The organism is Arthrobacter sp. NPDC057013 (assembly GCF_042674585.1).
Lineage (GTDB): Bacteria > Actinomycetota > Actinomycetes > Actinomycetales > Micrococcaceae > Arthrobacter.
The window spans coordinates 682319-738862 of sequence record NZ_JBHUSE010000001.1; the positions used below are offsets into that span (position 1 = coordinate 682319).

General features: G+C 66.8%; 54 protein-coding genes and 1 tRNA gene. 36 read left to right on the plus strand and 19 right to left on the minus strand.

Annotation, left to right across the window (positions count from 1 at the left end; all coding sequences use genetic code 11):
• Positions 1 to 209 precede the first annotated feature (209 nt).
• From ACFTSA_RS03190 to ACFTSA_RS03210, 5 genes are all read left to right on the plus strand, one after another.
• Positions 210 to 1061, plus strand: coding sequence for an SURF1 family protein (locus ACFTSA_RS03190; RefSeq protein ID WP_377949563.1), 852 nt, complete (start codon positions 210 to 212; stop codon positions 1059 to 1061).
• Positions 1058 to 1558, plus strand: a complete 501-nt coding sequence (locus ACFTSA_RS03195; protein WP_377949564.1) for a DUF3817 domain-containing protein — start codon at positions 1058 to 1060, stop codon at positions 1556 to 1558. Before ACFTSA_RS03190 ends, ACFTSA_RS03195 begins: the two co-directional genes overlap by 4 nt.
• A gap of 71 nt (positions 1559 to 1629) precedes the next feature.
• Positions 1630 to 3219, plus strand: coding sequence for a glutamine-hydrolyzing GMP synthase (gene guaA / locus ACFTSA_RS03200; RefSeq protein ID WP_377949565.1), 1590 nt, complete (start codon positions 1630 to 1632; stop codon positions 3217 to 3219).
• 159 nt (positions 3220 to 3378) lie between these two features.
• On the plus strand, positions 3379 to 7632 hold the full coding sequence (locus tag ACFTSA_RS03205) for an AAA family ATPase (protein ID WP_377949566.1): 4254 nt from the start codon (positions 3379 to 3381) through the stop codon (positions 7630 to 7632).
• On the plus strand, positions 7629 to 7898 hold the full coding sequence (locus ACFTSA_RS03210) for a hypothetical protein (protein WP_377949567.1): 270 nt from the start codon (positions 7629 to 7631) through the stop codon (positions 7896 to 7898). The genes ACFTSA_RS03205 and ACFTSA_RS03210 overlap by 4 nt, the downstream gene beginning before the upstream one ends.
• Before the next feature lie 39 nt (positions 7899 to 7937).
• Here ACFTSA_RS03210 and cpaB read toward each other — a convergent pair whose 3' ends face one another.
• The 3 genes from cpaB to ACFTSA_RS03225 all read right to left on the minus strand — a co-directional run bounded on the left by cpaB (position 7938) and on the right by ACFTSA_RS03225 (position 9994).
• Positions 7938 to 8684 (minus strand): Flp pilus assembly protein CpaB, encoded by a 747-nt coding sequence (gene cpaB, locus ACFTSA_RS03215; protein WP_377949568.1) that lies wholly within the window; start codon positions 8682 to 8684, stop codon positions 7938 to 7940.
• Positions 8685 to 8947: 263 nt separating this feature from the next.
• A complete protein-coding gene (locus ACFTSA_RS03220; protein WP_377949569.1) occupies positions 8948 to 9235 on the minus strand; it encodes an FmdB family zinc ribbon protein in 288 nt (95 codons plus the stop codon).
• A 147-nt stretch (positions 9236 to 9382) separates the two neighbouring features.
• On the minus strand, positions 9383 to 9994 hold the full coding sequence (locus tag ACFTSA_RS03225; protein ID WP_377949570.1) for a 5-formyltetrahydrofolate cyclo-ligase: 612 nt from the start codon (positions 9992 to 9994) through the stop codon (positions 9383 to 9385).
• Between the two features lie 88 nt (positions 9995 to 10082).
• On the opposite strand from ACFTSA_RS03225, the gene galU reads away from it, so the two are divergent.
• The 5 genes from galU to ACFTSA_RS03250 all read left to right on the plus strand — a co-directional run bounded on the left by galU (position 10083) and on the right by ACFTSA_RS03250 (position 13670).
• Positions 10083 to 10988 (plus strand): UTP--glucose-1-phosphate uridylyltransferase GalU, encoded by a 906-nt coding sequence (gene galU, locus ACFTSA_RS03230; RefSeq protein ID WP_377949571.1) that lies wholly within the window; start codon positions 10083 to 10085, stop codon positions 10986 to 10988.
• 6 nt (positions 10989 to 10994) lie between these two features.
• The gene (locus ACFTSA_RS03235; RefSeq protein ID WP_377949573.1) at positions 10995 to 11615 is read left to right on the plus strand and encodes a GNAT family N-acetyltransferase; all 621 of its coding nucleotides are present in this window, start codon (positions 10995 to 10997) and stop codon (positions 11613 to 11615) included.
• Between the two features lie 126 nt (positions 11616 to 11741).
• Entirely contained in the window at positions 11742 to 12719 is a 978-nt protein-coding gene (locus ACFTSA_RS03240; protein WP_377949574.1) for a hypothetical protein, read from the plus strand.
• 33 nt (positions 12720 to 12752) lie between these two features.
• Positions 12753 to 13553 carry an SDR family oxidoreductase gene (locus ACFTSA_RS03245; protein WP_377949575.1) on the plus strand — a complete coding sequence of 267 codons (801 nt, stop codon included), beginning with the start codon at positions 12753 to 12755 and terminating at the stop codon, positions 13551 to 13553.
• Between the two features lie 44 nt (positions 13554 to 13597).
• Positions 13598 to 13670 (plus strand) — tRNA-Ala (locus tag ACFTSA_RS03250).
• A gap of 56 nt (positions 13671 to 13726) precedes the next feature.
• On the opposite strand, the gene ACFTSA_RS03255 is transcribed toward ACFTSA_RS03250, so the two are convergent.
• The 6 genes from ACFTSA_RS03255 to ACFTSA_RS03280 all read right to left on the minus strand — a co-directional run bounded on the left by ACFTSA_RS03255 (position 13727) and on the right by ACFTSA_RS03280 (position 17673).
• Entirely contained in the window at positions 13727 to 14128 is a 402-nt protein-coding gene (locus ACFTSA_RS03255; protein WP_377949576.1) for a hypothetical protein, read from the minus strand.
• 534 nt (positions 14129 to 14662) lie between these two features.
• A complete protein-coding gene (locus tag ACFTSA_RS03260; RefSeq protein WP_377949577.1) occupies positions 14663 to 15004 on the minus strand; it encodes a hypothetical protein in 342 nt (113 codons plus the stop codon).
• A gap of 75 nt (positions 15005 to 15079) precedes the next feature.
• A complete protein-coding gene (gene zapE / locus ACFTSA_RS03265; protein ID WP_377949579.1) occupies positions 15080 to 15586 on the minus strand; it encodes an AFG1/ZapE family ATPase in 507 nt (168 codons plus the stop codon).
• Positions 15586 to 16581: a magnesium/cobalt transporter CorA gene (gene corA, locus ACFTSA_RS03270; protein ID WP_377949580.1), complete on the minus strand. Its 996-nt coding sequence runs from the start codon at positions 16579 to 16581 to the stop codon at positions 15586 to 15588. Before corA ends, zapE begins: the two co-directional genes overlap by 1 nt.
• Positions 16582 to 16644: 63 nt before the next feature.
• Positions 16645 to 17070, minus strand: a complete 426-nt coding sequence (locus tag ACFTSA_RS03275; protein WP_377949581.1) for a DUF1761 domain-containing protein — start codon at positions 17068 to 17070, stop codon at positions 16645 to 16647.
• 9 nt (positions 17071 to 17079) lie between these two features.
• Positions 17080 to 17673: an Lrp/AsnC family transcriptional regulator gene (locus tag ACFTSA_RS03280; RefSeq protein WP_377949582.1), complete on the minus strand. Its 594-nt coding sequence runs from the start codon at positions 17671 to 17673 to the stop codon at positions 17080 to 17082.
• 156 nt (positions 17674 to 17829) lie between these two features.
• Here ACFTSA_RS03280 and ACFTSA_RS03285 point away from each other — a divergent pair, with 156 nt between their 5' ends.
• From ACFTSA_RS03285 to ACFTSA_RS03295, 3 genes are all read left to right on the plus strand, one after another.
• Positions 17830 to 19065 (plus strand): MFS transporter, encoded by a 1236-nt coding sequence (locus tag ACFTSA_RS03285; protein ID WP_377949583.1) that lies wholly within the window; start codon positions 17830 to 17832, stop codon positions 19063 to 19065.
• Positions 19066 to 19209: 144 nt separating this feature from the next.
• Positions 19210 to 19929 (plus strand): ArsR/SmtB family transcription factor, encoded by a 720-nt coding sequence (locus ACFTSA_RS03290; RefSeq protein WP_377949584.1) that lies wholly within the window; start codon positions 19210 to 19212, stop codon positions 19927 to 19929.
• On the plus strand, positions 19926 to 20162 hold the full coding sequence (locus tag ACFTSA_RS03295; RefSeq protein WP_377949585.1) for a 2-nitropropane dioxygenase: 237 nt from the start codon (positions 19926 to 19928) through the stop codon (positions 20160 to 20162). The genes ACFTSA_RS03290 and ACFTSA_RS03295 overlap by 4 nt, the downstream gene beginning before the upstream one ends.
• A gap of 48 nt (positions 20163 to 20210) precedes the next feature.
• On the opposite strand, the gene ACFTSA_RS03300 is transcribed toward ACFTSA_RS03295, so the two are convergent.
• The gene (locus ACFTSA_RS03300) at positions 20211 to 20720 is read right to left on the minus strand and encodes an Lrp/AsnC family transcriptional regulator (protein WP_377949587.1); all 510 of its coding nucleotides are present in this window, start codon (positions 20718 to 20720) and stop codon (positions 20211 to 20213) included.
• 118 nt (positions 20721 to 20838) lie between these two features.
• Positions 20839 to 22140, minus strand: coding sequence for an MFS transporter (locus ACFTSA_RS03305; protein WP_377949588.1), 1302 nt, complete (start codon positions 22138 to 22140; stop codon positions 20839 to 20841).
• 90 nt (positions 22141 to 22230) lie between these two features.
• Between ACFTSA_RS03305 and ACFTSA_RS03310 the strand changes: the two genes are divergently transcribed.
• Positions 22231 to 23217, plus strand: coding sequence for a LysR substrate-binding domain-containing protein (locus ACFTSA_RS03310; RefSeq protein WP_377949589.1), 987 nt, complete (start codon positions 22231 to 22233; stop codon positions 23215 to 23217).
• A 48-nt stretch (positions 23218 to 23265) separates the two neighbouring features.
• Here ACFTSA_RS03310 and ACFTSA_RS03315 read toward each other — a convergent pair whose 3' ends face one another.
• Entirely contained in the window at positions 23266 to 24294 is a 1029-nt protein-coding gene (locus tag ACFTSA_RS03315; protein ID WP_377949591.1) for a nitronate monooxygenase, read from the minus strand.
• 37 nt (positions 24295 to 24331) lie between these two features.
• On the opposite strand from ACFTSA_RS03315, the gene ACFTSA_RS03320 reads away from it, so the two are divergent.
• From ACFTSA_RS03320 to ACFTSA_RS03360, 9 genes are all read left to right on the plus strand, one after another.
• Positions 24332 to 25342 carry an N-acetylglucosamine kinase gene (locus tag ACFTSA_RS03320; RefSeq protein WP_377949593.1) on the plus strand — a complete coding sequence of 337 codons (1011 nt, stop codon included), beginning with the start codon at positions 24332 to 24334 and terminating at the stop codon, positions 25340 to 25342.
• 173 nt (positions 25343 to 25515) lie between these two features.
• Entirely contained in the window at positions 25516 to 25980 is a 465-nt protein-coding gene (locus ACFTSA_RS03325) for an NUDIX hydrolase (RefSeq protein ID WP_377949594.1), read from the plus strand.
• Positions 25981 to 26306: 326 nt separating this feature from the next.
• Positions 26307 to 27368 (plus strand): ribosome small subunit-dependent GTPase A, encoded by a 1062-nt coding sequence (rsgA, locus tag ACFTSA_RS03330; RefSeq protein WP_377949596.1) that lies wholly within the window; start codon positions 26307 to 26309, stop codon positions 27366 to 27368.
• A 268-nt stretch (positions 27369 to 27636) separates the two neighbouring features.
• Positions 27637 to 28743, plus strand: coding sequence for an ABC transporter ATP-binding protein (locus ACFTSA_RS03335; RefSeq protein ID WP_377949598.1), 1107 nt, complete (start codon positions 27637 to 27639; stop codon positions 28741 to 28743).
• Positions 28743 to 29456 carry an ABC transporter permease gene (locus ACFTSA_RS03340; protein WP_377949600.1) on the plus strand — a complete coding sequence of 238 codons (714 nt, stop codon included), beginning with the start codon at positions 28743 to 28745 and terminating at the stop codon, positions 29454 to 29456. Before ACFTSA_RS03335 ends, ACFTSA_RS03340 begins: the two co-directional genes overlap by 1 nt.
• Positions 29453 to 30196, plus strand: coding sequence for an ABC transporter permease (locus tag ACFTSA_RS03345; protein ID WP_377949601.1), 744 nt, complete (start codon positions 29453 to 29455; stop codon positions 30194 to 30196). Before ACFTSA_RS03340 ends, ACFTSA_RS03345 begins: the two co-directional genes overlap by 4 nt.
• Positions 30193 to 31152: an ABC transporter substrate-binding protein gene (locus ACFTSA_RS03350; RefSeq protein ID WP_377949602.1), complete on the plus strand. Its 960-nt coding sequence runs from the start codon at positions 30193 to 30195 to the stop codon at positions 31150 to 31152. Before ACFTSA_RS03345 ends, ACFTSA_RS03350 begins: the two co-directional genes overlap by 4 nt.
• Positions 31153 to 31329: 177 nt before the next feature.
• Positions 31330 to 32550 (plus strand): pyridoxal phosphate-dependent aminotransferase, encoded by a 1221-nt coding sequence (locus tag ACFTSA_RS03355; protein WP_377949603.1) that lies wholly within the window; start codon positions 31330 to 31332, stop codon positions 32548 to 32550.
• A gap of 35 nt (positions 32551 to 32585) precedes the next feature.
• Entirely contained in the window at positions 32586 to 33440 is an 855-nt protein-coding gene (locus ACFTSA_RS03360) for a PPK2 family polyphosphate kinase (RefSeq protein WP_377949604.1), read from the plus strand.
• A gap of 72 nt (positions 33441 to 33512) precedes the next feature.
• Here the strand turns inward: ACFTSA_RS03360 and ACFTSA_RS03365 are convergent, their stop codons facing one another.
• Together ACFTSA_RS03365 and xseA are read right to left on the minus strand one after the other, a co-directional pair.
• Positions 33513 to 33782, minus strand: a complete 270-nt coding sequence (locus tag ACFTSA_RS03365; RefSeq protein ID WP_377949606.1) for an exodeoxyribonuclease VII small subunit — start codon at positions 33780 to 33782, stop codon at positions 33513 to 33515.
• An 82-nt stretch (positions 33783 to 33864) separates the two neighbouring features.
• Positions 33865 to 35148 (minus strand): exodeoxyribonuclease VII large subunit, encoded by a 1284-nt coding sequence (gene xseA / locus ACFTSA_RS03370; RefSeq protein ID WP_377949607.1) that lies wholly within the window; start codon positions 35146 to 35148, stop codon positions 33865 to 33867.
• A 292-nt stretch (positions 35149 to 35440) separates the two neighbouring features.
• On the opposite strand from xseA, the gene ACFTSA_RS03375 reads away from it, so the two are divergent.
• A complete protein-coding gene (locus tag ACFTSA_RS03375) occupies positions 35441 to 36289 on the plus strand; it encodes a hypothetical protein (protein WP_377949608.1) in 849 nt (282 codons plus the stop codon).
• A 58-nt stretch (positions 36290 to 36347) separates the two neighbouring features.
• On the plus strand, positions 36348 to 37424 hold the full coding sequence (locus ACFTSA_RS03380; RefSeq protein WP_377949609.1) for a 4-hydroxy-3-methylbut-2-enyl diphosphate reductase: 1077 nt from the start codon (positions 36348 to 36350) through the stop codon (positions 37422 to 37424).
• A gap of 36 nt (positions 37425 to 37460) precedes the next feature.
• Here the strand turns inward: ACFTSA_RS03380 and ACFTSA_RS03385 are convergent, their stop codons facing one another.
• Entirely contained in the window at positions 37461 to 38696 is a 1236-nt protein-coding gene (locus ACFTSA_RS03385; protein WP_377949610.1) for a DNA recombination protein RmuC, read from the minus strand.
• Positions 38697 to 38787: 91 nt separating this feature from the next.
• On the opposite strand from ACFTSA_RS03385, the gene ychF reads away from it, so the two are divergent.
• From ychF to ACFTSA_RS03405, 4 genes are all read left to right on the plus strand, one after another.
• Positions 38788 to 39873 (plus strand): redox-regulated ATPase YchF, encoded by a 1086-nt coding sequence (gene ychF / locus ACFTSA_RS03390; protein ID WP_377949611.1) that lies wholly within the window; start codon positions 38788 to 38790, stop codon positions 39871 to 39873.
• A gap of 326 nt (positions 39874 to 40199) precedes the next feature.
• On the plus strand, positions 40200 to 41978 hold the full coding sequence (locus tag ACFTSA_RS03395) for an ABC transporter family substrate-binding protein (protein ID WP_377949612.1): 1779 nt from the start codon (positions 40200 to 40202) through the stop codon (positions 41976 to 41978).
• A 178-nt stretch (positions 41979 to 42156) separates the two neighbouring features.
• A complete protein-coding gene (locus ACFTSA_RS03400) occupies positions 42157 to 43698 on the plus strand; it encodes an ABC transporter permease (RefSeq protein ID WP_377949613.1) in 1542 nt (513 codons plus the stop codon).
• Complete coding sequence (locus ACFTSA_RS03405) at positions 43695 to 44828, plus strand: ABC transporter permease (protein WP_377949614.1); 1134 nt, start codon at positions 43695 to 43697, stop codon at positions 44826 to 44828. The genes ACFTSA_RS03400 and ACFTSA_RS03405 overlap by 4 nt, the downstream gene beginning before the upstream one ends.
• Positions 44829 to 44871: 43 nt before the next feature.
• Here the strand turns inward: ACFTSA_RS03405 and ACFTSA_RS03410 are convergent, their stop codons facing one another.
• The gene (locus tag ACFTSA_RS03410; RefSeq protein ID WP_377949615.1) at positions 44872 to 45501 is read right to left on the minus strand and encodes a PH domain-containing protein; all 630 of its coding nucleotides are present in this window, start codon (positions 45499 to 45501) and stop codon (positions 44872 to 44874) included.
• A 79-nt stretch (positions 45502 to 45580) separates the two neighbouring features.
• Here ACFTSA_RS03410 and ACFTSA_RS03415 point away from each other — a divergent pair, with 79 nt between their 5' ends.
• Positions 45581 to 47455 carry an ABC transporter ATP-binding protein gene (locus ACFTSA_RS03415; protein WP_377949617.1) on the plus strand — a complete coding sequence of 625 codons (1875 nt, stop codon included), beginning with the start codon at positions 45581 to 45583 and terminating at the stop codon, positions 47453 to 47455.
• A 96-nt stretch (positions 47456 to 47551) separates the two neighbouring features.
• Here ACFTSA_RS03415 and ACFTSA_RS03420 read toward each other — a convergent pair whose 3' ends face one another.
• Positions 47552 to 48394, minus strand: coding sequence for an SGNH/GDSL hydrolase family protein (locus ACFTSA_RS03420; RefSeq protein WP_377949619.1), 843 nt, complete (start codon positions 48392 to 48394; stop codon positions 47552 to 47554).
• 274 nt (positions 48395 to 48668) lie between these two features.
• Between ACFTSA_RS03420 and typA the strand changes: the two genes are divergently transcribed.
• Positions 48669 to 50597 (plus strand): translational GTPase TypA, encoded by a 1929-nt coding sequence (typA, locus tag ACFTSA_RS03425; RefSeq protein WP_377949621.1) that lies wholly within the window; start codon positions 48669 to 48671, stop codon positions 50595 to 50597.
• A gap of 28 nt (positions 50598 to 50625) precedes the next feature.
• Positions 50626 to 50994, plus strand: coding sequence for a hypothetical protein (locus ACFTSA_RS03430; RefSeq protein WP_377949624.1), 369 nt, complete (start codon positions 50626 to 50628; stop codon positions 50992 to 50994).
• Between the two features lie 18 nt (positions 50995 to 51012).
• On the opposite strand, the gene ACFTSA_RS03435 is transcribed toward ACFTSA_RS03430, so the two are convergent.
• Positions 51013 to 51522 (minus strand): helix-turn-helix domain-containing protein, encoded by a 510-nt coding sequence (locus ACFTSA_RS03435; RefSeq protein WP_377949625.1) that lies wholly within the window; start codon positions 51520 to 51522, stop codon positions 51013 to 51015.
• 63 nt (positions 51523 to 51585) lie between these two features.
• Between ACFTSA_RS03435 and ACFTSA_RS03440 the strand changes: the two genes are divergently transcribed.
• Positions 51586 to 52938 (plus strand): MFS transporter, encoded by a 1353-nt coding sequence (locus tag ACFTSA_RS03440; RefSeq protein WP_377949627.1) that lies wholly within the window; start codon positions 51586 to 51588, stop codon positions 52936 to 52938.
• Here ACFTSA_RS03440 and ACFTSA_RS03445 read toward each other — a convergent pair.
• Positions 52935 to 53177, minus strand: coding sequence for a hypothetical protein (locus ACFTSA_RS03445; RefSeq protein ID WP_377949629.1), 243 nt, complete (start codon positions 53175 to 53177; stop codon positions 52935 to 52937). The two genes, ACFTSA_RS03440 and ACFTSA_RS03445, sit on opposite strands and share 4 nt — an antisense overlap.
• Before the next feature lie 154 nt (positions 53178 to 53331).
• Here ACFTSA_RS03445 and fdxA point away from each other — a divergent pair, with 154 nt between their 5' ends.
• From fdxA to ACFTSA_RS03460, 3 genes are all read left to right on the plus strand, one after another.
• Positions 53332 to 53658: a ferredoxin gene (fdxA, locus tag ACFTSA_RS03450; RefSeq protein WP_026265673.1), complete on the plus strand. Its 327-nt coding sequence runs from the start codon at positions 53332 to 53334 to the stop codon at positions 53656 to 53658.
• Positions 53659 to 53669: 11 nt separating this feature from the next.
• Positions 53670 to 54809 carry a succinyldiaminopimelate transaminase gene (gene dapC / locus ACFTSA_RS03455; protein ID WP_377949632.1) on the plus strand — a complete coding sequence of 380 codons (1140 nt, stop codon included), beginning with the start codon at positions 53670 to 53672 and terminating at the stop codon, positions 54807 to 54809.
• Positions 54810 to 55131: 322 nt separating this feature from the next.
• Positions 55132 to 56433, plus strand: coding sequence for a citrate synthase (locus ACFTSA_RS03460; RefSeq protein WP_377949634.1), 1302 nt, complete (start codon positions 55132 to 55134; stop codon positions 56431 to 56433).
• Positions 56434 to 56544 lie beyond the last annotated feature (111 nt).

The window sequence follows — 56544 nt, forward strand, 5'->3', positions numbered from 1 at the left end:
GCGCAGGGACCCGGCTGCCCCACTCTGGGGGCAGGCCCTTTCGTGTCGACTTCGTCGCCACGCAGGGACCCGGCTGCCCCACTCTGGGGGCAGGCCCTTTCGTGTCGACTTCGTCGCCACGCAGGGACCCGGCTGCCCCACTCTGGGGGCAGGCCCGCCCTTGGGCAGGCGTTTCGTTGTTCTACACGCGGACGAAGTAACGTTAAGGGGTGTGGAAAACAGCCCTCCAGCCCCGGTGGATCGCAGGCCTGGTCTTTGCGATCGCCGTTTCGGGTGTCTTTGTGCTCCTGAGCCAATGGCAGTTCGGCCGTTCCACGCAGCCTGAAGTGCCGGTCAACCCCGCCACCGAACAGGTCCAGGCCCTGACGAAAACCCTGCAGCCTGGCGACTTCTTCCGGGGTTCGGCGGCGGACCAGATGGTCACGGCGTCCGGCACCTATGATCCGGCCAAACAGGTCCTGGTGCCGAACCGGCTCAAGGACGGCAAGACCGGATACTGGGTGGTCACGGCCTTTGCCGTGGCCGACGCCCCGGTGCTCAAAGGCGCGGCAGCCTCACCGAAAACCTACATACCGGTGGCCCGCGGCTGGATCGCCGATCCCGCCGACGCCGGCGCCCCGCCGTCGGGCATTATCCGGCTGACCGGACGGCTGCTGCCGTCCGAGGCGCCGGTGCCCAACACGGCGCCCGCACCCGGACAGGCGACCGCCGTCTCGGTGGCCGAACTCATCAACGCCTGGAACGTCAGCAGTTACCCGGCGTTCGTTTCCGCCACGGCGGAAAAGTCAGGAACGGCCGACGTCGGTGCTGCCGCCGGCAGCGGCCTGGAGCCGCTCGGCATTGCCGCGCAGCCGCCGGCCGCGAAGGTCAACTGGCTCAACCTGTTCTACTCCGTGGAGTGGATTGTTTTCGCCGGCTTCGCCCTGTTCATCTGGTGGCGGCTGGTCAAGGACGACTACCGCAGGAGCCTCGAGGACGCCGAAGACGACGACGGCGACCACGCACACGGCGGATCAGAACCGACCCAACCCAACGAGATCCAACAAAAGGTACAGCCATGATCGAACCCAAGCCGGCCATCCAGCCCTCCAACCCGACCGGGGCGGCGAAGAAGCGCCGCTTTGGCGGCACGGAGGCGCAGATCCGCTCCGCCCTGAAGTTCTACAAGGTCATGGCCTACCTCACCGGTGCCATGCTGCTGCTGCTGTGCGCGGAGCTGGTGGCCCGCTACGGCTTCGGCCAGTACCTCTTCGCCGGCGGAACGGACGCCCTGACCGGCCAGCCGTTCGGCTTCGGGTTCACCCAGGCGGAACCGAAGGGCGTCCTTGGCGGGTTCAACGTGTCCGTCACCGTGCTCATCGTCCACGGCTGGATGTACGTGGTGTACCTGATGTCCAACTTCCGGCTGTGGACCCTGATGCGCTGGCCGTTCGCCAAGATGATCCTGCTGGCGCTCGGCGGTGTGGTCCCGTTCCTGTCCTTCATAGTGGAGAAGAAGTTCCACGCCGAGGTGGAGGCCGAGCTCGCTGCCAACCCGCAGGCCGCCAGCCGCTACTGATTTGCGTTCCGTGCATCACAGCGGGCCCGTTCAAGATGCGTCGGGGCAAGCCCGCCAAGTAGGCTAGTACGGTGACTACTCCCACTGCATCCCAGACTTCCCAGAAGCCGGTGCTGGTTGTTGACTACGGTGCCCAGTACGCGCAGCTGATTGCCCGCCGCGTCCGGGAAGCGAATGTGTATTCGGAAGTGGTTCCGCATACCTACAGCACTGAGCAGCTCCTGGCCAAGAACCCTGCCGCCATCATCCTCTCCGGCGGACCCGCCAGCGTCTACGCCGACGGCGCGCCGAGCGTCGGCGCCGACCTGTTCGAGGCCGGCGTCCCGGTCTTCGGCATCTGCTACGGCTTCCAGGCGATGGCCAACGCCCTCGGCGGCAAGGTGGACAAGACCGGCCTGCGGGAGTACGGCTCCACCCAGACCACGATCCTCGGCGAAGGCCGCTCCGTCCTCGAGGGCATGCCCCAGCACCAGAACACCTGGATGAGCCACGGCGACTCCGTACACGAGGCTCCCGAGGGCTTCGAGGTGCTGGCCACCACGGCGGGCGCTGAGGTTGCCGCGTTCGCCAACGAGGAGAAGTGCCTGTACGGCGTGCAGTGGCACCCCGAGGTGAAGCACTCCGCCTACGGCCAGCAGGTGTTGGAAAACTTCCTGTTCAAGGGCGCCAAGCTGGAGCAGAACTGGACCACGGGCAACATCCTCGAGGAGCAGGTGGAACGCATCCGCCAGCAGATCGGCGATGCCCGGGTCATCTGCGGCCTCTCCGGCGGCGTGGACTCGGCCGTTGCGGCAGCCCTCGTCCAGCGTGCCGTCGGCGACCAGCTGACCTGCGTCTTCGTTGACCACGGTTTGCTGCGCGAAGGCGAGGCCGAGCAGGTGGAGCGCGACTTCGTTGCCGCCACCGGCGTGAACCTCTACGTGGCCAACGAGCAGGAACGCTTCCAGGCGGCGCTGGCCGGCGTCAGCGATCCCGAAACCAAGCGCAAGATCATCGGCCGCGAATTCATCCGGGCCTTCGAAGAGGCCGAGCGCGCCATCATCGCCGACGCCGCCGCGCACGGCGAAAAGATCAAGTTCCTCGTGCAGGGCACCCTGTACCCGGACGTCGTCGAATCCGGCGGCGGCGAGGGCGCAGCGAACATCAAGAGCCACCACAACGTGGGCGGCCTGCCGGAGGACCTGGAGTTCGAGCTCGTCGAGCCCCTGCGTGCCCTTTTCAAGGACGAGGTGCGTGCCGTGGGCGCCCAGCTCGGCCTGCCCCAGGAGATCGTCGGCCGTCAGCCGTTCCCCGGCCCCGGCCTGGGAATCCGCATCGTCGGCGAAGTCACCAAGGAACGGCTTGACCTGCTGCGCAAGGCCGATGCCATCGCCCGCGCCGAACTGACCGCCGCCGGACTCGACAACGACGTCTGGCAGATGCCCGTGGTGCTGCTCGCGGACGTCCGCAGCGTCGGCGTCCAGGGCGACGGCCGCACCTATGGCCACCCGATCGTGCTGCGCCCCGTCTCCTCCGAGGACGCCATGACGGCCGACTGGTCACGTCTTCCCTACGACCTGCTGGCCCGGATCTCCAACCGGATCACCAACGAGGTGGACGGCGTCAACCGTGTGGTGCTCGACGTCACCAGCAAGCCGCCGGGAACCATCGAGTGGGAATAGCGTTGTAAAAATGGCCGGCCTCCGCAGGGAGGCCGGCCATTTTGCATTTCCTGCCATCACATCCGGCCTGGCGGGCAACGGTGCGAAATGCGCCGCAACTTAGGCCGACCCAGTGTTGCGGTCTCTCAACCGCGGCGGATTCCGGCTACGCTCGAAACTATGCCCGTATGGTCCAAGGCGTCATCACGCGCAAGCGCAGAAAAGAAGGCAGTAGTGTCAGTAGGTCAGGTCGACTCCGAGGGTTCGGAGGAGCTCAGGAAGTGGCTGTCCGGGCTCAAGCCCGTTACAGGGGCAGACACCATGCTGCGCTTCACCAAGACGCCCGAGGGATCCATCGACCTCACGCACGCGCACCCTTCGGGCCTGGCGCAGCTGATGGCCGGGCGGCGGACGCGGCTCTCCACGCTGATCCGCGACCAGCAGCAGTACGTCGTCGCCGCCCGGGCCTGCCGGAACCTGCGCTCGAAGATTTTCGAACTGGCCAATGACCGCGGCATCGAGGCCGGGTACTTTTCGGCCGGCACCGTGGTGTGGACCTCCGCCGTCGGCGGCAAGCCGCAGCGCGTCTCGGCACCGGTGATGCTGACCGCCATGTCGCTCACCATCCGGCCCGGCGAAGACGACTACGAACTCCAGCTCACGGAGCAAGCGCGCATCAACCCCGCCCTTATCCGCCACCTCAAGACCATCCACGGGATCGTGTTCGACGTCAACGCCGTGACCCGGATGGCGTACAGCACCGCGCGGTTCGACCCGCTGCCCGTGCTGGACCGGATCAGCACCCTGGTCAAACCGATCCACGGCGCCGAAGTGGAGCACAACCTTCTGGTATCGACCTTCGCCGACCTGTCGGGGAACCTCGACGATCCGTGGATCAACGGGCAGAACACGCTGGTGGCCTCGCTGGCCAAGGCTGCGGCGGGTGACGTCGAGGAGGTACCCGCCCTCGAGCCCGGACGCTTCCCCAGCGTGGACGAGCGGGACCCTGCCGAAGAACTGCTCCTCCTCGACGCCGACGCCGACCAGCAGTATGTGATCGACGCCGTTCGTGCAGGCGACTCCCTGGTGGTGAGCAGCCCGCCCGGCACCGGCCAGACGCAGACGGCCATCAACACCATCGGTGCCCTCGTGGACGAAGGGAAGACCGTCCTGGTGGTGGGGGACCGGCGGGCCAGCCTCAACGAAGTGGCCGGACGCCTTGAAAACCTGGGCCTGGACTCCATCCTTTTCCAGCTGTCCGGAAACGCCGCGCCGCAGCAGCTCAAAGGACAGCTGGTGCGCGCCATCGTGCGCAACGAGAAGGCCCAGGAGCCGCAGCTCGGCAGCCTGCACAAGACCCTCACGGAGCACCGCCACGCGCTCGTGGACCACGTCGCGTCGCTGCACAACGTTCGGCAGCGCTGGGGCTGCTCGCCGTACCAGGCCATGCAGTCGCTCGCGGAGCTGACGTCCATCCAGCCTGCCCCGGCCACCACCGTACGCCTGAAGCGCAGCGTCCTGGACAGCATCCGGGACCGCGAGGAGCTGGCCGGCCGGCTGAAGCGTGCCGCCGAACTCGGGGCGTTCAGCAGGGCATCCACCACCAGCCCCTGGCACGGGGCCCGGCTGGTGACGCGCAAGGAAACCGAGGAAGCCCAGGAGTTGGCGCGTGCGGTGGCGAAGAAGCTGCCGCTGCTGCAGGAACGGATGAAGGATGTGGCCGGCCACGCCGAAATCCGGCTGGGCACCACGTTCGCCGAATGGGGCTCCCAGCTCAAGCTTCTGGTGGCCGTCCGCGAAAGCCTGGACAAGTTCACCCCAGATATCTTTGACCGGCCGGTGACCGACCTGATTTCCGCGACGGCGTCGTCCTCCTGGCGCAGGGAGCGCGGGATCGACATGGCCTCGATGCAGCGGTCCCGCCTCCGCCGGGTGGCAAAGGAGTACGTCCGTCCCGGTGTGCACATTGCAGACCTTCACAGTTCGCTGGTGCTGGTGCAGGAACAGCGTGCCCAGTGGGCAGGCTACGCCACCACGCAGCGGCACCCGGCCGTCCCCTCCGGCCTGGCCGAGATCAGCATCATGCACCGCGGACTGACCCGCGAGATGAAGATGCTGGGCGAGGCACTGCGGCATACGGCCGCCGGCGGCTCGCTGGAAAACATTCCGTACCCGGAGCTGATGGAGCGTCTGGAACGGCTGGTCGCGGACACGCAGACCCTGCAGACCCTGCCCGAGCGCACGCTGCTCATCGAGAACATGCGCGAGCACGGGCTGGGGGAGCTGCTGGCAGACCTCTCGGAACGCGAGGTCGGTGCCGGGTCCGTTGCTGCCGAACTCGACCTCGCCTGGTGGCAGTCGGCGCTCGAAGCGATGATCAGCGGCGACGACTACCTGGCCATGTCCGACGGCGACGCGCTGCGCCAGCTTGAGGCGGAGTACCGGCTCGCCGACAACGCCCACATCGCCAGCGGCGCAGGCCGGCTGCGGTGGAAGCTGGCCGAACGCTGGCGTGCCGGCATCGCGGAGCATGCCCGCCAGGCCGACCTGCTCCGGAGCCTGCTCAAGGACGGGCGGGTCACGCTGGCTGCGCTGACGGCACAGGCACCCGGGCTGGTTCCCATGCTGGTGCCAGTCTGGTCCGTCAGCCCCTACCTCATGACCGGGCTCCTGCCCGCCGAGCAAAAGTTCGACGCCGTGGTGATCCTCGACGCGGAGGCGACGTCGCTGCAGGCGGTCCTCCCCGCCGTCGCCCGTGCCCGGCAGGTGATCGCCTTTGGCGACGACAAGATCGCCAGCCCGCGCACCTTTACCGTTGCGGTGGAGCGGCTCGCTGCCGGCGAGCAGTCGCACCAGAGCGTCGAAAGCGCGTTCACGGCACTTTCTGCGGTGCTGCCGACGGCGCCGCTGCGCTCTGTCTACCGCGCGGTGGACGAGGACCTGGTGCTGCAGCTGAGCAAGAACTTTTACGACGGCGGCCTCCGCCGCCTCCCCGAGGGCCAGTCGGCCACCGGACTGGACCGTGCGCTGACGGTGGAGTACCTGCCCGACGGCACCGGCCTGCCCAGCGCCGACCATGAGGGCGTCGAATCGGTGGTGGCCGAGGTGAACCGGGTGGTTGAACTCGTGTTCGAGCACGCGCGGCTCCGGCCCCGGACCTCGCTGGCGGTGGTGACTGCCAGCCTCCGGCACGCAGCCCGCATCGGCGAGTCCATCCGGTTGCAGCTGCCCAACCATCCGTCGCTGTCCGGATTCTTCACGGCAGCTGATGAATCCTTCCGGGTGGTGGACCTGGAGCGTGCCCAGGGGCTGGTCCGCGACCGTGTGATCTTCTCGCCGGGCTACGGGCGGACGCCGCACGGCCGCGCCCTGCACAGCTTCGGTCCGCTGTCCGCCGAGGGCGGCCGGGCCAAGTTTGCCCTGGCCATGACCCGGGCGCGGCAGTCGCTGCATGTGCTGACGTGCTTCAAGCCGGAGGACCTCGACCGGACGCGGCTGGCCCACGGCGCAGTCGATCTTTTCGAACTCCTCGACCGGGAAATCTCCGGAAACACCGACCTGGGGACACCTGCGTCCCGGGCAGCTGCAAGCGAACAGGCACTTGGAGCCGATCCGCTGGTGGCCGACCTCGGTGACCGGCTGCGTGCCCGCGGTGCCCGCGTCTGGCACCAGTACGACGGTGCCATCGACGTGGTGGCCGCAGCCGATCCGCTCAGCACCATGGGCCAGGATGAGGCCGACATTCCACGGCCGGTAGCCATTGAATCGGACGGCACCGAGCAGTACCGCCAGATGACTGTTCGGGAACGCAGCCGGCTGCGCCCCCAGCTGCTGGAGCGGCTCGGCTGGCGGTACATGCCGCTGTGGACCATCGAGGTCTTCACCGATCCCTCGGCCTGCGCCGACAGGATCGGTGGGTACCTCGGGCTGGAGAAGCCTGCCCTTCCCGCGCGCTCTGTGGGTGCGCAGGGATTCTTCCTGGATGACGATGTCAGCACCTTCGCCGTGGGCGATTTTGACTCTGAGCCGGGGGAGGAAACCGGATACGGGAACGTGGATGATCCTTTCGGCGACGACGCGAACGGCAACGACCCGAATGGTGACGACTCGAATGGTGACGGCCCGAACGGTGGCGCTGCGGCCATGATTGGCTGGGACGCCCCCGGCCGGAACGCAGCGGAAACGGCTTCGGAGCACGCGGTCCCGTCGGGTTCGGTCCCGTCGGGTCCGGACCAGACTGGTTCGGACCAGACTGGTTCGGATGAGACGGACACTGATCAGCAGGACGTGGGTCAGGCAAAGGCTCATCGGGACAAGGTTGCCCCCGCGGACCACGGCCCTGCTGATTACGACGCAGCCGGCGCCGGAGTAGGCTTCCGTTCGGAAGCCAGCCAGGACAGGCTGGCCACGGAATGGAAGGACGGCCCGCTGTGACCTCCGACGGCGGGACCGAAGGCAAAGACCGGACCGGGCCCGAAGACGGGGCCGGGCGCGAAGACGCTGCCCAACCCAAAGACGAGCAGCCGGCGGCACCGGCGAAGCCCGCAAAAGGCCGCCGTGCCACTGGCGGCGGGCAGCAGCGAGCGGGCGTGGTCCCCACCAGGGCGGCCGAAGACGATCCCCGCTCCTGGGGGGACGCAGAATCCGGCAACGACCATGACGCTTGGCTGAAGGAGCAGAAGCCCCCGCACTGGGGCTGAGAAATCCGGCAAACCGGCTGAACATCGGCGCGGACAGGCTCACCCGGCACCGGATCCCACCAGCACGAAAAACAGCTTTCCCTGGGTTGACGCGCCCGCCAGCGCGCTGGCCTGCGCGGGGGTGGCTGCCACCACCAACAGCCCGCCCGAATCCCCGGCAGCAAGCCACTGGCCGCTTTGGCCTTCCTGGCCAGAGGTCCACAGGACGGGCACTGATTGGGCGAGTACTTTCGAGGCTGATGCCTGCTCATAGCCGTTGCCGCCTGTCAGGACCACGTTCACGAGCTGGCCGGGGGACACCAGCTGGATGGAGGACGGGTCTGCCATCCGGAGGGGCACCGCGGCGGACCCCGGCGGCGCTCCCGTCAGCAGGCCTGGCCCCACCAGTTGCGCATCCGTGAGGAGCTGCCCTTGGCGAAGCGGCGCTGCCAGTTGCTTGCCGGTTAGCCCGGTGCTGTCGGCAAAGGTGCCCTCCGGGACCATGGCCGGCGGGACGCTGACGGTCGTGAGATCACTCCCGCCGAGGTTGGCTCCGGCCGGAAGGTCACGGGCAGCGGCCAGGACGCCCACGGTCCGGGCGGGGGTAGGAGTGAGCTGGTGGACGGCGATCCCGGCGGCCGCGCAGAGGAGGAGTGCCACGGCAAGGCGCCGGTTGCGGTTCAGCCACCGGGCGAGGCGCCTTCCGCGCGGGCGGGGACGGGCGGCGGAACCGGGAAGTGTGCTGCGGCGCGCAGGACGAACGGCCGGGCGCGATGCCCTTGCGGGGAAGATTCCGGTAGCTGGCATGCCGCCACGCTACGGGCCGTTCCGTGGCGCACAACAGGTACGGTCAGCCGTATGTGGAAAAGCCGCCCAGTCACCGGAAGATTGCCCGCACGCGCAAACAGAGACTCGAGCCCCCAAGCCGGCCGCCGCCGTCGTCCTGCCCAGCCCCAGTGCGAACGGACCGTTGAACCCCCGGGAGTGCCCGCGGAAGCAAAAGAGTCCAGCCGGGGTAAACCCGGCCGGACTCTCGGAGCTTAATGGCGGCAGGTGCCGCGGAAACTCGTTTAGCTCGCGGCTGCAGCTGCCGGGGCAGCGGATGAGGCAGCGGATGAGGAAGCCGCAGGGGCGGCCGGCGTTGACGCAGCGGGGGTGGGCGAAACGGTGCTTCCCTTGGAATCGCGCGAATCAGTCCGGTAGAAGCCCGAGCCCTTGAAGACAACGCCGACGCTGTTGAACTTCTTGCGCAGCGTGCCCTGGCACTCGGGGCAGGACGTCAGAGTGCTGTCGGTGAAAGACTGCACGATGTCGAAGGCATGGCTGCAATCCTTGCAGGCATAGGCATACGTGGGCACTGTAGATCCTCCTCTTGGACAAACGACAGGTCCCGTGCTGCCTGGCTTCATTTCCCGGTTTCTCCTTGACGGATCACCGCGGCGGAAATGACTCCATTAGCAGTCGCAGGGCCTGAGTGCCAATTCTAGCACCCCGCCCGGGCGAGGTCACGCGAAGGCTACCAGACCGGAGGGCATGAGCACTGCTTCGACGGGGCGGTCGAAGTCTTCCGCAGGAATGGTCTGGGCGGGCAGAAGTTCGGAGTCGTAGATGATGGCAGCCTTCGGAAGGTGCAGCCCGCCGGCATTGGCTGCGGCCAGGAACTTGTCGTAATAGCCGCCGCCCTGTCCGATCCTGTTGCCGCTGCGGTCCACCGCCGTTGCCGGCATGAACATTCCGGCGGCAGTCCGCACCGTGTCCAAGCCGTGGCGCTCACCGGCCGGTTCCTGAATGGGCGCATACCTGCTGCGGACGAACTCGCTGTCCGGGGTCCAGAACACCCAGCTGAGCTCCCGGTCCGGTTCGCAGACCGGGAGCAGGATGCTGTGGCCCGCCTCATGCAAGGCATGCAGCAGGGGAAGGGTTGGCGGTTCGTAATCGACGCCGAGGTAGGCGGTGAAGATGGCCTGCTTGCCCGCGGCGATGGCCTCGGCCCAGGGAAGGCCATGGGTGGCTATGCCGTCGCCGGCCTTTGCGAGGTCTGTTGCTGTCATCGTGGCTCGGATCTGCCGGTGCTGCGAACGGATCACGTCCTTCGACGGCATGGTCCCTGTTGGCATGGATGTCATCCTTTGTCGCGGCGGCAGGCGGCCGGGCCGCTGCCGGAAGCATTTACCGTATGAATGTTCCCTCGGATAGATTAGACCAGTGACTACCACTAATTGTTCAGTCCGCAAGGCCGTAATCCCCGCTGCTGGGCTCGGCACCAGGTTCCTGCCTGCCACCAAGGCCATGCCCAAGGAGATGCTGCCGGTGGTTGACAAGCCGGCCATCCAGTACGTCGTCGAGGAGGCCGTCAACGTGGGCCTGAGCGACGTCCTGATGATCACCGGACGCAACAAGCGTGCGCTCGAGGACCACTTCGACCGCGTCCCGGCCCTCGAGGCGACGCTGGAGGCCAAGGGCGACACAGCAAAGCTGGAATCGATCCAGGCAGCGAGCAACCTGGGCGACATCCACTACGTCCGCCAGGGTGACCCCAAGGGCCTGGGCCACGCGGTGCTGCGTGCGCGCCAGCACGTGGGCTACGAGCCGTTCGCCGTTCTCCTCGGTGACGACCTCATCGATGCCCGTGACGAACTGCTCAGCGTCATGATCGACGTGCAGGCCAAGACCGGCGGTTCGGTGGTGGCCCTCATCGAGGTGGAGCCGTCCCAGATCAGTGCCTATGGCTGCGCTGACATCTCCGAACTTGAGGGCGAAGGCTTCGTCAAGATCAACAAGCTGGTGGAGAAGCCGGACGTCGACGAGGCGCCGTCCAATCTGGCCGTCATCGGCCGCTACGTGCTCCACCCCGATGTGTTCGATGTGCTGGAAAAGACCGAACCCGGCCGCGGCGGGGAGATCCAACTGACGGACGCCCTGCAGGAGCTGGCCAGCAGGGACGGCGAAGGCGGCGGCGTATACGGTGTGGTCTTCCGCGGCCGCCGCTACGACACCGGGGACAAGCTCAGCTACCTGAAGGCCTGCGTGGAGCTCGCCATCGACAGCGACGATCTCGGACCCGGTTTGCGTGAGTGGCTTCCGCAGGTTGCCGCCCGTTTGTCCGAATAGCCCTTCATGAGGGTCAGCCACATCTGGCCGGTCACGCTGGAATGCGGGGACCTTGTCCTGCGGCCTATCAGGTACCGGGACCGAAAGGAATGGACTGAGGTCCGTTCCCGCAACAGCGACTGGCTGGCGCCCTGGGAGGCCTCCAACCCGATCCCGGGCGGGGCCCTGCCCGATTACCGGCAGATGGTCCGGTCCCTGAACACCCAGGCGGCCCAGGCGACGGCGCTGCCCTTTGTGATCGCGGAGTGGACACCCGGGCACCGTGACCCGGTCATCGTGGGACAGTTGACGGTCTCCTCCATTGTGTGGGGATCCGCCATGATGGCGACGCTCGGCTACTGGGTGGACCAGAACCGCGCCGGCCACGGGATCGCCCCCACGGCGGTGGCGATGGCCACGGACCATTGTTTCGGGACCCTTGGCCTGCACCGGATGGAAATCAACATACGGCCCGAAAACGGCCCAAGCCTGCGCGTGGTGGAAAAGCTCGGTTTCAGGGACGAGGGCTACCGCCCGCGCTTCCTGCACATCAACGGGGAATGGGCGGACCACCGCTCCTTCGCACTGACTTCGGAGGAAATTCCTGAAGGGCTTCTCAGCCGCTGGCTGCGGGTCCGGCCTGCCTGACCGTCAACGGACAGAGCCGCTGGTCAGGGCCGGGTTCCACGCATAAGTCCATTGATTTGAAGCCGGGCCGCGACACACCGAGACGAATGCCACAAGAGCCCGAACATTCCTCATACGGTTTTGTGTGTGGACTTCCCCCTTAGCAGCTCAGTCATCCTTGTGGCTGCTGTTGCGCTCTGGATCGTTTGGGTGGCCCCTTACGTGCTCCGCAACGGCCGGCATCAGTTCCAGGCTGCCGGTGACCTGACGCTGGACAGCGTCGACGCCGAAACTGCAAACCCGCAAGCCGGAGGGGTCGTGTATATGGCCGCCCAGCAGGAGAAACGCATGGACACCAGGAAGAGCAGCGAACCAGCTACAGGCCTCACCCCGGCTCCGTCCGGCAGCAGGCCTGCCGCCAAGGGGACCGGTGCCTTTCGGATCCGCTACGGACGGACGGCCATCGCGTTCGTTGGGTTGCTGTCCTTCCTGACTGCCATCGTGGCCGGAGTTCTTCGGCTGTTTGGGCTCGGCAACCCCTGGGTTCCGGCCGTGGCGTTCCTGACCGGCGCTGTTGCCGTCGTGGTTTTGCGGCGACTGGCTGTCCGCGACCGCCGCAGGAAAGTCAGTGCCGCGTTCAGGGCGGCCATGGGCCCACCCGCCGGCCGGGAGTCAGCTGCCGAGCGTCCCGCTGAGGCGGCACCCGCCCCCGAGCCTGCGAAGCCCCGGGAAAATACACTTTTCGATGCCGAGGCAGAGGCGCCGAAGCCCAAGCCCTTGACGGCAGTCGAACTCCGCGAGGCGGCGCTGGCTGTTGCCCTTGCGGCCGGCGACGAAAGCGCCTCAGCCCCGGCACAGGGCCAGACCGCATCGCCCGACTCCAGCTGGGAGCCTGTGGAAGTTCCCAAGCCGACCTATGTTGAAGCGGCCAAGGCCGAGCGCCCGGCACCCGAGCCGCTGGCGCTGCCGGAAGCCCCCAAGTCTGTGGGCAAGCCCTCACTCAAGCAGGGGCCGGCGGCCGCTCCGCCCGCTGCCTCCGCGAACGTCGCGCCCGCCAAGCCGCTGACCAAGGCCCAGAGCGCGCTGAGCAACCTTGATGACGTCCTGCAGCGCCGCCGCGCCTAACCGGCAGTCGGTGCTGCACCGGGCGTCACACTAGTGGTCCGCATCTGCGTTGCCGGCGGCACCGGCGAAGCCGGCCGGGAGGTGGTGCGCCAGGCACTTGACCTGGGGCACGGCGTCGCCGTTCTGACCCGGAACCCGCCGGTTCCGGGTGCCCGGGAGTATTACAACGGCGCCGCCTACTTCCGGGCGGACGTCACCACCGGAGAAGGTGTGCCGGAAGCGCTGGCGGGTGCCGGCGTCGTGATCGATTGCCTTGAAGCACGGACCGGCAAAGCCCTGAAGCACTATGCGTCCGGCGGTGCACTGCTGCTCGGCGAAGCCGCGGCGTCGGGCGTTACCCGCGCCGTCCAGCTGTCCATCGTCAACTGTGACCAGAGCACTCTCTCCTATTACCGGTCAAAGGCGGACAAGGAGCGCGCGTACGCGAGTTCCCCGCTGGAGACCCACACCGTGCGGGCTACGCAGTTCCACAGCCTGCTGGCGGGGATTTTCGCCGCGGGTTCCCGCGTTGGGCTTGTCCCGGTGATCAAGGGCGCCCGGTTCCAGACCATCTCGCCGGCCGACGTGGCGTCGGCACTGCTCGCAGCGGCGCTGGCACCGCCCTCCGGTGGTTCCCACACGCTGCAGACGGTCGGAGGGCCGGAGATGCTGGGCATGCGATCGCTGGCCGGCACCTGGAAGCGGATAACCGGCGCCCGGGGCTTCGTAACCGAACTGCCGCTGCCGGGATCGACGGGCAGATTTCTGCGCGAAGGACGGAACCTGGCGCTGGACCAACGTTACGGAGACACAACATTTGAGGCCTGGTTGGCAAACCGGCGAGAAAATTTGTAGCCTAGGGAAACCGGCGTTGGAGTTCCTTCGGAAAACGGCGCCACGGGGTTATAGCTCAGTTGGTAGAGCGCTTCGTTCGCATCGAAGAGGTCAGGGGTTCGAATCCCCTTAGCTCCACGGTTACACCCCGGTCTGCGGGGGGTGTTTTTGGTTGCAGAATCAGCGGCTGCACCTCATGAGCCTGAAGAACCGTGCGACTTGGGCGGCAGATGGCCGCGCCGGGACGCTTCGCGGACTACCTGCCGGATGTTGGCGAACAGCACGGCCTTCACTGCCGTCATGTCCGGGTTGTGCCCGTGTTTCAGCGCGCTCTCCAGGCTGGCGCAGTATGCCTGAAGGCGCTGCGCGCCGGCCATCCCGGAGCTGACCCTCAGGCTGATGATGGCCTCCAGAGTCGTCTCCGTATCGCCGCGGGTCAGGCCCTTGAAGATCTTGGCCGCCCGCACGGGAAGCATCACCAGATACTCCTCCATGAACTTCTGTGCAGCGTCCTCCCCGGCTTCGTCCGTGAGGTTCTGCAGCGCACCGTCGTCCAGGACCGGAAGGTCCTGGCCCGCGTCCGGGTCCTCCGCCATGCAGCCACCTCATCCAGTTGTCCACGCTGTCCTGCGATACTCAACAAAATGGTCCGGGACGCAGCTCAAGAACCCGACACTGTCGTCGCAGGTTCGGATCAAGAGTTCGTCAGCGTTCATCCGGGCAGCCACAGCTTGGCGTCAGGGGCGGTGAGCTCCCGTAGTTCCCGGCCGGGTCGGGTGATTGTCCGGCTCGGGTGAATGTCCGCCTCAGGTAATTGTCCGCCCCAGGTAATTGTCCGCCGGGTCCGGGGTACATGGGGGGAATGCGTTCCGGACCCGGCATTCTGAAGCGACGGTTCGCGGCTACCTTCTGCTTCAGGGACACGAACAGTCTGCGGCGCGAAAGCTATGAAACGCCGGAACCACCTGAGAGCCAGGCTTCGCTTCTACCCCCATAATGAGGGGTTTCACGCCGCACGCCCAAGGTATTCCCAAGCTTGGAGCTGCCTTTTATGTTCTGCCAAGGCAAAAGGCGGCCGCGGGCAGGAGGAGTGTCCTGTCCGTGGCCGCCAGGCGTGGAAGAGATGCGGGCTACTGGCCGCCGCAGAACTTGCTGTAGGTGCTGCCGGCCTGCTCGTAGCCGGCCTTCAGCTCGGTGAGCTTCGCCTGGTCAGGGGTTTCCTTGGCGGACTCGTCCGTGTATTCCAGGATGGCCTGCAGCGCGGGCTGCAGTTCGTCCGAGGACACTGCCTCGATGGGACGGATCTGGTTGGCCAGGCGGGTCATGCCGGTCTTGCCCACGGAGTTCGTGGGGTTCGAGACAACCGTCCGGATCCGGTCGCAGGTTTGTGCCGTGGTGAGCTGCGGTGCGGCGCAGGCGGAAGCGGAGAGGATGAACCCGGCGGCGAGCAGGGCAGTAGTGAGTTTCTTCATGTTTCCCTCAGTAGTGGATGTCAATCGATTGTAAGCAGACGCAGCCGGACCGGGACGGACTGATTACGGCCCGTGCTAGCAGCCGCCGGACTGCTCATCCGCCAACTGCTCGTCTGACTCGATCCGGCGAAGCATGGAGAGCCGCTCTCCGATACGCGACAGGACGGCGCCCAGTTCCCCGGGAGCGCTGCCCTCCGGCTCACCAAAGGGGCCGCCAAGCGGTCCCGGCAGGATGAGGAACGGGGTGATGTCCTGCCCGTGGAGGACGTCGAGCAAAGCCTGGAACCGCTGCCAGTCAGCCTTGCCGGCCGCGGACTCTGGAGAAGGTGCGGGTATGCCGTCCACCACCCAGGCCGGGAACCGCTCCGCTAGCAGAAGATAGTCCGACGTCGTCCTCGACCCGCTGCACAGCTCGGCGAATCCCACCCACAGGATGTCCGGGTCGGCCCCTTTGACCGCCAGAGGACCGGTGGGCAGGGCCAGCACGTCCCGCTGGGATGGCGAAGGCCTGAAGAGCCCGCACGCGCCCAGCTGCCGCTCCGAGCCGGGCGTGATGACCAGACCACGCTGAAAACCGGCCACTAGAGCCAGCCCTTCTTTTTGAAGATGAGATACATCAGGGATGCTGTGGCGGCCATCAGCAGTATGGCCATGGGATAGCCGTAGGCCCAGTGCAGCTCAGGCATGTGGTCAAAGTTCATGCCGTACACACCGGCCACGAAGGACGGGGCGAAGAAGATGGCCGCCCAGGACGAGATCTTCTTTACCTGCTCGTTCTGCTGCGCGCTGGCCTCATTTTGCCGGTTGGCCGTCAGCGTGCCGTCCAGGGTCAGCGCGTTCTGCAGGATGTCGCGGAACGAATCGGCCCGCGAAATCACCCGTTCCGCGTGGTCCTCGACGTCCCGGAGATTGTGCTGGAGCTCGTCGTCGGCAGCGAAGCCGTCAAATCCCTGATTGAGCTCCTGCATCATGGCCGGCAACGGATGGATGGCCCGCTGGAACTGGATGACCTCGCGCGCGAGTTCATAGATACGGCGGGACACCGCGGAGTCCCCGGAGAACAGCTGGTCCTCGATCTCGTCGATGTCGTTCTCCAGCCCGGCCACCACGGGGGCATAGTCGTCCACCACCTGGTCCAGGAGTGCGTAAAGCACCGCGGGGGGCCCGTGGCGGAGGAGGTCCGGCCGGGACTCCAGGCGGCGGCGTACCTGCCCGACGCCGGACATCTCGGCATGCCGGACCGTCACCACGAAGTTCGTGCCGACAAATATATGGAGCTCACCGAATTCCACGGTTTCGGTGTCATCGCGGTACCGGGCCGGCCTCAGCACGGTGAAAAGGCTGGCTCCGTAGCGCTCCAGCTTCGGCCGCTGATGGGCCGAGATGGCGTCCTCGACGGCCAGGTCGTGCAGGCCAAACTCCTCGGCGACGGCGGCCATCTCGGCTTTCGAGGGCCGGTACAGGCCGATCCACGCCATTCCGCCGTGGCTGCCAAGCGTTTCAAACGTTTGTTCCAGGTTTTCGGGCTCCGCGGTGCGGACCCCGTCCACGTAGACGGCGTTGTCGATGATGGTCACGGTGTGCAGGTCTCCGTCTGTTTGGGGAAGGGCATCGCGTTGGGTCAGGACACTGGGGCTAGGTTAGGACAGGGCGCCGATGATGGCTCCGGCGGCCGTCACCGCGAGGACATCATGGCCGGAGTCGATCAGCGTCACCGCAGCAGGGCGTCCCGCGAAGCCGTTGTGGATTACATGGCCGCCAACACGGAACACCACTGCCAGAACAAAAGCGAACCATCCCCCGGCCAGCGCGCTGTCCAGTCCGAGCTTGCCGATCAGGACGGCGAGGAGGATGGCTGTCAGGGCCGCGGCTGCCATCATGGGAATCCAGATTCCGGCGCCGCCCTCGGAGTTCCTCAGGTCATCTTCCGTCTTGCCCACGGCCTCCATCCACCGCTTGCCAAGCACAGCGGGCAGGTACCAGACGAAGCCGATGGCCATGCTCGCGATGAAGGCAAGAAGCACGGCAAGCCAGTTGACCTGAAGGAAGTAAGAGAGCCAATCCATCCTCGAATCCTATTCCGGCCGCAGCGGCGCAGACGCCGGAACCGACTGAGCTCCTGCCGACTGAGCACCTGCCGACTGAACTCCTGCCGACTGAACTCCTGCCGACTGAACTCCTGCCGACTGAACGAGGCGGCTGATCAGCGGCTCGGTCCGGTAGGGGATGTGCGTGTGGAGGGCCAGCACAGTCTCGGTGCGGATCACGCCCTTGATGCGCAGGATCGAGCGCAGCGCGGCCTGCAGGTTATGCGTGTCGGTGGCCACCACCCGGCACCAGACGTCGCCCCTGCCGGAGATTTCGTGCACTTCGAGGACCTGGGGGATGAGCCGCAAGGCGGCGATCACGCCGTCGAGCTCCCGGTGGGTCACTTCGATCGTCACAAAGGCAACGACGTCGTAGCCCACCGCTTCAAGGTCGATCTCGCGGCCGCCGTCGTGCAGGATGCCGGAGCGCAGCATCCGGCGCACGCGCGACTGGGCAGTGTTCCGCGCGATGCCCAGTTTTTCGCTCAGCTCGCCGATCTGGACCCGGGGGTCGCGGATCAGCTCGAGCAGGATCTTCAGATCCGTGGGGTCCAAGGTGTTCAAATCGTCACTCCGGTTCATGAATCCGGCCAAAGATTGATGGTTTTGCTCAATATTCCCACAGATCAACGCACCGGGTACGCACAGTTGCCGCATTCTTTAGGTACCAGAATTCCATCCGTGCGGGCCGCCCCCACAAGGGGCAGGCTCAGCGGACACACAGGCAAGGGCACGGGCATGACCGTCTTTAGCGAACTTCGAATGCGTCCGGCTGCGGCCACCCGCTGGGGCTGGGATGCGTCCACCACCTCACGGCTCGCCATGGCCGGCGTCGTCATTTTCACGCTCCTGGTGGGCGCGAACCTGGCGACCCCGCTGTATCCGCTGCTGCAGGTGCGGCTGGGCATCAGTTCCGTGGGCATCACGGTCGCGTTCGCTGCCTACGTCCTGGCGCTCGTGGCCACGCTCATGCTCGCCGGGCACTGGTCCGACCACATCGGCCGCCGTGCCGCCCTCCTCCTTGCCGTGCTGACGGGGCTCGCGGGCGGCCTGGTCTTTGCGAACGCGGACAGCCTTGCCGGGCTGTGCGGCGGCCGGGCACTCCAGGGCATTGCCGTTGCCCTGGCCACGGGGGCGAGCTCGGCAGCCCTGCGTGAGCTGCTGCCGGAGCGCCCCGAGTGGGCGTCCCGCTTCACCCTGCTGGCCTCGGCCGGGGGAGTGGCGGCCGGCCCCGCGATCGGCGGGGTCCTCTCCCTCCTGCCCGGCTCCACCACCACGCCCTACCTCATCCATTCGATCTTCCTGGCGGCCCTGCTGGTCCCGCTCTACCTGCTGCGCGCCCGCCCCGCCATCAAGCCTGCTGCAGGCCATCGCCCGCTGAAGGCCCTGGCCCCCCGCCGGCCGACGGTGTCCAGCGAGGCCCGCGGCGCCTTCTGGCTGGCGGCGGCCGTCGGTTTCCTCAGCTTTGCCGTCTTCGGCTTCTGCCTGTCCCTCGCGCCAAGCTATTTCGCGAAGATCATCGGCACCGATTCCCGGCCGCTGATCGGACTGCTCGCCGGGCTCACCCTCGACGCGTCCGCCCTGAGCCAGCTGATCGCCGTCCGCAGCAGGTTCGCTGTGCCGGCAGGGCTGGCCGTCTTGGGCGGCGCGGTGGCGCTCATCGCCGCCGCGGCTGCCGCCGGCAACCCGTGGCTGCTGGTGGCGGCGAGCGTGGCCGCGGGCGCCGGGCAGGGAGTTGCGTTCCGGACCGTTTTCAATGACGTGGCCAGCAAGGTGGAGGCGTCCAGGCACGCGCAGATCATCAGTACCGTCTATGTGATCACCTACCTCGGCAGCGCCGTCCCCGTGGTGGGGCTGGGATTCGCGACGGCGGCCTACGGACTCGACGCGGCCGTCGCCGGATTCGTTACTGGCTGTGCCTGCGCGGCGGGGCTGCTGGCGGCGGTCACCTGGCGCCACAGCCTCCGGCGGTAGCGGCGCAGGAACCGGGCCGGGGGCAGCGACGGCAACAGGCCCCGTCGCCGTCGCCATAGCAGGCTTCTTACAAAGAAACGGTTGCAAAGAATTGTTTGCAAAATAACCGTTGCAAAGAAATCTTTGCAAGAGTAGCCTTGGCGTATGGCCACGAAGCCCAGCACCGAAACCCCAGGCGTGCAGGAACTGCCGTACCCCGTCCGGAAGATGGACCCGGCCTCCCTCAAGGCCCTGGCCCATCCGCTGCGGGTCCAGATCCTGGAAATGCTGTCACGGTACGGCGCGCAGACGGCGTGCAGCCTCGGCGAGCTGCTGGGGGAGTCCAGCGGTTCCACAAGCTATCACCTGCGCCAGTTGGCCAAGCACGACTTCGTCCGGGAGGTGGAGGGAAAGGGAACGGCGCGGGAGCGGTGGTGGGAACGGCCGCGCGGGGCCATCGAGGTGTCGTCCCCTGAGCTTGCCAGTTCCCCCGCCACCCAGGAAGCGTCGCGGCTGGTCAACCGGGAGTTCGAGCACCGCCGCCAGGCCGTGCTCGCTGATTTCATGGCGCACGGGGCGGACACCCTGAACCGAGACTGGCTGGAAGCGGCGACGGTCAGCACCGCCAACGTGCGGATGAACGAGGAGCAACTGGGCGCATACACGCGGGCCATGGAGGCCTACTCCTACCGGCTGCTGGAGGAGATCCGCGGCGAGGTGGAGCAGGAGGGCGCCCGGCCGGTGCAGATCCACTTCAACGCCTTCCCGATCCTCGGTGTCCCCGCATCCGCGGGCACCCGCGGCCAGCGCAAGATGCAGAAGCCCGCCCAAGCAGAATCCAGCAGCACAAAACAGTCAACGAGTCCCGAAAGGAAAGAGCCATGAGTGCTCTATCGCTCAACCAGTCCGTCTCCGGCTACCGCCGTGCCTCTGTCCTTGAAGCTGTGGCGGTCCGTGTCGGCGCCGGCATGGTGGCGTGGGCAGAGCGGCGCAGGGTTATTCCGGAGGAAACCGTCCGGCAGCGGCGTGAGGCCGCACGTCGCCGGGACGAGTTGGCCCTCCTCCGGGGCGACATACTCGGCGCAGCGCATTCGGGTCTGCTGCTTCCCCGCCGCTAACGGCGACGACCGGCTCCGGCGGGCTGGTTAGCCCCAGGTAAAGTCAGGTCAGTCCTGGTCCGGCAGTGGCCCGTGGTTGCCCTGCATGTGGTCGAACACCAAGGTGGTTTCGGTGTGGCCCACCACGGGGTCGGTGGCGAGGTTGTCCAGAACCCAGTCCCGCAGGTCCTCGGTGGTGGCGACCGCGATGTGCAGCAGATAGTCAACCGAGCCCGACGTGTGGAAGGTCGACAGGACGGCCGGCAGCTTGGGGACGCGGGAGGTGAACCGGTCGATCTGCTCGCGGTCGTGGGCGCGGAGCCGGACGGCGATCAGGGCCTGGACTGATCGGCCGATCGCGGAAAGGCTCAGTTTTGCCTCGAATCCCTGGATGATGCCCCGGTCCGAGAGTGCGCGGGTGCGCATGAGGGCGGTGGAGGGGGCGATGCCCACCAGCTCCGCGAGCTGCTTGTTGGAAATCCGGGCGTCGTCCACCAGGGCCGCCAACAGCCGCTCATCGATGGCGTCGAGCGGTTCGTGCCCCGCCGCCGGCCGAATATTCTTCGGGTTGCTGCTCACGGATCCTCCTGAAGTGTCCTCCGTTCATCTTAGCGGCGCCAATGCGGCCAAGACATTCACGGGCGGGCGGCACTTCCGAACATCTGCAGGCTCGCCGTTCGGTTCAGCGGCGAATTATTCAGGAGTGCTGGAGGCTTGCCTCGTCCTGCCAGCGCTGCTGCCGTTGGCGGCCGGAAGTGGGATGCACGACGGCGGTGATCACCGCCGTCGTGCATCCCAGGATGATGACGGCGGTGGCCAGTGCCTGCCAGCCGAGTGACTGGAATACCAGTCCCCCTGCCCAGCCCAGGATGCTGGAACCGAGGTAGTACGCGAGGTTGTACAGCGACGCTGCCTGGGCCCGGCCGGTCTGCGCGATGGCTCCGGTCCAGCCTGCGCCGATGCTGTGGGCCGCGAAGAAGCCGCCGGTGAAAACGATGAGGCCGGCAAGTATCAGCATCAGCATCTGGGTGAGCGTGAGGGCCAGGCCTGCCGCCATCACCGCAATGCCGGCCAGCAGCACCGTGCGCCGGCCGAAGCGCTGCGTCAGGGCGCCGGCCCAGCGCGAGGTCACGGTACCCGACAGGTAGGCCAGGAAGATGAGGCTGATGAGCGTGGCGGGAAGGCTGAACGGTTCGCCGGAGAGCCGGAACCCGAGATAGTTGTAGACGGCCACGAAACCGCCCATCAGCAGGAAGGCTTGCACGTAGAGTGCCACCAACCGCGGGTTGGCCAGATGGCCGGACAGGGTCCTGGCGGCACCGCGGAGGCCTATCCCGCGGGCGGGGCTGAAGCCGCGGGCCTTGGGGATGAGGACCAGGAAGAGCACGGCGGCTACGGTGGCCAGGACGGAGACGGCAAGCGCGGCGGCGCGCCAACCCCACAGTTCCCCCGCCGGTCCGGCCACCAGCCTGCCGGCGAGTCCGCCCAGCGTGGTGCCCGCGACGTAGCTGCCCGCGGCGACGGCGGCGTGCGCCCGGTCGATCTCCTCGTTCAGGTAGGCGATCGCGATGGCCGGAATGCCGCCCAGAGCCATGCCTTCCAGCATCCGGAGGCCGAGGAGGACGGGGAAGGACGGGGCCAGCGGCACCAGCAGTCCCAGTGCCGTGGCCAGGCAGATGCCCCACGTCATGGCCTTTACCCTTCCGATCCGGTCGGCGAGGAACGACCAGGGGATGACGGTGACGGCGAGTCCCACGGTGGCCAGCGAAATGGTCAGTGCGGCCTCCGCGGCGCTCACCCGCAGCTCTGCCGCCATGACGGGGAGCACTGCCTGGGTGGAATAGAGCTGCGCGAAAGTGGCCACGCCGGCGAACGCCAGGCCAGCCAGGATCCTGCCGTAGGCCTGTGAACCCTTCGGGTGGCCGTTCCACCCGCTGCGTACCGATGGCCGGGACTGGCTCGGCGAACTTCCGGGGGGGTGCTCGTGGGGCGATGGCATGCCTTCAGCGTAGATCCATGCTGACCTAGCATCCAATGCATGATTCATTGATAATTCATGCTGAAGCGGATTGATTGAGGGAGGAAAACCTTGGACATCGAGCACAGGCAGCTGGTGCAGCTGCTGCCGATTCTGCCGCTGCTGGCGGAGCTGGGGCGGACACAGCACATCACCGAGACCGCCGAGCTGCTGGGCGTTCCGCAGTCGACCGTCAGCCGCGCCCTCGCGCGCGCCAGCGCCGTGGTGGGGACCGATTTGCTCGTCCGGGACGGCAGGGGAGTGCGGCTGACTCCTGCAGCCACGACGCTGTTGCCTTATGTGGAGTCGGCGCTCGCCGAGTTCCGCGCCGGCCTGGACCTTGTCCGGCACGAGTCCGAGGTGGTGCGCGGCCGGATCGCCGTGACCTTCCAGCACACGTTCGGCGAGGCGACGCTGCCGCTGCTCATCAGTGCGTTCCGGAACCGCTATCCGCAGGCCGAGTTCGATCTCAGCCAGGGCTCCCGCGACAGCTGCCTGGCGGAACTCTCCTCCGGCGCCGCCGATCTAGCCCTGACCGCACCCGTGGCGCCCGCCGGCAGGACCATCGGCTCCGCCGCGCTGTACCGGGAGCCGCTGCGGCTCGTGGTGCACCACCGGCACCCGCTGGCGGAGCGGAAGTCGGTGAGCATGGCCGAGATCCGGAAAGACCCTTTCGTGGCGCTCGGATCCGGCTACGGGCTGCGCTCGCTGACGGATGCCCTGTTCCGGGAAGCCGGCTTCCGGCCGCGGATCGCCTTTGAAAGCCAGGATTCACACACCGCGCGCGGCCTGGTGTCCGCCGGGCTGGGCGTGAGCATCCTTCCGCCGGAGGGCGGCAGCGGTCCGGGCCGCGGCGTCACGGCGGACACCGGCGACCTGGGCTGGGTCGAAATCGCGCTGGAATCGGAACTGGCATACCGCGAGATCGGCCTGGCCTGGCGGGAGCGCCGCAGCGTGCGGGAGGGCGAACCGGACGCCGTGCGCCTCTTCCGGGAGCTGGTGCTGGACGAGGGTCCGGCTCTGCTGGCGGGGCTGGTCCGGGCCCGGTCGGGCGCCTGACCGGGCCGTTGCCGCCGGGCCCCTTGCTACCGCGTCCTGGTGCGGGGCTCAGACGTCCAGGAGAGCGCCTACCGCGTCCGCCACGGGTCCCGTCCTGGCCGAGCGCCAGCCCTTGCCCGCCCACAGATTCAGCCGCTCCCGGTCGCCGGCGGCGGCCGCTGCCGCGCGGATAGGGGCGGTCAGGTGGTGGATGGCGGGGTAGCCCTCGGGGGCGTCCCCGTGGTCGCGGACGAACTCATTGACGAGTGCCCGGGCGTAGCGGCCGGTGAAGGCGCGGGTGGGTGCTGTTTCGGCGAAACGCTCATCGCCCAGGGCGTCTTTGTGCAGCTGCCGCGCGCCGCTTTCGTCCGTCCGCAGCAGCGCCGTCCCCACCTGGGCGGCAACCGCTCCGGCCGCGATGACCGATCTGACGGCGGCGGCATCGGACACCGCGCCGGCCGCGATCAGGGGAAGGTCGACGGCGGCCGCCACGTCCCGGATCAGGTCAGCCGTCGACGGCGGCATGCCGCCCTGCTGCGCGGGCAGGAAGGCGCCGGAGTGGGCGCCGGCACTGCCGTGCTGGACGACGAGACCATCGAGGCCGCGCCCGGCTGCCAGCTCGGCCTCGGCGCGGCTGGTGACCGTGGCCAGGACGGTTGACCCCGCCTTCCGGAGCGCCTTAACAACTACGGAATCGGGCAGCCCGAACGCGAAGCTGACCAGTTCGACGGGGTTTTCCAACAGCAGGTCGATCTTGGCCTGCCAGGCATCGTCGTCGTCAAGCACGAGGGGCGGCACGGCCACGCCGTAGCGTGCGGCGTCCTGGCCAAGACTGCTCCGGTACTCCTCCAGCGCGGCCACGGCGTCGGGGGAGGGGTTCAGCTGTGCATGGTCGGGGACAAAAACGTTGATGCCGAACCTGGCTCCGGCATCCCGGCAGGCGCGGATCTCGGTGCTGACGGCGTCCGCGCTCTTGTAGCCCGCAGCGAGGAAGCCCAGCCCACCGGCGCGGTGGACGGCCTGGACAAAGCCGGGTGTGGACGTCCCGCCTGCCATGGGTGCTGCAACGATGCGGGTATCGATCTCGGCGTGGGGCATGGCCGGCTCCTTGGGGGCTAATCAGTAATCTATTCAGGTGACTAACTCTGACAACCTATCCGGTGCGGCCCCCGGTTCGTCCAACGCTGCCTCGTCCAATGCAGCTTCGTTAGGTGCAGCCCCATCCCGTGCGGCCTCGTCCGGTGCTGATTCCGGTGCCACCCAGCCCGACGGCGTCGTGATCGGTCTCGACATCGGCGGCACCAAGACCAGGGGCGTCCGCTTCGAGCAGGGAGAACCGGTAGCCGACGAGAGCGTGGGAAGCGCCAACGTGCAGAACGTCAGCCGTTCGGTAGCCGCCGCGCATCTCGCGGAGCTTTTCGCCAAGATCGGCAGCGGACCGGTGGCACAGGTCTACGCCGGGGCCGGCGGGATCGACACCGATGAGGACGCCGCCGCCCTTGCCGCCCTCATCGAGCCGCACGCCCCCGGTGCCCGGATCACCGTGGTCCATGACTCCCGGCTCCTGCTCGCGGCCGGCGGCGCCAGCACCGGCGTCGCAGTCATTGCGGGCACCGGCTCGGCGGCCTGGGGCACGAACGGCGGCGCCGAGGCGCGGGCCGGCGGCTGGGGCTACCTTCTGGGTGATGAAGGCAGCGGCTACTGGCTGGGCCGGGAGGCCGTGCGGCACAGCCTGCGGCGCATGAACCAGGGACAGGACCCGGACGAGCTGACCCGGGCGCTGCTGGATTCCTGCAAGACCGATGACCCGAACAAGCTGATCGCGCTCTTCCACTCCCCGGACACGGGCCGCCGCTTCTGGGCGCAGCAGGCCCGGCTGGTGGTGGAGGCGGCCGACGCCGGCCACGGCGTCAGCCGTAGCCTGATAGACCAGGCAGGCAAAGACTTGGCCGACATGGCCGCCCAGGTCCTCCGGCAGCTGGAGCTGGACGGGCCGGTCATTCTGGGCAGCGGGCTGGGCATGAACGTTGTCCGGCTCCAGGAGTCGTTCCGGAAACATCTGGCCGCGGCGGGGGTCAGCGACGTGCGGATCCTGGAGCAGGACCCCGTCTTTGGCGTTCCCCTGCTGGTCCGTCAGCAGGCCTGAGAAACAGGACCGGGAAACCGTGCGCATCCCGCGGTGCTGCTTGAAGGCCGGAGACCCGTCCCGTTCCCGGTCGGCAACATGACCCACAGCTGCAGCCGGGGCTGCAGCGGCAGCCCGGCAGCGCCGTCGTCCGTTCCGCCGGCACTCGGATGGCACGGGGCTACGCTGGAGCCATGACCGTTCTCTTCGACACCCGCCCCGCCGCCTACGCCGTGATCATCCGCGACAGTGCCATCCTCCTGGCGTATTGGAAGCAGGACGGCAAGGAGGGCTGGACGCTGCCCGGCGGCGGGCTGGACCTGGCCGAGCACCCGGTGGACGGCTGCATCCGCGAGGTCTTTGAGGAGACGGGCTACCACGCCGAAATCGGGCCGATGCTGGGGATCGACGTCGGCCACTGGCCGGCAGGTTCGCGGCTGGACGGGGCGGAGCGCGACTTCCAGGCCCTCCGCCTCGTCTATGAGGCCAGGGTGATGGGCGGGGAACTCACCCACGAAGAGAACGGCACCACCACGCACGCCGCGTGGATACCGCTGGCCGACATCGGTTCGCTCAACAGGGTGTCCCTGGTGGACGCCGCGCTGCGGCTGTTCCGGGAGCGGCCGGTCAACGGCAAGCTGAACTCAATTCCGGAGTAAATTCCCTAGCCAGCCGGCTTGCGGCTGGCTATTCTGGGGGAGTCCCGGACATTCTGTCCGGCGGCAGCCAGTCTGGCATTGAACTTCGTGCGGGGGAGGTGGACCTGATGATTGCAGAATTCGTGCGCGCTCCGCGCCCTGCCGAAAACACCTTCATTACTCCTGCCCCTGCTGCTGCCCACTCGTAGCCGGTCCAGCACACCCGGTGCACAGCGCACTGCCTGGACGGCCGGCGCCGCTGCGGGGCCAACCCGAGGTTCACAGTGAAAAACTCTTCCGGCACTCGTGCCAACCAGCTTCAAAACCCTTCAATAAACATTTGCTCAATGCCTGGCCCAGTCCAATACGGCTTCACGGCGGCAGTGGCGCAGCACTTCGCCGCCCATCCGGCCGGCGGCGCCGAGGCGGCCGCCCGCGTGGTCCGGGTGGACCGCAACCGGATTGCCGCGGCAACGGCTGACGGACTGGTGCACCTGCCCTACCCGGCCGGTGCGGTGCCGGCCACCGGCGACTGGATCTGGCTCGGCCGCAACCGGGCCGCGGAACCGGCCGTCGTCGGCGTTCTTCCGCGCACGTCGGAGCTGAGCCGCAAGCGTGCCTTTGATCCGTCCACGGAGGCGCAGGTGCTGGCCGCGAACATTGACATGGTGGGCCTGGTGGTTCCCGTGGACCGTCCGCTGAGCCACAACAGGCTCGAACGGACACTCGTGGCCGTCTGGGATTCCGGGGCCACACCGCTGGTGATCATCACCAAGGCGGACCTGGCAGACATCGCTGACGACGTCGTCGGGAAGGTCATCCTGCAGGCAGCCGGCGTGGACGTGGTGACCACTTCTGCCGAGCAGGGGGACGGCATCGACGAACTGTTTTCCCGGGCCCAGCCGGGGTGCACGCTCGCCCTGCTCGGACCCTCCGGCGCCGGAAAGTCCACGCTGATCAACGCGCTCGTGGGCCATCACGCCCAGTCGACGGGTGACGTGCGTGCCACCGACGGCAGGGGCCGGCACACCACCACGTCGCGGGAACTGGTGCCGCTGCCCAACGGCGGCGTGCTGATGGACACGCCCGGTGTCCGCGGCTTCGGACTGTTCGATGCCGACGACGGGATGGAGGAGATGTTCGGCGACCTGCAGGTGCTCTTCGGGCAGTGCCGATTCTCCGACTGCGCCCATGACAGGGAACCCGGGTGCGCCGTCCGGGAGGCGCTCGATGACGGGTCCCTTGAGGAGCGGCGGTGGGAAAGCTACCTGAAGCTGCAGCGCGAGCTCGCCGCCCTGGAGCGGCGCCACGATGCTGCGGCGCGAAGGGCGTACCAGCGGGAATGGCACCAGAAGGTGGTGGTGGCCGGGCGGAGCCAGCGGGCCGCCGAGCGCTACCGCCATTCCTGAGGCTGGAGTTTTTGTCCAGATAATGGCTTCAAAAGCCCCCGGAGCGGCAAGTATCTGGACAAAAACTCCGCCACCCATCCGGGAAGGGGCCGGCCCCGAATCAACGGTGTTTGTCTCCGAATGATTACGGTATCCGTGCCTGCCGCGGTTTTGCTTCGGGCACTGGTTACGCTGTGTCAAGACGAGCTTTACAGCCAAAAAACAGCGTGCTTATGATCAATTCGCTTTACCGTCCGATGTTGCCGCCCAACAGTTAGGTAAGCCGGGTATGGCCGAAGCCATGATTGAGTTCCAGAGCGTCACCAAGCAGTACCAGGGCGGCCAACCGGCGGTGGACCAGCTGAGCATGGCCATTGACCGTGGCTCCATCACGGTGTTCGTGGGACCATCAGGCTGCGGCAAGACCACCTCCCTGCGCATGATCAACCGGATGGTGGAGCCCACGTCCGGGACCATCACCGTTGGCGGACGGGACGTCACCTCTGTGCCGGCGGCCGAGCTCCGCCGTTCCATGGGCTATGTGATGCAGTCGTCCGGTCTGATGCCCCACCGCTCGGTGGTGGACAATATCGCCACAGTGCCCCGGCTGAATGGGGTGCCGAAGGCTGATGCCCGCAAGCGCGCGGAAGAACTGCTCGACGTCGTGGGGCTGGCTCCGTCGCTCGGCAAGCGGTATCCGTCGCAGCTCTCGGGCGGCCAGCAGCAGCGCGTCGGTGTGGCCCGGGCGCTCGCCGCCGATCCGCCTGTCCTGCTGATGGACGAGCCCTTCAGCGCTGTTGATCCCGTAGTCCGTGACGAACTGCAGCAGGAACTCCTGCGCCTGCAGCGCGACCTGGCCAAGACCATCGTCTTCGTCACCCACGACATCGACGAGGCCACAGTCCTGGGGGACAAGGTGGCGGTCTTCGCCGTCGGCGGCAAGCTGGCGCAGTACGCCACCCCGGAGGAGATCCTGCGGGCACCGGCGAATGAGTTCGTGGCTTCGTTCGTGGGCCGGGACCGCGGATTCCGGCACCTGGCGTTCACGACGGCCGACGGCGTCACGGTCCACCCGGTGGACACCGTCACCCGGGGCGCGGACGCCACAGCGAACCAGGCCCAAAGTGCCAACCCGGTCTCCTGGCGGCTCGTGGTGGATGACGAGCAGCGCCCGCTGGGCTGGGAAGGCCCCGGCCTGGACTCCCAGCTCATTCCCGGCGGCTCGCTGTTCCGGCCGGGCGACACCCTCCGGCGCGCCTTGGACGCCGCACTGTCCTCGCCGTCCGGGCTCGGCGTGGCGGTCGACGGCGACGGCAGGGTCGCCGGCGTCGTCAAGGGCGCCGAGGTGCTTTCCGTCATCGAGTCCGCGCGCCGGGCCCGGCAGGGCGCGCTCTGATGGAGTGGTTCCTGGCGAACAGTCCCATGGTCTTCGAGCGGGCCGGCCAGCACCTGGTTTTGGCACTCGTTCCGATGGTCCTGGGCTTGCTCATCTCCGTCCCGCTCGCACAGGTCTCGCGGCGGCACAGCGCACTCCGGCAGCTCGTGGCCACCGTGAGCTCGCTGCTCTACACCATTCCGTCGCTCGCGCTGTTCATCATCCTGCCTCCGCTGCTGGGAACCCGGATCCTTGACCCGCTGAACGTCATCGTCGCCCTGACCATCTACGCCGTGGCGCTGCTGGTGCGGGCCGCCATGGACGCCTTCGATTCCGTGGATGACGACCTCCGCCAGGCGGCCGTGGCCATGGGCTACAAACCGGCCGCCCGCTTCCTGCAGATCGACCTGCCGCTGTCCCTGCCCGTGATGTTTGCCGGCCTCCGCGTGGTGTCCGTGAGCAACATTTCGCTTGTGAGCGTCGCCGCCCTGCTGGGCGTCGGCAACCTCGGGATGCTGTTCACGGACGGACTGCAGCGGAACTTCGTCACCGAGGTGGTGGTGGGGATTGTCGCGATCCTGCTCCTCGCCGTCGTGATGGACGCGCTCCTGGTGATCCTGGAACGGGTCCTCACGCCGTGGACCAGGGCCGGGTCGGTAAAGTCCGGCGCGCACGCCCAGTCCGGCGCCGAATTCATCGCCGACGCCAAGGTGCACGCGGGGGCGGGCTCGTGAACATCTTCACCGAAACCTTCGCCTGGCTCGCCGAACCAACGCACTGGTCCGGCCCGGGCGGGATACCGGTCCGCCTGCTTGAACACCTGCAGTACAGCTTCCTGGTCCTCATCATCGCCGCCGCCATTGCTGTTCCGGTCGGGCTCTACATCGGCCACACGGGCAGGGGCCGCGTGGTGGCCGTGGCCGTGGCCGGCGCCCTCCGCGCGCTGCCCACGCTGGGGCTCCTGGTGCTGTTCGCCCTTGTCGCCGGCAGCGGACTCATGCCGCCGGTGTGGGCGCTGGTCATCCTCACGGTGCCGCCGTTGCTGGCCGGCACCTATGCCGGCATCTCCAGCGTGGACTCCAACGTGGTGGATGCCGCGCGCGCCATGGGCATGAAAGAGCTGCAGGTCCTGTTCGGCGTGGAGGTTCCCAACGGGCTCCTGGTGATGTTCGGCGGCATCCGCACGGCGGTGCTGCAGGTGATCGCCACCGTGTCGGTGGTGGCATATCTTCCGCTCGGCGGCCTGGGGCGCTACCTGTTCGACGGGCTGGTGCTCCAGGACTTTCCGCGGATGCTGGCAGGTTCGCTGCTCATCGCGGCGCTGGCGATCGTCGTCGATCTTGTCCTCGCGGCAGTGCAGCGGCTGGTCGTTTCACCGGGACTTTCCGCACATTCCAAGGGCGGCCGCAAAGCCGCCACCGATCTCTCGGCTGCCGCGCCCGCGGCGGCCGCTGTTCAAGGAGGCACCGCATGAAGTACCCCACCCGCACGACTCTTACCCGCCGTGGCCTGGGCGGCCTCGCCGCCGGTGTCGGCGTCGCCCTTGCCCTGTCCGCCTGCAGCAGCGGCAGTCCGCTGTCGTCCCCCTCCACGAGTGCCGCCGGCGGTGCCACCTCCGGCGGTTCGCTCGTTGTCGGTTCGGCGGATTTCCCGGAAAGCCAGGTCATCGCCGAGATCTACGCCGGCGCTTTGAACGCTGCCGGCGTCACCGCCACCACCAAGCCGAACATCGGCTCCCGCGAGATCTACTTCAAGGCCGTCCAGGACGGTTCCGTGGACGTCGTTCCCGACTACTCCGGCAACCTCCTGTCCCACGTCGACGCGCAGGCTGCCGAGGTCACGCCGGAGGACGTCTTCAAGGCACTTCCGGGCAAGCTGCCGCAGGGTCTCGCCGTGCTGGACCCGGCCAAGGCCGAGGATAAGGACGCCATGGTGGTCACCAAGGCCACCGCGGAGAAGTACCAGCTGAAGTCCATCGAGGACCTGGCCAAGGTCTGCAAGGACCTGACCATGGCTGCACCTGCCACGTTCGAAACCCGCTCCTACGGGTTCCCGGGGCTCAAGAAGAACTACAACTGCGAACTCAAGGCGCTCAAGCCCTTCAGCGACGGCGGCGGCAACCTCACCCTGCAGGCACTCCTGAGCGACGAGGTGCAGGTGGCCGACATCTTCACCACCACGCCGTCCATCGCGGACAACGACCTGGTCGTGCTGGAGGATCCGAAGAATAACTTCAAGGCCCAGCAGGTGCTCCCGCTCTACAACACGGCCAAGGTGACGGACAAGGCCAAAGAGGCGCTCAACAACGTCTCCAAGACCCTCACCACGGACGACCTGATCAACCTCAACCGTGCCGTGAGCGGAAGCCAGAAGCAGAACGCCAAGGACGCTGCTGCCGCCTGGCTCAAGGACAAGGGCATCGTCAAGTAGTCCCCGTGCCTGATTAGCTGAGTACGGCATCCAGGTGAGTACGACGGCGGCTGCCGGTTCCGCGCGGACCGGCAGCCGCCGTCGTCGTTGAGCGGGTGACGGCTGGTCCTCTCCCGGTCGACGCCCTGTGAGGCACGTCTCCCCGGAAGTACATCCCGCTTGTGGCATATTTGATGAATGGCAGAATTCAAGCAGTCCACCAAGCTTCATAATGTCCTTTACGACATCCGTGGACCGATTCTTCAGGCCGCCCAGCAGATGGAGGCAGAGGGTCACCGGATCCTCAAACTGAACATCGGCAACCCCGCACCTTTCGGTTTTGAAGCGCCGGACGCCATTTTGGTGGACATGATCCGCCACCTGCCCCACGCCCAGGGTTACAGCGATTCCCGGGGCATCTTCTCGGCCCGCACCGCGGTCTCGCAGTACTACCAGACCCGCGGCATCCAGAGCATCCACGTGGACGACATCTACCTGGGCAACGGCGTCAGCGAGCTCATCACGATGTCGCTGATGGCCCTGCTCGAAGAGGGCGACGAGATCCTGATCCCCACCCCGGACTACCCGCTGTGGACCGCCTCGGTGGCGCTGGCCGGCGGACGTCCCGTGCACTACCTCTGTGACGAGGACTCCGGCTGGCAGCCCGACCTGGAGGACCTCGAGGCCAAGATCACGCCCCGCACCAAGGGAATCGTGGTCATCAACCCGAACAACCCCACCGGCGCCGTGTACCCGGAAAGCACGCTGCGCAAGATCGTTGCCCTGGCCGAGAAGCACGGGCTGGCAATCTTCGCCGACGAGATCTACGAGAAGATCCTTTACGAGGACGCCGTCCACGTGAACATGGCGGGGCTCACCGGCGACGACGTGCTGTGCCTGACCTTCAGCGGGCTGTCCAAGGCCTACCGCGTCTGCGGCTACCGGGCGGGATGGATGGCCATCTCCGGGCCCAAGAAGGAGGCCGCTGACTACCTCGAAGGCATCAACCTGCTGGCCAACATGCGGCTCTGCGCCAACGTCCCGGCCCAGCACGCCATCCAGACTGCCCTGGGCGGATACCAGAGCATCAACGACCTCATCCTGCCCGGCGGGCGGCTGCTGGAGCAGCGCAACAAGGCGTACGACATGCTCAACGCCATCCCCGGCGTCAGCACCCAGCAGGCGCGGGGAGCCCTCTACCTGTTCCCCAGGCTGGACCCCGAGGTCTACAACATCCGGGACGACGAAAAGTTTGTCCTGGACCTGCTCAAGGAACAGAAGATCCTGGTTTCCCACGGCCGGGCGTTCAACTGGGTCCGGCCCGACCACTTCCGGATGGTGACCCTGCCCAACGTCAAGGACATCGAGGAAGCAATTGGCCGGATGGGAGACTTCCTCAGCAGGTACCAGGGGAACTAGCCTTTACCCACAGACAACCGTGGAAAGAGGACCCGATGGCCAGCGTTGTGGAATTCACGAAGCTCCCTTCCGAAACGTTGAAAGTCGGGAAAGGATTCCAGCTGGCCGACGTTGACCCCGACGCCACGGTGGGTTATCCGGGAAACAAGGCCGACGGCGAGCTGCTCCTCGATGTGCTGGACGACAAGCTTGCGGAACTTCAGGAGAAACTGTTTGCCGAGTCCAAGTTTGGCGGCTCCAAGCGCGTCCTCCTGATCCTGCAGGGAATGGACACCGCCGGCAAGGGCGGCATCGTGAAGCACGTGCTGGGCGCCATGGATCCGCAGGGCGTGCACTTCAAATCCTTCAAGGCCCCCACGCCGGAGGAAAAGGCTTACGACTTTCTCTGGCGCATCGAACGGGAAGTCCCGGCCGCCGGCATGCTGGGCGTCTTCGACAGGTCCCACTACGAGGACGTCCTGATCCACCGGGTTCACCGCTGGGCAGATCCGAAAGAGCTTGAACGCCGCTACCGGGCGATCAACGAGTTCGAGGCCCGGCAGGTGGCTGTCGGGACCAAAGTGATCAAGGTCATGCTGCACATCAGCAATGACGAGCAGAAGAAGCGGCTGCTGGCCCGGCTGGACAATCCCGCCAAGCACTGGAAGTACAACACCGAGGACCTGAAACAGCGTGCGTTCTGGGACGACTACATGGCCGCCTACCAGGCTGCCTTCGACGAAACCAACACCGACCAGGCGCCCTGGTACGTCGTGCCGGCCAGCAAGAAGTGGTACGCGCGCATCGCGGTGCAGCAGCTGTTACTGGAGGGGCTCGGCGAGCTCGAACTGGAGTGGCCCAAGGCCGAGTTCGACGTCGAAGCCGAGCGGCGCCTCGTCGACCGGTCCTGATGCGGGTTTAGTCTCCGGCTGAGTCCGCGCCAGGCGTCAGCTGTCCGCCGGCGCTGGGCTGTCCAAAGGCGCTCAGCTGTCCTTGCGGGCAGCCGCAAGCCTCTTCCGGGCGCCCTCCAGCCATTCCTCGCAGCGCCGCGCCAATGCCTCGCCGCGCTCCCACAGGGCCAGCGAATCCTCGAGGCTGGTTCCGCCGGCCTCGAGCTTGGAGACCACGGCCACCAGCTGTTCCCGTGCTTCCTCATAGCTGAGGGCATCGATGTCCGGAGGAAGCGCGGGACCGGGCTGTGCTGTGTTCGGCTCTGTGTTGCCTGGTTCTGCGCCGGTGCTTGTGTCTGTCATGTTTCCTGGCCTGTCGTGTCGGTGGTGGTGTCGTTGGCTGCCGGCGCCGGCGCGGCGGTGCCGGCGTACTTTTGGAGGCGCGCTATGGTGCGCCCGTGGATGCCGCGCCGAACCGCCCGCCGGCCACCCGGACCGAGAGCGGGGTACCGGCGGGAGCCTGGGACGGCTGGCGGACCACTGCTCCGCTGGACCCGGAAAGCTGCACCACGGCGTAACCGCGGTCCAGGGTCTGCTGCGGAGACAGGGCGCGGACCTGCGCCTGAAGGTGGACCAGCTGGTCCGAAGCCCTCGTGACGGCGGCGCTGATGGCCGCCGTGGACCGGCGGGCCAGCCGTTCCACATCGTCCGCGCGCGCCGTGATCATGCTCTCCGGAGCCGCGAGGACCGGACGGGACCTGATTGCCGCGAGGCGGTCCGTTTCGCGGGCCACCAGCATTGTCACGGAGCGGCGCAGCTGGGCTTCAGCCTGCCGGACCCGGGCAAGTTCCTCCGAGACTTCCGGGACGATCCGCTTTGCCGCATCCGTGGGCGTGGAGGCCCGGAGGTCGGCGACATCGTCCAGGATGGGCCGGTCCGCCTCGTGCCCGATCGCGCTGACCACCGGGGTCACCGCGGCGGCCACGGCGCGGATGAGTTCCTCGCTGCTGAACGGCAACAGATCCTCCAGCGCGCCGCCCCCACGGGCAATGACGATGACATCGACCTCGGGACGGGCATCGAGTTCGCGAAGCGCCTTGACCATCTGCGACACAGCGGTGTTGCCCTGCACCGCGACCTCACGGATCTCGAACTCGACGGCCGGCCACCGCAGAGCCGCGTTGCGCAGCACGTCCTTCTTGGCATCGGAATCGCGGCCGGTGATGAGCCCGATCCGGTGGGGGAGCAGCGGCAGGCGCTTTTTCCGCGACTCGGCAAACAGGCCTTCCCCGGCGAGGGCATGGCGCAGCCGTTCAATCCGTGCGAGGAGGTCGCCCAATCCGACCGGGCGGATGTCCTTCACAGACATGTTGAGGCGTCCCGTCTTCAGCCAGAACTCAGCCTTGAGCAGGGCCACCACCCGGCTCCCGCGCTCAAGCGGCGTCTCCTGCCGGTCCAGCAGCTTGGACCAGATGGAGGCCGGCAGGGAGATCTCGGCGTCTACATCCCGCAGCGTGAGGAACGCGCTGCCGCCGCGCCTGTTCAGTTCGATGACCTGACCTTCAACCCAGGCGGCCGGTGCCCGCTCGATGTGGGCCTTGAGCTTCTGCGACAGCAACTGCAGCGGCCAGGGGTTGTCCGGGCTGGTCTCGGCGGCGGTGGCCGGCACCGTGCTGGGGCTGGCTGCGGGGGCCGTGCCGGGTACGGGGACGGTGGCGTTTTCAGCCATGTGCAGCCCCGGTGGCGGCGAATGCCAGTTGCATGGTCGCGGTCCTTTGCCTGTGGATGGTGCGTGCCGGTGGGTTAATCAACTCTATCCATAGCTGTATCACCGGGCTCCGACATTCATGATGACGCGGCATTGTTGGTAGCTGGCATTGCCGATGCTCCGGCATTTTCGATCGCCGGGCATTTTTGATCGCAGGACAGCGCGCCTAGGATGGCAGTGTCTTCCCGACCAGCCAGGCACCTGACCAGCCAGGCACCCGACAAGCCGAGAAACCCGACCAGCTAGGAATCCCTTGCGCTCATTTCTTGCGGCCTTGGCCGTCATCCTTGGTCTTCTCCTCTCCGCCGCCGCCGTTCCGGCCATCTGGGTGGACCGCAACATCGTGCAGGAGGACGGCTTCGTTGCCCTTGCGGCGCCTCTGGGCAAGAACCCGGATTTCCAACAGCGCCTGGCGACCGCCGCCGTCAACAGCATTGACACCGGCGGGACCATCCCGGCGCAGGTGGCCGCGCTGGTCCGGCCGGTGCTGGAAAAGACAGCAACCTCCCTCACCGGCCTGCCTGATTACCCGGCTGCCTGGGAACAGACGTTGCGCAAGAGCCACCGCCTTAATTTTGCCGATCCGTCGTCCCTGCCGCCCGAAGCGGACTCGAGCACCTCGCTGACCCTGGATGTGGCCCCGCTCGTCGGCCTCGCCGCCAAGCAGATTTCCAGCCAGGCGGGTGTTCAGCTTGAGGCTCCGGGCCAGACATTGGTGAACATCGGCCAGAAGGGCCAGCGCCAGCTGATCGAACGGGTTTCCGCCTACGCTCCGCTGGGGTACAGCCTGGCCGTCGGTGCCGGTGTTGCATTCCTGCTGGCGCTCGTGGCCGTCCGCCGGCGGTGGATAGTACTGGCTGGCATCGGAGTGGGCGCACTCGCGCTTTCCGGACTGTGGACGCTGGCATCCCGTTGGGCCGCCGACGCCGTCCTGGGCGCCGCCAGCGGAAACGAAATGGCAGACCTGTTCAAACGGGAGTTCGTGACGGCTTCCGCCGCCGGGTTTGCGTCCTGGACGCTGGCGGCGGCGATCACCGGTGCGGCCCTGGTCGCGGCAGGCCTGCTGCTCAGGGTGGTCGGCGGTCCTGCCCGCAGGCGTTGAGCCGCACGCAGGCGATGCGCCAGCTTATGGCCTGCCGTCCAGCCGGTAGCATGGAGCAATGACTTCCTCTGCAGTTTCCCTTTCGATGCCAACCGTCCCGCGCCGGCGGCGTTCGCCGGAGGAAGTGCTCGCGGCGGCACCGGTCCCGGGCCCCAAGAGGGTCCTGCTGGCAGCCCCCCGCGGATACTGTGCAGGCGTGGACCGCGCGGTCATCGCCGTCGAAAAGGCCCTGCAGCACTACGGACCTCCGGTCTATGTCCGGAAGCAGATTGTCCACAACGTGCACGTCGTCAGCTCCCTTGAGGAGCAGGGCGCCATCTTCGTGGACGAAACGGATGAAGTGCCCGAAGGCGCCCTGGTCATTTTCTCGGCCCACGGCGTGTCCCCGGCCGTGGTCCAGTCCGCGGAGGACCGCGGACTGCGCACCATCGATGCGACCTGCCCCCTCGTGACCAAGGTCCACAAGGAGGCCGTCCGGTTCGCCAAGGACGATTTCGACATCCTCCTGATCGGCCACGACGGCCACGAAGAGGTTGAGGGAACGTCCGGTGAGGCCCCCGAGCACATCCAGATCATCAACGGACCCCACGAAGTGGACAAGGTGACGGTCCGGGACCCCGAAAAGGTCATCTGGCTTTCCCAGACCACGCTCAGCGTGGACGAGACCATGGAAACCGTCCGTCTGCTCAAGGAACGGTTCCCCACGCTGCAGGATCCGCCCAGCGACGACATCTGCTACGCCACGACCAACCGCCAGGTAGCCATCAAGAAGATCGCGCCCCAGGCAGATCTGGTGATCGTGGTGGGCTCGGCAAACTCCTCCAACTCCGTGCGCCTCGTGGAGGTGGCACTCGAGTACGGAGCCAAGGCGTCGTACCGTGTTGACTTCGCCAACGAGGTGGACGAGTCCTGGTTCGAGGGTGTTGCCACCGTGGGCGTGACTTCGGGCGCGTCCGTTCCGGAGGTCCTGGTCAAGGACGTGCTCCGCCTCCTGTCCGACTACGGATACGATGCCGTCGAAGAGATTGTGACGGCGGAGGAGGACCTGCTCTTCTCCCTGCCCAAGGAGCTCCGCGCCACGCTCAAGGAAGCCGGGGACGTGTCCCGCGCCCTCGGCGGACGCCGCTCGCGCTAGCAGACCAGGCGAGCGGCGTCCGTCCGGCGGCTTTCTCTAGGCGGCGTCCTCTTCATCCACAGGTGCCAGCAGCCCGTTCGTTTCCAGTTCCGGGGCCGCGAGCGACCGCGGAGTGACCTGTACGGCCGGGGGAGTCGCAAGCCCGCTGGTGTCCAGGGCATTGAGTTTCCGCGCGGTGGGAAGCACGCGTGCCTCCAGCGTGCCGACCATCGCGTTGTAGCGGTCCACCGAGCTTTTCAGCGCGGACCCCAGCTTGCCCACGTTGTCCCCGAGCGTGCCCATCCGCTCGTACAGCTGCCGGGCAAGTTCGAAGAGCTCGCGCGCACTGTCCGTGAGAACGTCCTGGCGCCACGTAAATGCCACGGACTTGAGTACCGCGAGCAGCGTGCCGGGCGAGGCCAGCACCACATTCTTGGACAGCGCGTGATCCAGGAGAGCGGGGTCGGCGGAGAGCGCAGCGGCGAGGATGGACTCGGCCGGGACAAAGCAGATCACCAGTTCCGGCGAGTTTCCTGAAATGTCCCAGTACTTCTTGGTGCTGAGCGCGTCCACGTGGCTCTTCAGGGCCTTGGCGTGCGCGGCCAGGAGGTTTTGCCGCGCGGCCTGGCTGAGCCCGGGCTTGTCACTGGCTGACTGTCCCAGCTCCTGCGCCTCAAGGTAGGCGGACAGGGGGACCTTGGCGTCGACGACGAGCTGCTTGTCGCCGGGCAGCTGGACCACAAGGTCCGGGCGGACGGCGGCCTCGGCACCTGATGTGCCGTGTTGCTGCTCATGGAAGTCGACGTGCCGCATCATGCCTGCGGCCTCCACAACACGGCGGAGCTGCACTTCGCCCCACTGGCCGCGCGCGCTGTTTGACCGGAGCGCCGACTCCAGCGCATGCGTGGACCGCATCAGCTGTTCATCCGTAAGGCGGGCTTCCTGCAGCTGCTGGGCCAGCTGACCGTACTGTTCAAGCCGGTCCCGTTCCAGGAGGGACACCTGCTGCTGGACCGCGGTCAGTTTCTCAGCCACCGGCGCCAGGGCACGCAGGACACTGGAGTCCTGATCGCGGGACATGCCCAGGTCCCGGTTCTGGGCGGACAGGAGTTTCCGCTCGGCATCCGCGGCGGCAAACTGGGCGCTGACCTCTGAAAGCCGCGCTGAAACGCCGTCGAAATCCGCCTCCAGGGCGGCGGTCCGGCGGCGCAACACCACGTACACCGCGGCTGCGCCGGACACGGCGCCCAGCAACAGCATTAAAAGGGCCAGAATGACTGCAAAAGGTTCCATGCCTTCACTGTGGCACGGGGCTGTGACATTTATTGGGCAGGCAACACCCGCGGCACGGGCAGCGCGGGCCGAACAGGTAGAATCAATGTCCGTGGCTCTTACTATTGGCATCGTCGGACTGCCCAACGTCGGCAAATCAACACTTTTCAACGCACTGACCCGCAACCAGGTCCTGGCGGCGAACTATCCGTTCGCCACCATCGAACCCAATGTCGGCGTCGTGAACCTGCCCGACCCCCGGCTCCAGCAGCTCGCCGGGATCTTCGGCTCGCAGCGCGTGCTGCCCGCGGCTGTCTCCTTCGTCGATATCGCCGGCATCGTCAAGGGCGCGTCCGAAGGTGAAGGCCTGGGCAACCAGTTCCTCGCGAACATCCGCGAAGCGGAAGCCATCGCCGAGGTGGTGCGCGTGTTCGACGACCCCGACGTCATCCACGTCGACGGCAAGGTCGATCCCCGCTCGGACATGGAGACCATCAACACGGAGCTGATCCTCGCCGACCTGCAGACCATCGAGAAGGCCATTCCCCGGATCGAAAAAGAGGTCAAGATCAAGAAGCGGGAGGCCGCAGAGCTCGCTGCCATCAAGGCCGCCCAATCGGTGCTGGAACGCGGCGACACCATCTACTCCTCCATCAAGAGCGACAAGCTGGAGATGGAGCACCTTAAGGAGCTCAGCCTCCTGACAGCCAAGCCCTTCATCTACGTCTTCAATGCGGACGAAGCAATCCTCGGCAGCGAGGAGAAGCAGGCCGAGCTGCGCGCCATGGTTGCGCCTGCCGACTGCATCTTCCTTGACGCCAAGCTCGAGTCCGACCTGGTAGAGCTGGACGAGGCCGAGGCACGCGAAATGCTCGAAATGAACGGGCAGGACGAATCCGGACTGGACCAGCTGGCCCGCGTCGGATTCCACACGCTCGGGCTGCAGACTTACCTCACCGCCGGGCCCAAGGAGGCGCGCGCGTGGACCATCCATCAGGGTGACACCGCGCCGCAGGCGGCCGGGGTCATCCACACGGACTTCCAGCGCGGCTTCATCAAGGCCGAGGTTGTCTCCTTCGAGGACCTCATCGATGCCGGTTCCATGGCCGAGGCGAAATCGCGTGGGAAGGTCCGAATCGAAGGCAAGGAATACGTCATGGCCGACGGCGATGTGGTGGAGTTCCGCTTCAACGTGTGAGTTTCCGCCGGGCTACTCAGTGATTGAGTATTAACGGCGAAAAGCCCCGATCCCCAGGATCGGGGCTTTTTCTGTGATTGACGCCTCTACCCTCCGTGCCGCGGGGCGTCAAGGAAAAAGGGTGCGGACTTTTCGTGCGGCAACAGCTTGGTTGCATCTCGATAACAACCTTTACTGAGGGACAACTTTCGGACCGCGCCCGGCACGTTCGGGTCTAGGCTACTTGTCATGTGAGACTCGCCACATCTCACTGGGGGGATGTAGCGGGTCTGGCCGGCGCCCACAGCGAAGGTCTTTTCCACACTCACAGAAACATAGGAGGCGGAATGCGATTCAGTCGTATTTCCAAAGCAGTAGGCGTTGCAGCCGCGGCTGCACTGGCGCTCAGCGCCTGCGCGAGCACCAATGGCGGGACAACCCCGTCCAGTAATGCGGCCGGCAAACAGGGGGGAACAGCCACTGTCGTTGAGGTCAACGCGTTCAACACCTTCAACCCCAACACGGCCGACGGCAACACTGACATCAACTCGAAAGTCAGCTACGCCACACACTCCGGGTTCTACTACATCGACAACCAGCTGAACGTCGTCCACAACGACAAGTTCGGCAAGATGGAAAAGACGTCTGACGATCCGCTGACCGTCAAGTACACCATCAACGAAGGCGTTAAATGGTCGGACGGCACACCCGTCACGGCCGCCGACCTGCTCCTGCAGTGGGCAGCATTCTCCGGGTACTACAACGACGCCGACGCCGAGGGCAAGACGGGAACATCCTACTTCTCCTATGCCGGCGACTCCACGGGCCTCGGGCTCACCGACTTCCCGGAAATCGGCGACAACAACCGCTCCATGACCATCAAATACTCCAAGCCCTTTGCTGACTGGGAGATCGCGCTGGGCGGACCGGGCATCGATATCCCGGCCCACGTGCTGGCCAAGAAGGCCGGCCTGGCCGATACCCAGGCCTTCATCGACCACCTCAAGAGCCTGCCCCGCGGTGATTCCAAGGCGCCCAAGGCCGCCGACGCCAAGCTCAAGGCCATGTCGGACATGTGGAACACCGGCTTCGACTCCAAGACCCTGCCGAGTGACCCGAGCCTGTTCCTGTCCAACGGCCCGTTCGTTGTCCAGAGCATCAACCAGGACCAGTCCCTCACGATGGTCCGCAACAAGGACTACAACTGGGGCCCGGAAGCCAAGCTGGACGAGATCACTGTCCGCTACATCGGATCCTCTCCGGCACAGGTGCAGGCCCTGAAGAACGGCGAAGCCGACATCATCGCTCCGCAGGCCTCCGCTGACACCCTCGACCAGCTCAAAGCACTCGAGAGCCAGGGCGTCACGGTGGACCAGGGCAACCAGCTCTCCTACGACCACATCGACCTGAACTACACCGGACCGTTCGCTGACAAGAACGTCCGTGAGGCGTTCCTGAAGACGGTTCCGCGCAAGGACATCGTGGACAAGATCATCAAGAAGCTCGATCCGCAGGCGAAGCCCCTGGACTCGCAGCTGTTCGTCCCCGCGCAGCCGGCCTACGAGGCCTCCGTGCAGGGCAACGGCTCCTCCAACTACCAGGATGCGGACGTTGACGGTGCCAAGAAGCTGCTGAACGGTGCGACCCCCGAGGTCCGCATCATGTACAACAAGGACAACCCGAACCGCGTTGACGCGTTCTCGCTCATCCGCGAGTCCGCAACCAAGGCCGGCTTCAAGATCGTCGACGGCGGACTGGGCGCCTCGGACTGGGGCAAGGCCCTCGGCAAGGGCGGCTACGACGCCACCATCTTCGGCTGGATCAACCCGGGTGTCGGCGTCTCCGGCGTGCCGCAGATCTTCCGCTCCGGCAACGGTTCGAACTTCAACAAGTTCAGTGATCCTGAAGCCGACAAGCTCATGGACGAACTCATTGTGACCACCGACCGCAGCAAGCAGGATGAGCTGATCAAGCAGATCGACAAGAAGATCTGGGACTCGGCATACGGCCTCCCGCTCTTCCAGTCCGTTGGGGTGGACGCCTACAGCGACCGCATCACCGGCGTGAAGTTCATGCCGAACCAGACGGGCGTCTGGTGGAACTTCTGGGAGTGGGCCGAGAAGTAAGCCCATGCCACGAAGTGCAACAAGCTAGTTGAGGCGCCGGGACCACGCACCACGGTCCCGGCGCCTTGCAGCGCCATCCCCCGGCAGTGCCTGTGTTGGCAGCACAAGCAGCAAGGCGCGGCCAAACCTGCGACCGGCCCGGGCAATCCCCGGGCCCGAATCCTGAGGTTCAATCACAATGGTGACCTACATAGTCCGGCGGCTCGTCACCGCCGCACTCATTCTTTTGGGCGCATCGTTCCTGGTGTATCTGCTGACCGCAGCGTCAGGCGATCCGCTCGCAGAGTTCCGCGCCAGCAGCGCGCCGAACAAGCAGCAGCTCATGGACTCGAGATCCGCGCTGCTGGATCTCGGCACACCTGCTCCGGTGCGGTACTTCAAATGGCTCGGCGGCGCAGCCCAGTGCCTGGTGCCCTTTACCGGCTCCTGCAATCTGGGTAAAAACATCGCCGGCCAGCCCATCACGGACGCCCTCGGCCACGCACTCATTCAGACGCTGACGCTGGTCACCGGTGCCGCCGTCCTGGCCATCCTCGTGGGCATCACGCTCGGCATCATTACCGCGCTGCGCCAGTACAGCACTCTGGACTACGGCGTTACCTTCATGGCCTTCCTGTTCTTCTCCCTGCCGATCTTCTGGGTCGCCGTCCTGCTCAAGGAATTCGGCGCCATCGGCTTCAACAACTTCCTCCGGAACCCGGAGATACCCCTGCCGGTCTCGCTCGGCGTCGGCGCCGTCCTCGGCGCCGTGGCCGTGATCGTGGCCGGTGGTGACGCCCGGCGCAGGGTACTGACAGGCGGCGTCGTCTTTGCCGTCGTCGCTGCAGTCCTCATCTACTTCTCCGTCACCCAGTGGTTCAAGACCCCAGGCCTGGGCCCCGTGGTGATCGCCATCGCCGGCGTGGGCATCGCGTTTGCCGTGACCCTACTGACAGCGGGCCTGCGGAATCGCAAGGCACTGCAGTCCGCCCTGATTGCCGCGGGCTTGGGAGTGGTCCTCTACTTCCTGGTCCAGCCGTTGCTGAACCAGGCAACTTTCCTGATGATCGTGCTGCTGGCGGTTGCCGCAGTCCTGGTCGGCATGGCCATCGGCTACCTGATGGGCGGCTACGACCGCGGGCAGTCCATGCGCGCTGCTGCCATCACGTCGTTCCTGGTGGGCTTCCTCATCATGCTGGACCGCTTCATGCAGGCCTGGCCCGCATACTTCAACAACAGCCGGGTCCGGGGGCGGCCGATCGCCACGATCGGTGCAGGCACCCCGAACATCGAGGGCGACTTCTGGATCCTCGGACTCGATTCCTTCACGCACCTCATCCTTCCCACCACCGCGCTCATCCTCATCTCGCTCGCCGGCTACACGCGGTTCACCCGGGCGTCCATGCTGGAGATCATGAATATGGACTACATCCGGACGGCTAGGGCCAAAGGCCTGTCCGAGCGGACCGTGGTCATGCGCCACGCGTTCCGGAACGCCCTCATTCCCGTGGCCACCATCGTCGCGTTCGACATCGGCGGCCTGATCGGCGGCGCGGTCATCACCGAGACGGTCTTCTCCGTCCGGGGCATGGGGTTCCTGTTCCTTGACGGCATCCAGCACGTTGACCCGAACCCCGTCATGGGCGTGTTCGTCTGCGTCGCCATCACGGCCATGGCGTTCAACCTCATCGCGGACCTCGCCTACTCCGCACTGGATCCACGAGTAAGGGTGAAAGCATGAGCCAGCCCAGCCAGCAGGATGAAATCATGGCCGAGGAGGCCGCGCTGCGGCAGGAAGCCGCCGGCATCGAACCTGTCTCCGAAGCCAAGGGCCTTAGCCAGGGCCAGATTGTCCGCAAGCGCTTCCTTGGCCACTCCGGCGCCATCGTCGGCCTGGCCGTCTTCGCCATCATTTTCGTCATGGCCTTCACGTCCGTGGGCTACGCCGGAATCCCCGGCTGGTGGAAATACACCCACGAAGCCGTCTCGCCGCTGGTCAACGACGGCACCCCCACCGCGTCGCTGTGGCCCCTTGCCTGGGGGGAGCATCCCTTCGGGCAGGACCGGATCGGACGCGACCTGTTCGCCATGACCATGCGCGGTGCCCAGCAGTCCATCACCATCATGGTGGTCATCGGCCTCATCGCAGGCCTGATCGGTGTGGTCGTCGGGGCCCTGTCCGGCTACTTCCGGGGCTGGATGGAAGCCATCCTGATGAGGCTCACCGACGTCATCATCATTGTCCCGGCGCTGCTGCTCGCCGCGGTCATGGCACAGCTGGCAGGACGCCGGGATGAAGGCAGCTGGTTTGCGGCCTTCGCCAGCAGCAACGGTGTCCTTGCGCTCGGCATCTTCCTGGGGCTGATCAGCTGGGTGGGCCTGGCCAGGCTGATGCGCGGCGAGTTCCTGACCCTGCGGGAGCGCGAGTTCGTCGACGCGGCGCGGATTTCCGGGGCCAGCAACGCCCGGATCATCTTCAAGCACATCCTGCCCAACGCGGTGGGCGTGCTGATCGTCAACGTCACCCTGACCATGTCGGCGGCGATCCTTACCGAAACAGCCCTCAGCTACCTGGGGGTGGGCGTTAAGTCACCGGACACCTCGCTGGGCCTGCTCATCTCGCAGAACCAGGAAGCCTTCGCCACCCGCCCCTGGCTGTTCTGGTTCCCCGGCCTGTTCATCGTCCTCATCTGCCTCAGCATCAACTTCATTGGTGACGGCCTGCGTGACGCCTTCGACCCGCGGCAGAAGAAGTTCAACGCCAAGAAGGCCAGGGACACCGGGGCAACTGTTCCGGAAGCGACGCCGGTGACTGCTTTGGACAGCAGGGCCGACGACGGACGGACCGCCGGCGGGGACAGGGGAGCCTGACGTGTTGCTGCGACGCCGCCGGCCCAGGCAGCATGCTGCCGGCCTACAGCGCGGCCACGCTCCAGTAGCTGAGTCCGAGGAGGACCAGGGTGCCTGCTACCTCGGGCCAGCGGAACCTCACACTGACCGGAGTGGTCTCGGCTGCCCCGGCATCGAGGAGCCCGGATTCGATCAGCTGCTGCCAGCGTCCACGCACCAACTGCGCTGCCTGCCCCGAGTCCGTGCTCTTCAGGTCGCCCGGGCGGACGGAGTTGCCCGGCCCGTACGTGCTGTCCGGCAGTCCGCGGAGGTCCTCCGGACGGGCGTTGCGTCCGCCCCAGATGCCGGGGGCGGGGGCCGCCCAGGCCCCGTAGCTCCGGCCGGGCGTGACGAGGGTCAGCGCGTAGCGGGTATCCACCTGCACCAGCGCCGCCCACGGCACCGTGACGGCGCGGAACGGATTTTCGATGGTGACGCCTTCGTCGTGGACCACCACCGACGGACGCCAAAACAGCAGCCAGCCCAGGTAGGCGATGAGCAACAGCGGCCCGGCACCGGCCAGGGCGGGCACGCCGCCCGCCACGACGAGGCCGGCCAGCCCGGCAGCCGCCACGACCCACGAGAATCCCGCAAACCATTTGTTGGTGCGCGCTTTGAAGATTGCGGCGTTTCCGGCATGCGGCACAGTGCTCATGCCCCCAATAATTCAGTATTCCCGGCCGCAGCACTAATTTCAGCTGCTCCGCTGGCACGGGTGGAAGGAAAACCCCAACATGTCTGACTACATCAGCCCTGACCGCCCGTCGTTGGACCCGCCGGGGCCGGACTCCATTGAGCCCGGCGCCGGACGGCGGAGGGGGGACGGGAAGGGTTCCGTCGTCCTGGAAGTCCGCGACCTCAGTGTCGACTTCGGCGTCGAGAAGAAGTGGGTGCCGGCCGCCGTCGGACTAAATTATGAGGTCCGCGCCGGCGAGGTCCTGGCGATCGTGGGTGAGTCCGGCTCGGGCAAGAGCGCCAGTTCCATGGCGTTGCTCGGCCTGCTGCCCAGCAACAGCAGGGTGTCCGGGAGTGTCAGGCTTTCCGGCAAGGAACTGCTGGGTGAGGACGCCGGCAACATCCGCAGCGTCCGCGGCAAGGAGGTTGCCGTCATCTTCCAGGAGCCCATGACGGCGCTGAATCCGGTTTACACCGTGGGTGCGCAGATCGTCGAGACGGTGCGGCTTCACAACGAGGTCTCGCCGGACCAGGCCAGGGAGCGTGCGCTGCGGATGCTTGAGCTCGTGGAACTGCCGGATCCGGTGAAGGCGTTCAAGTCCTATCCGCACCAGCTCTCCGGCGGCCAGCGCCAGCGCGCCATGATCGCCCAGTCGCTGTCCTGCGATCCCAAGCTGCTGATCGCTGATGAGCCCACCACGGCGCTGGACGTCACAGTCCAGGCGGAGATCCTGGACCTGATGCGAAACCTGCGTAACAAGCTGGACAGCGCCATCGTCCTGATCACCCACGACATGGGCGTGGTGGCGGACCTGGCGGACCGGATCGCCGTCATGCGCAAGGGCCTGATCGTGGAGACGGGCACAGCCGAGCAGATCTTCCACAATCCCCAGCATCCGTACACGCAGGCGCTGCTGGCGGCCGTGCCGCACCTCGGGCAGGGCGGAACCGACGCCGCCCCGGATGTGGATGTGACCGCGGCCCTGGCAGCGGCCACCCACGCCCAGCTTGAATCCGTGGACCATGACGAGCTGATCCGACGCGAGCGGGAGAACGCTGCTGCACTGGCAGCCGCCGAATCCGGGGGACCCGTGGGGGAACCGGTCCTGGAGCTGACCGACGTTGCCATCGAGTACCCGAAGCAGGGCCGTGTCCCGGCCTTCCGCGCCGTCGAGGGCGCCAACCTGACCATTCATCCCGGGCAGGTGGTGGGCCTCGTGGGGGAGTCCGGATCGGGCAAGACCACCATCGGGCGCGCCGCCGTCGGACTGCTGCCGGTGGCTGCCGGAACGATGCGTGTGGTGGGGGAGGACATCTCCGCCGCGAAGAAGAACGGCAAGCAACTGCACCAGGTCCGGCGCCACATCGGCATGGTGTTCCAGGACCCGTCCTCGTCCCTGAACCCGCGCCTGCCCATCGGCGAAAGTATCGGCGAGCCGATGTACCTTGCCGGAGTGGCGAAGGGCGCCGACCTGCAGAAGCGTATCGAGGCGCTGCTGGACCAGGTGGAGCTGCCGCGGAACTACCGGAACAGGTATCCGCACGAGCTGTCCGGCGGGCAGAAGCAGCGCGTCGGCATTGCCCGGGCGCTGTCGCTCAAGCCGAAGCTGATGGTGGCGGACGAGCCGACGTCTGCGCTGGACGTGTCGGTGCAGGCCAAGGTCCTGGAGCTGTTCCAGAACCTCCAGCGCGAGCTCGGGTTCGCCTGCCTTTTCGTCACCCACGACCTCGCAGTCGTGGACGTGCTGGCAGACCGGATCTGCGTCATGCAGCGCGGCCGGATCGTTGAGCAGGGCACGCGCGACCAGATCCTGCGCAACCCGCAGGAGGCCTACACGCAGCGGCTGCTTGCGGCCGTGCCGCTGCCGGATCCGGAAAAGCAGCGCGAGCGCCGGGAACTCCGGGCGCAGCTGCTGGCCACCGGAACGGAGTAGCCGGGACTGAAACAATAGCAAGGGAGCCGGTGTCCGCCTTGAGGCGGCCGCCGGCTCCCTTTGCCTTGAGGCCAAAGCGCCCGCCCCCAACAGAAGCTAGGACAGTGCCAGCCCGAGTTTCGCGAGCCTGTCAGCCAGCAGCGCGCCCAGGGCGCGGTGCCCCTCGCCGTTCATGTGGACGCTGTCCTTAAGCTGCGATTCCAGCCCGTAGCGGGTGAGCCAGTCGCCGACACTGACGAACGGAATGCCGTGGTCCGCGGCGACAGTCCCCAGCAGGGCGTCGACCTCGGCGCGCCGGGCGCCGCCGTGGTCCGCTCCCTTGCCCAAGGTTCCCACCATGGCCAGCTTCGCGCCCGGGTACCGCTGCTTGATCGTCGTGATGAGCCGGTCTGCGTTGGCCGAGATCTGCTCATCACTGGCCCCTTGCTTCGCATCGTTCCCGCCGCCCTCGATGAGCACCAGCGGGGGGAAGCCATAGGGCAGGTGCCAGTCGCCGCGCTGCAGGGCATCGACGTAGTTGCCGGTGGCGCCGTTGGAGGCGACGAAGCCGGTGCCGCCCTTGCCGCAGAAGAAGACGTCGTACCCCAGCCCCGCGAGGGCCCGCCGCGGCCAGCTGGCCTGCGGTTCAGACTGTGAGTCACCGATCAGCAGCGCGGTGCGGGCGATGTTGCCCACGATGACTTCGTCACGGCCGTTGGCGGGATTGCGGTACAGGGCACCGGCCGGAAGGCTGGCGGGGTCGACGGCGGCACCCAGGTCGCTCACGACCGCCGGGGCGGCGGCCACGGCCTCACCGGGGGCGGCCACCGGGGCGGCGGCACGCGGGACCGCCGTCGTTCCGGTTCCGGGCGCAGGCTCCGTGGCGCCGCAGCCCGCCAAAAATACGCTGGCGGCGATGACCGGGCCAATCAGGAGGGCCCGCGTCGAGGCTTGTAACATCCGTGGACTCCTGGCCTGTTCGTAAAGTGGTCAAGCCAATAGTGGTGGATCACTTTCGGAAAAGCCAGTGATTTTGCTCACGTGACGCCCCGCTGGATTCACGATTTGCTAACGGGCCCGGAGGCGGGGGAGGGTGGCCGTTTTAGGCCAATAAATGGCTGAGCGTTTAGACTGGCAGTAGGTGCCCTGTGTTAAGGGTCTGATCCGTCGTGCGTTCCGGTTGGAAATGTCGCGATACAACAGCTGACTTCACCACTGAATCGAGCAATAACGCATGTCTGAAACCACCACCAACACCGCGGTAGCAACTGCAGTTCGCAGTGACCTGCGCAACGTCGCGATTGTGGCCCACGTTGACCACGGCAAGACCACCCTTGTGGACGCCATGCTCAAGCAGACCAACTCCTTTGCCGAGCACAACCACCTCGAAGACCGCGTCATGGACTCCGGTGACCTGGAACGCGAAAAGGGCATCACCATCCTGGCCAAGAACACCACGGTGGCCTACAACGGACCGTCCTCCAACGGCGAAACCATCACCATCAACGTGATCGACACCCCCGGCCACGCCGACTTCGGCGGCGAGGTGGAGCGCGGTCTGTCCATGGTGGACGGCGTCGTTCTGCTCGTTGATGCTTCTGAGGGCCCGCTGCCCCAGACCCGCTTCGTCCTCCGCAAGGCCCTCGCCGCGCACCTGCCGGTGATCCTCCTGGTCAACAAGACCGACCGCCCCGACGCCCGCATCGAAGAGGTCGTCCACGAGTCCATGGACCTGCTCCTGGGCCTGGCCTCCGATCTCGCCGACGAGGTTCCAGATCTTGACCTGGACAAGATCCTCAACGTCCCGGTGGTCTACGCCGCCGCAAAGGTGGGCCGCGCGTCCCTGGAGCAGCCGGCCGACGGCACCGCCCCGGAGAACGAGGACCTCGAGCCGCTCTTCAGCGCCATCATCGAGCACATCCCGGCCCCGACGTACAACCCGGAAGGTGTCCTGCAGGCGCACGTCACCAACCTGGATGCCTCCCCGTTCCTGGGCCGCCTCGCCCTGCTGCGCATCTACAACGGCACCCTCCGCAAGGGCCAGCAGGTTGCCTGGGCCCGCGCCAACGGTGAGCTCAAGACCGTCAAGATCACCGAACTCCTTGCCACCAAGGCCCTCGAGCGCGTTCCGGCAGAGTCTGCCGGCCCGGGCGAGATCGTCGCCGTCGCCGGCATCGAGGAGATCACCATCGGCGAGACCCTGACAGACGTCGAGAACCCCCAGCCGCTGCCGCTGATCACCGTTGACGATCCCGCGATCTCGATGACCATCGGTATCAACACCTCCCCGCTGGCCGGCAAGGTCAAGGGTGCCAAGGTCACGGCCCGCCAGGTGAAGGACCGCCTGGACAAGGAACTGATCGGTAACGTCTCCATCAAGGTTCTTCCCACCGAGCGTCCGGACGCCTGGGAAGTCCAGGGCCGTGGCGAGCTCGCGCTGGCCATCCTCGTGGAGCAGATGCGCCGTGAAGGCTTCGAGCTCACCGTCGGCAAGCCCCAGGTGGTCACCAAGACCATCGACGGCAAGGTCCACGAGCCGATGGAGCACATGACCATCGACGTGCCCGAAGAATACCTCGGCGCCGTCACCCAGCTCATGGCCGCCCGCAAGGGCCGCATGACCAACATGGCCAACCATGGCACCGGCTGGTGCCGGATGGAATTCATCGTTCCCGCCCGGGGCCTGATCGGCTTCCGCACCAAGTTCCTCACGGACACCCGCGGTGCCGGCATTGCGGCTTCCATCTCCGAGGGCTACGAGCCGTGGGCCGGCCCCATCGAGTACCGCACCAACGGCTCCATGGTTGCTGACCGCGCCGGCGTGGTGACCCCGTTCGCCATGATCAACCTGCAGGAACGTGGTTCCTTCTTCGTCAAGCCGACCTCCGAGGTGTACGAGGGCATGATCGTGGGCGAGAACTCCCGCGCCGACGACATGGACGTGAACATCACCAAGGAAAAGAAGCTCACCAACATGCGTGCAGCATCCTCGGACACCTTCGAGAACCTGACGCCGCCGCGCGACCTCACCCTCGAAGAGTCGCTGGAATTCGCCCGCGAGGACGAGTGCGTCGAGGTTACCCCGGAAGCCATCCGCATCCGCAAGGTCATCCTGGACACCAACGAGCGTGCCAAGGCCAACCGCGCCCGCGCCAAGGCGTAACGGTTCCCCCGCGCAGGGAACTGAACCCGTGAACAGAAGAGCTGCCGGCATGGCAGGCGGCCTGGCCGCCGCCGTGCCGGCAGCTCTTTTTGCTGCCCTGGCCGGGACCGCGCTGCACCGCCAGGAGTTCCCGCCCATCGGTGCTGCCGTGCCGCTGGGGGCCGTCGCGGCGCTGCTGCTGTTGGCGTCGCTGCAGCTGTTCCTCGGGGCGGCGTTCCGGACGCTGATACCGACGGCGGTGTGCGGCGCCCTGTGTTATGCCCTGGCCGGATGGTGGTCCGGAATGGAATCCGGCAAGCGGCTGATCGCGGGGGACCTGGCCGGGAGCATCTGGGTCTACGGGATCGTGGTGGTCACCGTCGCCATGCTGGCCTGGTGCCGGCGGTACCGCCGTTAGCCAGCCCGGGTACCGTCGCTAGTCAGCCGTCGGATCCCGGTGGTGGGCGATCATGAGCGAGGTGGCCTCGCCGTCGTCGTCCGCGGGAAGCACCATGTATTCCTCGACGACGGCCCGGAGCTTGCCCAGCATTTCCTCCCGCCGTTCGGCGTTGAACTTTACGCCGAGCCGCCACACCTCGATGTCCTCAGGCGGAAGGTCCCGGGTCTCCTGAAGGAACGTCTCGATGAGGATCGGCGAGACGTTGTCCACCGGCGTGGTCCACGACCTGCGGCTGGCGATGTAAGGCACCTCGGTGGCGCCGCGCCGACCCTTCCGGCGTTCCTCTGCCAGCAGGAATCCGGTCCGGACCAGGGTCCGGACGTGGTGGAGGCTTGAAGCCGGATTGAGGCCGAGCAGCTCGGCGATTTCCTTGTTGGTGCGCGACTGGTGCAGGCACAGCCGAAGTATCCTCAGCCGCAGCGGAGAACTCAGCGCGCGGCCTTTGGCCACCAGGTCTGCGTCATCGCTCTCCGGCGGGTGGTTCATAGACGCAAGTGTAACGAGCAATGAGTGATTGACATATGCCAATCGCCCGCCGAAACTGAAGCCGTGACTGCCGAACCCACTGCCGCGGAACCGGCAGCAGGCCCGCTGTGGCGAGACCGGAACTTCGCCACTTTCTGGGCCGGGCAGGCCCTGGGACAGTTCGGCGCGCAGCTGGGCCAGCTGGCGCTCCCCGTGCTGGCCGTCACCTTGCTTTCCGCCTCCGAATTCAAGGTGGGTATCCTGAACGCGGCAGGCCTTGCGGCGTTCCTGGCGTTAGGCCTCCCGGCCGGGGCCTGGGTCGACCGCTGGCTGAAGCGCAGGACCATGATCACTGCCGACCTCTTCCGGATGGCCGCCATGGCCGCGGTACCGGTCCTGTGGTGGAGCGGCGGCCTGGAAATCTGGCACCTCTACCTGGTCGCGGGAACCGTGGGAACGGCTACGGTGTTCTTCGATGTCGCCTACCAGAGCTACCTGCCGGTCCTGGTGGCGTCCCGGCATGTGAGGGAGGCCAACTCAAAGCTTGAGGCGACGGCACAGCTGGCGGGCATCGGCGGACCCGCTGCGGGCGGCGCGCTGCTGGCGGTCGTGTCGGCCCCCGTGCTGTTCCTGGGCGAAGCCGCAGGTTACCTGCTCTCCGCGCTGTTTCTGTCACGGACCCGCGACTCGGAGCGGCGTGTGCCGCCGGCCGCACGGCGGCCCCTTCCGGTCGAAATACGGGAAGGCCTCACGTTCGTTGTCCGGCATCCCCTCATCAGCCGCATCGCGGCCTGCACCGGCGGAATGAATTTTTCGGGCATGCTGACCTACACGCTGATGCCGCTGCTGGTACTCCGCACCTTGGGACTGGGACCACAGGGCATGGGCCTCATCATGGCAGTCGGCCCCGCGGGCGGGCTGCTCGGTGCCATCGCAGCGCCGCGGCTCGCCGCCCGGATCGGCGAGGGCACCGTAATTCCCGTGTGCGCCCTGGTCAGTTCGGTCTTTCTGCTGCTGGTGCCGCTCGCCGCCGTCGTTTCCCAGCCGGCAGCCTCGCTGGCCCTGCTGCTGGTTTCGGAGCTCGGGTTCGGTTTCAGCGTGCTGGTCTACAACATCATGCAGCTCACCATGCGGCAGCGGGTCTGCCCGCCGCGGCTGCTCGGCCGGATGAATGCATCCATCCGGTTCGCGGTGTGGGGCGTGATGCCGCTGGCCGCCCTGGCCTCCGGTTATCTGGGCGAGCACATCGGCCTGGTGCCCGCGATGCTGATCGGAGCGACCGGCAGCCTCCTGGCCACCGCTCCGGTGCTGTTCTCTCCGCTCCGAACGATGCGGACGCTTCCGGACGAGGTACAGGCGGACGGGGTGCAGGCGGACGTGAGTCAGGAGGACGAGTCGCTGGAGGACGGTGCACTGGAGGAGAGGGACAGGGCCTAGGTCCGCCGTGAACCGCGCCGCGGAGGTGCCGGCGGCACCTGCTTGGCGGCAACCACCAGGTCCAGCGGAATGTCGACGTCGGAACTCCGCGTCCGTACGGTGCACTCACTTTCGCCGCACCCAAGGAGGTCTCCCAGCGCGTCCGTAAAGCCGCCGTCGATCCTGTAACGCACCACCACGCGGGTTCCGGCCGGGGCCATGGCCAGGAACTGCCGGGGTGTCGGTGATGTCGGATTCACCGGTCCATCGTATGACCTGTCAGGAGTGTGACGCGCCCGCTTCGTTCGCGGCACGGGCCTGGGAGATAATAGGCTCTGAAGTGGACAGCCCGGCATGCAGGCCGGATGCAGCAACCGGCCAGTGGCCGGCAATCAACGTGGAGAGGCAAGGGACGTGACGTACGTAATCGCGCAGCCGTGTGTAGATGTTAAGGACAAGGCATGCATTGAGGAGTGCCCCGTCGATTGCATCTACGAAGGCGAACGCTCCCTCTATATCCATCCCGATGAGTGCGTCGACTGCGGTGCCTGCGAGCCCGTCTGCCCCGTGGAGGCCATCTACTACGAGGACGACACCCCCGAGGAATGGGCCGACTACTACAAGGCGAACGTTGAGTTCTTTGACGACCTCGGCTCCCCGGGCGGCGCCGCCAAGGTGGGGAACACCGGCAAGGACCACCCGATGATTGCAGCGCTCCCGCCCCAGAACCAGGACCACTAGGCGGACCGTCCGTGACTACAGCTGTGCGCAGTTTCGGCCTAAGCCTGCCCGACTACCCGTGGGAAGCGATGGCGCCGTACCTCGCCAAAGCGGCTGAACACCCGGGTGGGGTGGTCAACCTTTCCATCGGCACCCCCGTGGACCCCACACCGCCGGTGATCCAGGACGCCCTCAAGGCGGCCGCGGACGCGCCCGGTTACCCCACCGTCCACGGCACGCCCGCACTCCGGGAAGCCATCGCCGGTTGGTTCGCCCGCCGCCGCGGTGTGGAGGGGCTCGACCCCCTCGCTGTCATGCCCACCGTAGGCTCCAAGGAACTCGTGGCGTGGCTGCCCTTCCTGCTGGGCCTCAAGCCGGGCGACGTTGTTGTCCGGCCCACGGTGGCATACCCCACCTATGACATCGGGGCCACGTTCGCCGGGGCCACGGCGGTGGCCGCCGACGACCTCGACGAACTGGACGCAGCCACCCGGGCCAAGGTCCGGCTGGTGTGGGTCAACTCTCCGGGCAACCCCACCGGCAGCGTCAGGGACGCAGCATCGCTGAAAAGGATCGTGGACCAGGCCCGCGAAATCGGCGCCCTCGTGGCGTCCGACGAATGCTACGCCGAGCTGGGCTGGGGGGAGTGGGACCTGCAGCGCGGCGGACGGGCCGTTCCGAGCATCCTCGATCCGCGCGTCGCCGGCGCCACCCACGACGGGCTCCTCGCCGTGTACTCGCTGAGCAAGCAGTCCAACCTGGCCGGCTACCGGGCGGCCTTCGTCGCCGGCGATGCGGCCCTGATGGCCAACCTGGTCAACAGTCGCAAGCACGCCGGCATGATCGTGCCGTACCCGGTGCAGGAAGCCATGCGGGTGGCCCTCGGCGACGACGCGCACGTCCTGGCCCAGAAGGACCTGTACCGCGGACGGCGGGAGCGGCTCCTGCCGGCGCTGGAGTCCTTCGGGCTGACGCTGCACGAGTCCGCCGCCGGCCTGTACCTGTGGTGCACTGCGGGTGAAGCCACCTGGGACACCGTGGCACGCCTCGCGGAGCGGGGGATCGTGGTGGGTCCCGGCGTGTTCTACGGCGAGGCCGGGCACGGCTATGTGCGCGTCGCGCTGACCGGAACCGATGAACGGATCGACGCCGCTGTGGCCCGCCTGGCCTAGGCGGGTTTCCCGGCGTCGCGGACGGCGCTGGCTTGGGAGCCGTCTTGGAAGCCCAGGCTCAGAACGGGCGACTTTTGACGCTCCGGAGGCCGTAACAATGATGTGACTCGCGCCACAACTGGCCCGTTTTAGGGATAATTCGGCGCCCGCGGATTAGTGGCAGCCCAAAAGTGGCGGTAGTTTTTAACTGACTATCAATGGTGGCTTTCTACAAGAAGGCAGCACGGCCGTTGGACGTCCCGCCGTGCGGGATACCGCGCGGCTCACCTGATGTTGGATCAAGCTTTCTAGCGAGGCCAAGAGGCCTCATGAAGGGGACTCCATGACTGAGACCACCAGCGCAACTGAGACCACCAGTGCGATCTTGCGCCACGCAGGCGGGGAACTCGAGCTTCCGCGCATCAAGGTTGTTGAGGGAAACGAAGGCTACGACGTTTCCAAGCTACTGAAGCAGACGGGCGCCGTCGCCTTTGACCCCGGCTTCATGAACACGGCCGCCACGACGTCGGCCATCACCTACATCGACGGCGACGCTGGCATCCTGCGGTACCGCGGCTACCCGATCGAGCAGCTGGCCCAGCACTCCAGCTTCCTCGAAGTCTCGTACCTGCTGATCTACGGCAACCTCCCGACGCCGGCCGAACTGGACGACTTCGACCAGAAGATCCGCCGCCACACCTTGCTGCACGAGGAGCTCAAGGGCTTCTTCGGCGGCTTCCCCCGCGACGCGCACCCGATGCCCGTGCTGTCCTCGGCCGTGTCTGCGCTGTCCACCTTCTACCAGGACTCGCTGGACCCGTTCAATGACGAGCAGGTGGAGGTTTCCACCATCCGCCTCATGGCCAAGCTGCCGGTCATTGCGGCCTACGCACACAAGAAGTCGATCGGGCAGCCGATGCTGTACCCGGACAACTCCATGAACCTCGTGGAGAACTTCCTGCGCCTCAGCTTCGGCCTGCCGGCCGAGCAGTACGAGCTGGACCCCGTAGTGGTCAAGGCCCTGGACCTGCTCCTCATCCTGCACGCGGATCACGAGCAGAACTGCTCCACCTCCACGGTGCGCCTGGTGGGCTCCTCGAACGCCAACCTTTTCGCGTCCGTCTCCGCGGGCATCAACGCCCTGTTCGGTCCCGCCCACGGCGGTGCCAACGAGGCCGTCCTGAAGATGCTCCGCCAGATCCAGGCCGACGGCGTCAAGCCCGAGGACTATATGGAGAAGGTCAAGAACAAGGAAGACGGCGTCCGCCTCATGGGCTTCGGCCACCGGGTCTACAAGAACTACGACCCGCGTGCCAAGATCATCAAGGCCACCGCGCACGAGGTCCTCAGCAAGCTCGGCGGCCACGACGAGCTCCTAGACATCGCCATGCGGCTGGAGGAGAAGGCCCTCGGCGACGACTACTTCATCCAGCGCAAGCTGTACCCGAACGTGGACTTCTACACCGGCCTGATCTACAAGGCCATGGGCTTCCCGGAGAAGATGTTCACCGTGCTGTTCGCCATCGGCCGCCTGCCGGGCTGGATAGCCCAGTGGCGCGAAATGATCAACGACCCGAACACCAAGATCGGCCGTCCGCGGCAGCTCTACACAGGAGAGCCCGAGCGGCAGTACCCCGCCCGCTAGCCCACCGGCTCCCAATGAAATACGACGGCGGCTGTCCACCTCAGGTGGGCGGCCGCCGTCGCGCTTTAAGCGGCGGATCCAAACCGAAGCATTATTCGTGCCGCCGTGCCG

Coding starts and splice junctions, on each gene's coding strand:
- ACFTSA_RS03195 (WP_377949564.1), top strand. CDS start 1,058: ATGATCGAACCCAAGCCGGCCATCCAGCCCTCCAACCCGACCGGGGCG.
- ACFTSA_RS03205 (WP_377949566.1), top strand. CDS start 3,379: ATGCCCGTATGGTCCAAGGCGTCATCACGCGCAAGCGCAGAAAAGAAG.
- cpaB (WP_377949568.1), bottom strand. CDS start 8,684: ATGCCAGCTACCGGAATCTTCCCCGCAAGGGCATCGCGCCCGGCCGTT.
- ACFTSA_RS03225 (WP_377949570.1), bottom strand. CDS start 9,994: ATGCCAACAGGGACCATGCCGTCGAAGGACGTGATCCGTTCGCAGCAC.
- ACFTSA_RS03235 (WP_377949573.1), top strand. CDS start 10,995: ATGAGGGTCAGCCACATCTGGCCGGTCACGCTGGAATGCGGGGACCTT.
- ACFTSA_RS03255 (WP_377949576.1), bottom strand. CDS start 14,128: ATGGCGGAGGACCCGGACGCGGGCCAGGACCTTCCGGTCCTGGACGAC.
- ACFTSA_RS03260 (WP_377949577.1), bottom strand. CDS start 15,004: ATGAAGAAACTCACTACTGCCCTGCTCGCCGCCGGGTTCATCCTCTCC.
- ACFTSA_RS03275 (WP_377949581.1), bottom strand. CDS start 17,070: ATGGATTGGCTCTCTTACTTCCTTCAGGTCAACTGGCTTGCCGTGCTT.
- ACFTSA_RS03280 (WP_377949582.1), bottom strand. CDS start 17,673: ATGAACCGGAGTGACGATTTGAACACCTTGGACCCCACGGATCTGAAG.
- ACFTSA_RS03285 (WP_377949583.1), top strand. CDS start 17,830: ATGACCGTCTTTAGCGAACTTCGAATGCGTCCGGCTGCGGCCACCCGC.
- ACFTSA_RS03290 (WP_377949584.1), top strand. CDS start 19,210: ATGGCCACGAAGCCCAGCACCGAAACCCCAGGCGTGCAGGAACTGCCG.
- ACFTSA_RS03295 (WP_377949585.1), top strand. CDS start 19,926: ATGAGTGCTCTATCGCTCAACCAGTCCGTCTCCGGCTACCGCCGTGCC.
- ACFTSA_RS03305 (WP_377949588.1), bottom strand. CDS start 22,140: ATGCCATCGCCCCACGAGCACCCCCCCGGAAGTTCGCCGAGCCAGTCC.
- ACFTSA_RS03315 (WP_377949591.1), bottom strand. CDS start 24,294: ATGCCCCACGCCGAGATCGATACCCGCATCGTTGCAGCACCCATGGCA.
- ACFTSA_RS03325 (WP_377949594.1), top strand. CDS start 25,516: ATGACCGTTCTCTTCGACACCCGCCCCGCCGCCTACGCCGTGATCATC.
- rsgA (WP_377949596.1), top strand. CDS start 26,307: ATGCCTGGCCCAGTCCAATACGGCTTCACGGCGGCAGTGGCGCAGCAC.
- ACFTSA_RS03335 (WP_377949598.1), top strand. CDS start 27,637: ATGGCCGAAGCCATGATTGAGTTCCAGAGCGTCACCAAGCAGTACCAG.
- ACFTSA_RS03340 (WP_377949600.1), top strand. CDS start 28,743: ATGGAGTGGTTCCTGGCGAACAGTCCCATGGTCTTCGAGCGGGCCGGC.
- ACFTSA_RS03350 (WP_377949602.1), top strand. CDS start 30,193: ATGAAGTACCCCACCCGCACGACTCTTACCCGCCGTGGCCTGGGCGGC.
- ACFTSA_RS03355 (WP_377949603.1), top strand. CDS start 31,330: ATGGCAGAATTCAAGCAGTCCACCAAGCTTCATAATGTCCTTTACGAC.
- ACFTSA_RS03360 (WP_377949604.1), top strand. CDS start 32,586: ATGGCCAGCGTTGTGGAATTCACGAAGCTCCCTTCCGAAACGTTGAAA.
- ACFTSA_RS03365 (WP_377949606.1), bottom strand. CDS start 33,782: ATGACAGACACAAGCACCGGCGCAGAACCAGGCAACACAGAGCCGAAC.
- xseA (WP_377949607.1), bottom strand. CDS start 35,148: ATGGCTGAAAACGCCACCGTCCCCGTACCCGGCACGGCCCCCGCAGCC.
- ACFTSA_RS03380 (WP_377949609.1), top strand. CDS start 36,348: ATGACTTCCTCTGCAGTTTCCCTTTCGATGCCAACCGTCCCGCGCCGG.
- ACFTSA_RS03385 (WP_377949610.1), bottom strand. CDS start 38,696: ATGGAACCTTTTGCAGTCATTCTGGCCCTTTTAATGCTGTTGCTGGGC.
- ACFTSA_RS03395 (WP_377949612.1), top strand. CDS start 40,200: ATGCGATTCAGTCGTATTTCCAAAGCAGTAGGCGTTGCAGCCGCGGCT.
- ACFTSA_RS03400 (WP_377949613.1), top strand. CDS start 42,157: ATGGTGACCTACATAGTCCGGCGGCTCGTCACCGCCGCACTCATTCTT.
- ACFTSA_RS03405 (WP_377949614.1), top strand. CDS start 43,695: ATGAGCCAGCCCAGCCAGCAGGATGAAATCATGGCCGAGGAGGCCGCG.
- ACFTSA_RS03410 (WP_377949615.1), bottom strand. CDS start 45,501: ATGAGCACTGTGCCGCATGCCGGAAACGCCGCAATCTTCAAAGCGCGC.
- ACFTSA_RS03415 (WP_377949617.1), top strand. CDS start 45,581: ATGTCTGACTACATCAGCCCTGACCGCCCGTCGTTGGACCCGCCGGGG.
- ACFTSA_RS03420 (WP_377949619.1), bottom strand. CDS start 48,394: ATGTTACAAGCCTCGACGCGGGCCCTCCTGATTGGCCCGGTCATCGCC.
- typA (WP_377949621.1), top strand. CDS start 48,669: ATGTCTGAAACCACCACCAACACCGCGGTAGCAACTGCAGTTCGCAGT.
- ACFTSA_RS03435 (WP_377949625.1), bottom strand. CDS start 51,522: ATGAACCACCCGCCGGAGAGCGATGACGCAGACCTGGTGGCCAAAGGC.
- ACFTSA_RS03460 (WP_377949634.1), top strand. CDS start 55,132: ATGACTGAGACCACCAGCGCAACTGAGACCACCAGTGCGATCTTGCGC.